At 66.9% G+C, this 57,671-nt stretch carries 44 protein-coding genes (1 of these 44 running past the window's edge); 20 read left to right on the top strand and 24 right to left on the bottom strand.

The window, feature by feature from the left end:
• Both C8J44_RS09315 and C8J44_RS09310 read right to left on the bottom strand, forming a co-directional pair.
• On the bottom strand, window positions 1–328 hold the 5' portion of the coding sequence (locus tag C8J44_RS09315; protein WP_121904268.1) for a CoA-binding protein. It extends 116 nt beyond the left edge of the window; 328 of the gene's 444 nt are visible here — the first part of the coding sequence; the start codon lies at window positions 326–328; the stop codon falls past the left edge of the window.
• Window positions 329–426: 98 nt separating this feature from the next.
• Window positions 427–1,377 (bottom strand): Mrp/NBP35 family ATP-binding protein, encoded by a 951-nt coding sequence (locus C8J44_RS09310; protein ID WP_121904679.1) that lies wholly within the window; start codon window positions 1,375–1,377, stop codon window positions 427–429.
• A 70-nt stretch (window positions 1,378–1,447) separates the two neighbouring features.
• Between C8J44_RS09310 and hflK the strand changes: the two genes are divergently transcribed.
• The 5 genes from hflK to C8J44_RS09285 all read left to right on the top strand — a co-directional run bounded on the left by hflK (window position 1,448) and on the right by C8J44_RS09285 (window position 8,279).
• Entirely contained in the window at window positions 1,448–2,581 is a 1,134-nt protein-coding gene (gene hflK, locus C8J44_RS09305) for a protease modulator HflK (RefSeq protein ID WP_121904267.1), read from the top strand.
• Complete coding sequence (hflC, locus tag C8J44_RS09300) at window positions 2,578–3,444, top strand: protease modulator HflC (RefSeq protein WP_183128747.1); 867 nt, start codon at window positions 2,578–2,580, stop codon at window positions 3,442–3,444. The genes hflK and hflC overlap by 4 nt, the downstream gene beginning before the upstream one ends.
• Before the next feature lie 102 nt (window positions 3,445–3,546).
• Window positions 3,547–5,103 carry a Do family serine endopeptidase gene (locus C8J44_RS09295; protein ID WP_121904266.1) on the top strand — a complete coding sequence of 519 codons (1,557 nt, stop codon included), beginning with the start codon at window positions 3,547–3,549 and terminating at the stop codon, window positions 5,101–5,103.
• A gap of 111 nt (window positions 5,104–5,214) precedes the next feature.
• Complete coding sequence (locus C8J44_RS09290) at window positions 5,215–6,858, top strand: helicase HerA-like domain-containing protein (RefSeq protein WP_121904265.1); 1,644 nt, start codon at window positions 5,215–5,217, stop codon at window positions 6,856–6,858.
• Between the two features lie 176 nt (window positions 6,859–7,034).
• Entirely contained in the window at window positions 7,035–8,279 is a 1,245-nt protein-coding gene (locus C8J44_RS09285; RefSeq protein ID WP_121904264.1) for a M20 family metallopeptidase, read from the top strand.
• Window positions 8,280–8,415: 136 nt separating this feature from the next.
• Here C8J44_RS09285 and C8J44_RS09280 read toward each other — a convergent pair whose 3' ends face one another.
• Both C8J44_RS09280 and nadB read right to left on the bottom strand, forming a co-directional pair.
• A complete protein-coding gene (locus C8J44_RS09280) occupies window positions 8,416–9,528 on the bottom strand; it encodes a serine hydrolase (protein ID WP_121904677.1) in 1,113 nt (370 codons plus the stop codon).
• A 118-nt stretch (window positions 9,529–9,646) separates the two neighbouring features.
• Window positions 9,647–11,224, bottom strand: coding sequence for an L-aspartate oxidase (nadB, locus tag C8J44_RS09275; protein WP_121904263.1), 1,578 nt, complete (start codon window positions 11,222–11,224; stop codon window positions 9,647–9,649).
• A 299-nt stretch (window positions 11,225–11,523) separates the two neighbouring features.
• Between nadB and C8J44_RS09270 the strand changes: the two genes are divergently transcribed.
• Complete coding sequence (locus tag C8J44_RS09270; protein WP_259466789.1) at window positions 11,524–12,792, top strand: ROK family transcriptional regulator; 1,269 nt, start codon at window positions 11,524–11,526, stop codon at window positions 12,790–12,792.
• Window positions 12,793–12,998: 206 nt separating this feature from the next.
• Window positions 12,999–13,895: an ROK family protein gene (locus tag C8J44_RS09265; RefSeq protein WP_121904262.1), complete on the top strand. Its 897-nt coding sequence runs from the start codon at window positions 12,999–13,001 to the stop codon at window positions 13,893–13,895.
• A gap of 12 nt (window positions 13,896–13,907) precedes the next feature.
• Here C8J44_RS09265 and C8J44_RS09260 read toward each other — a convergent pair whose 3' ends face one another.
• The 10 genes from C8J44_RS09260 to C8J44_RS09215 all read right to left on the bottom strand — a co-directional run bounded on the left by C8J44_RS09260 (window position 13,908) and on the right by C8J44_RS09215 (window position 28,163).
• Window positions 13,908–15,377, bottom strand: a complete 1,470-nt coding sequence (locus tag C8J44_RS09260; protein ID WP_121904261.1) for a carboxylesterase/lipase family protein — start codon at window positions 15,375–15,377, stop codon at window positions 13,908–13,910.
• Window positions 15,377–16,144 (bottom strand): GDSL-type esterase/lipase family protein, encoded by a 768-nt coding sequence (locus C8J44_RS09255; RefSeq protein WP_121904260.1) that lies wholly within the window; start codon window positions 16,142–16,144, stop codon window positions 15,377–15,379. The genes C8J44_RS09260 and C8J44_RS09255 overlap by 1 nt, the downstream gene beginning before the upstream one ends.
• Window positions 16,145–16,252: 108 nt before the next feature.
• Window positions 16,253–19,198 carry a glycosyl hydrolase 2 galactose-binding domain-containing protein gene (locus tag C8J44_RS09250; protein ID WP_121904259.1) on the bottom strand — a complete coding sequence of 982 codons (2,946 nt, stop codon included), beginning with the start codon at window positions 19,196–19,198 and terminating at the stop codon, window positions 16,253–16,255.
• Between the two features lie 149 nt (window positions 19,199–19,347).
• Window positions 19,348–21,876 (bottom strand): exo 1,3/1,4-beta-D-glucan glucohydrolase, encoded by a 2,529-nt coding sequence (locus C8J44_RS09245; protein WP_121904675.1) that lies wholly within the window; start codon window positions 21,874–21,876, stop codon window positions 19,348–19,350.
• A 130-nt stretch (window positions 21,877–22,006) separates the two neighbouring features.
• The gene (locus C8J44_RS09240; protein WP_121904258.1) at window positions 22,007–24,355 is read right to left on the bottom strand and encodes a TonB-dependent receptor; all 2,349 of its coding nucleotides are present in this window, start codon (window positions 24,353–24,355) and stop codon (window positions 22,007–22,009) included.
• Entirely contained in the window at window positions 24,255–25,241 is a 987-nt protein-coding gene (locus C8J44_RS09235; RefSeq protein ID WP_121904257.1) for a FecR domain-containing protein, read from the bottom strand. Before C8J44_RS09235 ends, C8J44_RS09240 begins: the two co-directional genes overlap by 101 nt.
• 84 nt (window positions 25,242–25,325) lie before the next feature.
• Window positions 25,326–25,826, bottom strand: a complete 501-nt coding sequence (locus C8J44_RS09230) for an RNA polymerase sigma factor (protein WP_056051506.1) — start codon at window positions 25,824–25,826, stop codon at window positions 25,326–25,328.
• Window positions 25,827–25,948: 122 nt separating this feature from the next.
• Window positions 25,949–26,182 (bottom strand): hypothetical protein, encoded by a 234-nt coding sequence (locus C8J44_RS09225; protein ID WP_147453164.1) that lies wholly within the window; start codon window positions 26,180–26,182, stop codon window positions 25,949–25,951.
• Entirely contained in the window at window positions 26,182–27,372 is a 1,191-nt protein-coding gene (locus C8J44_RS09220) for a glycosyltransferase (RefSeq protein WP_121904255.1), read from the bottom strand. The genes C8J44_RS09225 and C8J44_RS09220 overlap by 1 nt, the downstream gene beginning before the upstream one ends.
• Window positions 27,369–28,163: a DUF2334 domain-containing protein gene (locus C8J44_RS09215; protein WP_121904674.1), complete on the bottom strand. Its 795-nt coding sequence runs from the start codon at window positions 28,161–28,163 to the stop codon at window positions 27,369–27,371. The genes C8J44_RS09220 and C8J44_RS09215 overlap by 4 nt, the downstream gene beginning before the upstream one ends.
• Before the next feature lie 337 nt (window positions 28,164–28,500).
• On the opposite strand from C8J44_RS09215, the gene C8J44_RS09210 reads away from it, so the two are divergent.
• Both C8J44_RS09210 and C8J44_RS09205 read left to right on the top strand, forming a co-directional pair.
• Complete coding sequence (locus C8J44_RS09210) at window positions 28,501–29,424, top strand: hypothetical protein (RefSeq protein WP_147453163.1); 924 nt, start codon at window positions 28,501–28,503, stop codon at window positions 29,422–29,424.
• On the top strand, window positions 29,421–29,930 hold the full coding sequence (locus tag C8J44_RS09205; RefSeq protein ID WP_404969193.1) for a DUF2141 domain-containing protein: 510 nt from the start codon (window positions 29,421–29,423) through the stop codon (window positions 29,928–29,930). The genes C8J44_RS09210 and C8J44_RS09205 overlap by 4 nt, the downstream gene beginning before the upstream one ends.
• A 24-nt stretch (window positions 29,931–29,954) precedes the next feature.
• Here the strand turns inward: C8J44_RS09205 and C8J44_RS09200 are convergent, their stop codons facing one another.
• Window positions 29,955–30,416, bottom strand: a complete 462-nt coding sequence (locus tag C8J44_RS09200; protein WP_121904254.1) for an Lrp/AsnC family transcriptional regulator — start codon at window positions 30,414–30,416, stop codon at window positions 29,955–29,957.
• 107 nt (window positions 30,417–30,523) lie between these two features.
• On the opposite strand from C8J44_RS09200, the gene putA reads away from it, so the two are divergent.
• The gene (gene putA, locus C8J44_RS09195; RefSeq protein ID WP_121904672.1) at window positions 30,524–34,126 is read left to right on the top strand and encodes a trifunctional transcriptional regulator/proline dehydrogenase/L-glutamate gamma-semialdehyde dehydrogenase; all 3,603 of its coding nucleotides are present in this window, start codon (window positions 30,524–30,526) and stop codon (window positions 34,124–34,126) included.
• 417 nt (window positions 34,127–34,543) lie between these two features.
• Here the strand turns inward: putA and acnA are convergent, their stop codons facing one another.
• Entirely contained in the window at window positions 34,544–37,228 is a 2,685-nt protein-coding gene (acnA, locus tag C8J44_RS09190; protein WP_121904253.1) for an aconitate hydratase AcnA, read from the bottom strand.
• Window positions 37,229–37,655: 427 nt separating this feature from the next.
• Here acnA and C8J44_RS09185 point away from each other — a divergent pair, with 427 nt between their 5' ends.
• The 7 genes from C8J44_RS09185 (at window position 37,656) to C8J44_RS09160 (ending at window position 47,181) form a co-directional block, all read left to right on the top strand.
• Window positions 37,656–41,192, top strand: coding sequence for an autotransporter outer membrane beta-barrel domain-containing protein (locus C8J44_RS09185; protein ID WP_259466788.1), 3,537 nt, complete (start codon window positions 37,656–37,658; stop codon window positions 41,190–41,192).
• 512 nt (window positions 41,193–41,704) lie between these two features.
• Window positions 41,705–41,866 (top strand): hypothetical protein, encoded by a 162-nt coding sequence (locus tag C8J44_RS18465; RefSeq protein ID WP_156359358.1) that lies wholly within the window; start codon window positions 41,705–41,707, stop codon window positions 41,864–41,866.
• A gap of 83 nt (window positions 41,867–41,949) precedes the next feature.
• Window positions 41,950–42,423 carry a MarR family winged helix-turn-helix transcriptional regulator gene (locus tag C8J44_RS09180; RefSeq protein WP_121904251.1) on the top strand — a complete coding sequence of 158 codons (474 nt, stop codon included), beginning with the start codon at window positions 41,950–41,952 and terminating at the stop codon, window positions 42,421–42,423.
• Window positions 42,420–43,832 carry an efflux transporter outer membrane subunit gene (locus C8J44_RS09175; protein WP_121904250.1) on the top strand — a complete coding sequence of 471 codons (1,413 nt, stop codon included), beginning with the start codon at window positions 42,420–42,422 and terminating at the stop codon, window positions 43,830–43,832. The genes C8J44_RS09180 and C8J44_RS09175 overlap by 4 nt, the downstream gene beginning before the upstream one ends.
• A complete protein-coding gene (locus C8J44_RS09170) occupies window positions 43,829–44,992 on the top strand; it encodes an efflux RND transporter periplasmic adaptor subunit (protein ID WP_121904249.1) in 1,164 nt (387 codons plus the stop codon). The genes C8J44_RS09175 and C8J44_RS09170 overlap by 4 nt, the downstream gene beginning before the upstream one ends.
• Window positions 44,993–45,266: 274 nt before the next feature.
• Entirely contained in the window at window positions 45,267–46,811 is a 1,545-nt protein-coding gene (locus C8J44_RS09165) for a DHA2 family efflux MFS transporter permease subunit (protein WP_121904248.1), read from the top strand.
• 100 nt (window positions 46,812–46,911) lie between these two features.
• Window positions 46,912–47,181, top strand: a complete 270-nt coding sequence (locus C8J44_RS09160) for a hypothetical protein (protein ID WP_147453162.1) — start codon at window positions 46,912–46,914, stop codon at window positions 47,179–47,181.
• 8 nt (window positions 47,182–47,189) lie between these two features.
• Here C8J44_RS09160 and C8J44_RS09155 read toward each other — a convergent pair whose 3' ends face one another.
• Both C8J44_RS09155 and C8J44_RS18460 read right to left on the bottom strand, forming a co-directional pair.
• Window positions 47,190–48,263: a lactonase family protein gene (locus tag C8J44_RS09155; RefSeq protein ID WP_121904246.1), complete on the bottom strand. Its 1,074-nt coding sequence runs from the start codon at window positions 48,261–48,263 to the stop codon at window positions 47,190–47,192.
• Between the two features lie 62 nt (window positions 48,264–48,325).
• On the bottom strand, window positions 48,326–48,478 hold the full coding sequence (locus C8J44_RS18460) for a hypothetical protein (protein WP_168371620.1): 153 nt from the start codon (window positions 48,476–48,478) through the stop codon (window positions 48,326–48,328).
• A 124-nt stretch (window positions 48,479–48,602) separates the two neighbouring features.
• Here C8J44_RS18460 and C8J44_RS09150 point away from each other — a divergent pair, with 124 nt between their 5' ends.
• Window positions 48,603–48,878 (top strand): hypothetical protein, encoded by a 276-nt coding sequence (locus C8J44_RS09150; RefSeq protein WP_056052971.1) that lies wholly within the window; start codon window positions 48,603–48,605, stop codon window positions 48,876–48,878.
• Between the two features lie 43 nt (window positions 48,879–48,921).
• Here C8J44_RS09150 and C8J44_RS09145 read toward each other — a convergent pair whose 3' ends face one another.
• From C8J44_RS09145 to C8J44_RS09120, 6 genes are all read right to left on the bottom strand, one after another.
• Entirely contained in the window at window positions 48,922–49,191 is a 270-nt protein-coding gene (locus C8J44_RS09145) for a hypothetical protein (protein WP_056051483.1), read from the bottom strand.
• A gap of 87 nt (window positions 49,192–49,278) precedes the next feature.
• Window positions 49,279–50,691 (bottom strand): efflux transporter outer membrane subunit, encoded by a 1,413-nt coding sequence (locus tag C8J44_RS09140; protein WP_121904671.1) that lies wholly within the window; start codon window positions 50,689–50,691, stop codon window positions 49,279–49,281.
• 10 nt (window positions 50,692–50,701) lie between these two features.
• Window positions 50,702–53,878 (bottom strand): efflux RND transporter permease subunit, encoded by a 3,177-nt coding sequence (locus C8J44_RS09135; RefSeq protein ID WP_121904245.1) that lies wholly within the window; start codon window positions 53,876–53,878, stop codon window positions 50,702–50,704.
• 126 nt (window positions 53,879–54,004) lie between these two features.
• The gene (locus C8J44_RS09130; protein WP_404969192.1) at window positions 54,005–55,282 is read right to left on the bottom strand and encodes an efflux RND transporter periplasmic adaptor subunit; all 1,278 of its coding nucleotides are present in this window, start codon (window positions 55,280–55,282) and stop codon (window positions 54,005–54,007) included.
• On the bottom strand, window positions 55,279–55,677 hold the full coding sequence (locus C8J44_RS09125; protein WP_093400325.1) for a hypothetical protein: 399 nt from the start codon (window positions 55,675–55,677) through the stop codon (window positions 55,279–55,281). The genes C8J44_RS09130 and C8J44_RS09125 overlap by 4 nt, the downstream gene beginning before the upstream one ends.
• Window positions 55,678–55,987: 310 nt before the next feature.
• Window positions 55,988–56,602, bottom strand: coding sequence for a TetR/AcrR family transcriptional regulator (locus C8J44_RS09120; protein ID WP_121904244.1), 615 nt, complete (start codon window positions 56,600–56,602; stop codon window positions 55,988–55,990).
• Window positions 56,603–56,744: 142 nt separating this feature from the next.
• Between C8J44_RS09120 and C8J44_RS09115 the strand changes: the two genes are divergently transcribed.
• Entirely contained in the window at window positions 56,745–57,155 is a 411-nt protein-coding gene (locus C8J44_RS09115; RefSeq protein WP_121904669.1) for a phasin family protein, read from the top strand.
• A gap of 106 nt (window positions 57,156–57,261) precedes the next feature.
• On the top strand, window positions 57,262–57,618 hold the full coding sequence (locus tag C8J44_RS09110; protein WP_121904243.1) for a PilZ domain-containing protein: 357 nt from the start codon (window positions 57,262–57,264) through the stop codon (window positions 57,616–57,618).
• Window positions 57,619–57,671: the final 53 nt, after the last annotated feature.

Here is a 57,671-nt window from a genome sequence, read left to right as displayed (position 1 = left end):
CGTTAACGACGCCAAGCTGCATCCACACCGCTTTTGCCCCCGCCGCGATGGCCTGGTCGACGGCCTCACCGGCGGCGGTCGAGTTGCGGAAGATGTCGACGATGTCGATCGGATCGCCGAGTTGCGACAGGTCGCGAAAGACGAACTCGCCGTGGATGTGCTCGCCGGTGATCTGCGGATTGATCGGGATCACACGGTAGCCATGCGCCTGGAGCTCGGCCATTACGCCGTAGGAGGGGCGATCGGGGCGGTCGGAGGCGCCGATCAACGCGATCGTGCGCGCGCTCTCGAGCAGGGCCTTGATGTCGGCATCGGCGGTCAACGGCATCGATGCCTCCTGCAAGAAGAAATCTGGTCCGCTCGTACCGCAACTCAACACGTCGGGTACGACCGGTAATCAGACAACGTAGATCAGGCCCGTGGGTTTCACAGTTTCCCGAGCCATGCGACGACCTGAGCCGCAATCGGCATGAACACCGTATCGTCCGGGCTCGAGGCCGGCGGCGTGCCCGCGTCGGAGGCCGTGCGGATCGAGATCGTCAGCGGTACGCGGCCGAGGAACGGGATGCCGAGTTCACGCGCCGCCGCTTCCGCGCCGCCATTGCCGAACGGGTCCGATGCCTCGCCGCAATGCGGGCAGATATAGCCCGCCATGTTCTCGACCAGTCCGATGATCGGGATGCCGGCCTTCTCGAACAGATCGATCGCGCGGCGCGCATCGATCAGCGCGAGATCCTGCGGGGTCGAGACGATCACCGCGCCCGCGGGCCGGTATTTCTGGACCATCGTCAGCTGGACATCGCCGGTACCGGGTGGGAGATCGAGCACGAGCGTATCGGTCACGCCCCAGTCGGCCTCGACCAGCTGGCCGAGTGCCCCCGCCGCCATCGGTCCGCGCCACGCGATAGCCTTGCCCGGCTCGACGAGCTGGCCCATCGACAGCAGCGGTACGCCGTACGGGGTCGGGACCGGATCGAGGATCTTGTCCTTCGCGGTCGGCCGGGTGCCCTCGACGTTCATCAGTCGCGGCTGCGACGGTCCGTAGATATCGGCGTCGACCAGCCCGACGCGGCGGCCCGCACGCGACATCGCGATGGCCAAGTTGGCGGCGAGCGTCGATTTGCCGACGCCACCCTTGCCGCTGGCGACCGCGATCAGCCGGCGGGTCGAGCGTTCCGCAGTGACGGCGATCCGCACCTCGGTCACGCCGGGCTGCGTCGCCGCCATCCGCACGGTGGCCTCCAGTGCATCGCGCGCCTGCGGGTCGAGCCCAGTCGCATCGATGATGATGCCCGCTCGCGTTCCTTCGAGCCGGACGGTCGCCCGCTTGCCCGCTACTGCGGCAACCGCCGCCTTTACGCCTTCGATGTCGATCATCCGCGCCAGATAGGGCCGCCCGGGCCGCTTGGCACTGTTTTTCCGCCAGCGCACACCTATAAAGGTTGGTATGACGATCTTCTCGCGCTGGTTCCGGCGCCCCGATATCCTCGCCACCGAAACACCGAAAGGCCCTTGGGGCGGCTCGGGCGACGACGGTAACAGCGGCCCGCGCAATCCCTGGGCGCAACCTCCAGGTGGCCGCAAGCCTGCCGCCAAGCCGACCGCGCTCGACGAGTTCCTGCGTAAAGCGCGCGGCTCGGGTGGTGGTGGCGGCGGTAATGGTGGCTTTGGCGGCCTGCCGTCGGGGGCCAACGCTCGCGCGCTCTGGGCGATCGGCGTCGCGATCATCGCGGTCGTGTGGATCCTGTTCACCTCGGTCCACCAGATCGGTCCGCAGCAGCGCGGCGTCGTCACCTACTTCGGCAAATACGCCGGCACGCTCGATCCGGGCGTTCGCCTGACGATGCCCGCGCCGATTTCCGACGTGACGGTGGTCGACGTACAGAAGATCCGCACCGACAATTTCCCGACAGGGGACGGCGAGAACCTGACGCTGACCGGCGACCAGAACATCATCGACCTCGCATACTCGGTGCGATGGGATATTTCCGATCCACGCGATTACGTGTTCCAGCTTGCCGAGCCGAACGAGACCGTCCGCGCCGCCGCCGAGAGCGCGATGCGCGCGGTGGTCGCGACGACGACACTCGACCAGGCGATCGGCACCGGTCGTACCGTGATCGAGCAGCGTGTCGCCGACCTGACCCAGCAGATCCTCAACGACTATAAGTCGGGCGTCCGTATCCAGGGCGTTGCGATCAAGCAGGCCGCTGCGCCGGCGCGGATCGTCGAGGACTTCAATGCGGTCACTGCCGCGCAGCAGGAGGCGATCGCCAACCTCAACCAGTCGCGCTCCTATGCGCAACAGGTTGTCGCGCGCGCGCAGGGCGAGGCCGCGTCGTTCGACAAGGTCTACGAGCAGTATAAACTCGCGCCGGAAGTGACGCGCCGTCGTATGTATTATGAGACGATGGAGGCAGTGCTCGCCAAGAGCGATAAGACGATCGTCGAGACGCCGGGCGGGGTGGTGCCGTATCTGCCGTTGTCGAACGCCAAGCGCCTACCGAATCCCGAGGTAGTCACGCCAGCGCCCGCCGCTGCCGCCGCGGCACCTCAAGCTCAGCCTGGAGCTGCCCAGTGAACGCCGTGAGTTTCCGCAATCCGATCGTCGTCGGGATCATCGCGCTATTGCTGGTGATCCTCGCCGCATCGACTTTCGCGATCGTGCCCGAGACCAAGCAGGCGGTGATCCTGCGTTTTGGCCAGCCGATCCGCACGGTAAATGCGTGGCAGCCGAACACGCCGTTCGGCCAGACCGGCGCGGGGCTGATCGCGCGTATCCCGTTCGTCGACCGGATCGTCTGGATCGACAAGCGCGTCCAGGATCTCGAACTCGACAACACGCTGGTGCTGTCGACCGATCAGCTTCGGCTCGAGGTCGACGCCTATGCGCGCTACCGGATCGTCGACCCGCGCAAGATGCGCAACGCGGTCGGTAGCGAGGATCGGATTCCCGATCAGCTGCGTCCGATCTTGGGCTCTGCGCTGCGCAACGAACTCGGCAAGCGGCGCTTCGTCGAACTGCTCAGCCCCGAGCGGTCCGAACTGATGGACAACATCCAGAAGGGTCTCCAGCGCGTCGCCAGCCAATACGGCGTCGAGATCGTCGACGTCCGCATCAAGCAGGCGAATCTTCCCGTCGGCCTGCCGCTCGAAAGCGCACTCAAGCGCATGTCGAGTGCGCGCCAGCAGGAGGCGATCACGATCCGTGCCGAAGGGCAGAAGCAGGCGCAGATCGTCCGTGCGCAGGCCGACGCGGATTCGGCGAAGATTTACGCCGAGAGCTTCGGCAAGGACGCTGATTTCTACGACTTCTATCGCGCGATGCAGTCGTATCGCCACACGTTCGGCGCGGATGGCGGTCCGGCACCCGAAGGATCGACCTCGATCATTCTTTCGCCGAACAACAGCTATTTGCGGGAATTCGAGGGCCGCGGGCGTTGAGCCTGCGGAACCTTTGAACGCCCGTTCATATTCAAGCATCATTCAGGACGGTGTCCCTACAGGATACCTGTTTCGATTGATGAAACGAGAGGACAACATCTAGTGCGTTACGCCTACGCCATTACCAGTGCTCTTCTCCTCGGCGGCGCGACCGCGACGCTCGCGCTTCAGCCTAGCGGCGCGCAGGTCGCGCAGAACGAACCCGGTGCGATCCAGGCGGTCTCGCCGAAACCCGGCGCGCCGATGAGCTTCGCCGACATGGTTGCGCGGCTCCAGCCTGCGGTCGTCAACATCTCGACCAAGCAGACGATCGTCCAGAAGCAGCAGGCCAATCCGTTCGCGGGCACGCCGTTCGGTGACCTGTTCGGCGGCATGGGCGGCGGCGGCCAGGGCGGCGCGCCGGTGAAGCGCGAAGGCGCCTCGCTCGGCTCGGGGTTCCTGATCTCGCCCGATGGCTATGTCGTCACCAACAACCACGTGATCTCGCCGGGCGCGCAGGGTGCGACGGTCGATTCGATCACCGTGACGCTCAGCGACAAGAAGGAATATGTCGCCAAAGTCATCGGCAAGGATCAGGAGTCCGATCTCGCGCTGCTGAAGATCGACGCGAAAAATCTGCCGTTCGTGAAGTTCGGCGATTCGAACGGGGCGCGCGTCGGCGACTGGGTCGTCGCGATCGGCGAGCCGTTCGGTCTCGGCGGCACCGTTACCGCGGGCATCGTCTCGGCGATCAACCGCGTCACCGGGCAGGGCGGCGCGTATGATCGCTTCATTCAGACCGATGCGTCGATCAACCAGGGCAACTCGGGCGGCCCGATGTTCGATCTGAACGGCAACGTGATCGGCGTGAACTCGCAGATCTTCAGCCAGTCGGGCGGCAATATCGGCATCGGCTTCGCGATCCCCGCGGCCGTCGCCAAGCCGATCATCGCCACCTTCATGAAGGGCGGCACGATCGAGCGCGGCTATATCGGCGTCCAGCTTCAGCCGGGCGGTACGATCAACGAGGATACCGCCGCGGCGCTGGGCATTCCCAAGAACCAGGGCGAGCTGATCAACGACGTGACTGCAGGCGGCCCGGCGGCTAAGGCCGGTGTGCGCGCAGGTGACGTCGTGACCAAGGTCAACGGCCAGCCGGTGACGGTCGATCAGTCGCTGTCCTACCTGGTCTCGAACGTGAAGCCCGGTCAGACCGCGCGTCTCGACATCCTGCGCAACGGCAAGCCGACTTCGGCAAACGTGGTCGTGGTGCCGCGGCCGAGCCCTGACAAGCTGGCGGCTGTGGTCGGCGGCGATGCGCAGGGCTTCGGCTCCGACGACGGTGACGACGGGGATGACTCGGCAACGCCCGCCGCGCCGGTGGCCGGCGCAGCGCTTGGCATCGGCGTACAGCCGCTGACCCCGGCGATCGCACAGGCGGTTGGCGTTGAGGCGAACACGCAGGGTGTGGTCATCGCCGTGGTCGCGCAGACCAGCGATGCGTATGGCAAGCTCAAGCGCGGTGATGTGATCATCTCGGTCAACGGCACCCCCGTGCGCACTGCGGCCGATGTCCAAAACGCGGTCAATACGGCCAAGGCAGCGGGCCGCCCGCAGGTCCTGTTGCAGGTCAAGCGCGGTCGCAGCCCAGCGACGTTCCTGCCGGTCAAGATCAAGTAATCCACGACCGACATGACTGACTTTCAAGGACCGTCGCTCGGCTGAGCGGCGGTCCTTTTTCTTTACCGCGCGCGGGGTTAGGGTCGGCGCCGGATACAGAGGACGAGACCCATGACCGACGGCATCTTCATCGGCGCCAGCGTGGACGGCAAGCCGCAGACGCTGGAATTGAAGCGCGCCAATCGCCACGGCCTGATCGCGGGCGCGACCGGCACCGGCAAGACGGTGACGTTGCAGGGGATCATCGAGGGCTTCTCGGCGAACGGTGTGCCGTGCTTCGTCGCCGACGTGAAGGGTGATCTGTCCGGCCTCGCGATGGCCGGGTCGCCGACCGCGAAGACGCATGCGAGCTTCGCGGAGCGCGCGAAAGCAATCGGCGACGATAGCTGGGCCTATGCCGACAATCCGGTGCAGTTCTGGGACCTGTTCGGCGAGCAGGGCCATCCGATCCGCACCACGATCAGCGAGATGGGGCCGCTGTTGCTGGCGCGGCTGATGGACCTCAACGAGGTGCAGGAAGGCGTGCTGACGATCGCCTTCCACGTCGCCGACAAGGAGGGGCTGCTGCTGATCGACCTCGACGATCTCCAGGCGATGCTGACCGAATGCGCCGGCCGCGCCGACGAGCTGACGGTGACGTACGGCAACGTCTCGAAGCAGTCGATCGGTGCGATCCAGCGCTCGCTGCTCCAGCTGCGCACGCAGGGTGCGGAGAATTTCTTCGGCGAACCGGCGCTCGAGATGAACGACTTCATCGGCGTCGACGACAAGGGGCGGGGGATCGTCAATATCCTTGCTGCCGACAAGCTGATGGCCTCGCCGAAGCTGTACGCGACGTTCCTGCTGTGGCTGATGAGCGAGCTGTTCGAGCATCTCCCCGAGATCGGCGATCCCGACAAGCCGGTGCTGTGCTTCTTCTTCGACGAGGCGCATCTGCTGTTCGACGAGGCGCCAAAGGCGCTGCTGGAGAAGATCGAACAGGTCGTCCGCCTGATCCGCTCGAAGGGCGTCGGCGTGTATTTCATCACGCAGAACCCGATCGACGTTCCCGACACCGTCGCGGGGCAGCTCGGCAACCGCGTCCAGCATGCGTTGCGGGCGTTTACGCCGCGGGACCAAGCCGCGGTGCGCTCGGCAGCGGAGACGTTCCGCGCGAATCCCGGTGTCGACGTCGCGACGATCATCACCGAGCTGAAAGTCGGCGAGGCGCTGGTGTCGTTGCTCCAGGCGGATGGCGCACCGACCCCGGTCGAACGCACGCTGATCAAGCCGCCCGCCTCGCGGGTCGGTCCGATCACGGCGGCTGAGCGGAAGGTGATGATCGAGACCGACGCGGTCGGGGCGAAGTATGACACGCTGGTCGATCGCGAGTCTGCGGAGGAGCTGCTGGCGGCGAAAACGCAGGAGGCGAGCGCCGCGGCGGCCGAAGCCAAGGCGACGACCGAGGCGGAGAAGGCTGCGGCCGCGCAGGCGAAGGTCGATGCGAAGGCGGCGAAAGAGGCGGAGCGGGCTCGCATAGCTGAGCAACGCGAGGCGGACCGCCAGCAGCGCGAGGCTGACCGCGAGGCGGCAAATTCGCCCTGGACTAAGATGGCATCGTCGGCGACACGTGCGGCAAGTTCGTCGATTGGGCGGCAGGTAGCGAACGAGATCGGCAAGCAAGTCTTTGGCACCAAGTCCCGCCGCTCGTCGTCGAGCGGCGGCTTGGTCGGTACGGTACTGCGCGGGGTTTTAGGCGGGCTCTTCCGGGGGTAGACTGCCCTCATGATCAGGGGCCGAGCCGCCCCCCAAACAAACACACCACCCCGGCGGAGGCCGGGGCCCAATTGGGGAACGGAGGTAACGTCGAACGGCGCTCCGTTACATCGACCTTTCCAATTGGGCCCCGGCCTTCGCCGGGGTGGTGGTTAAGTCATTCAAGGAGTCAGACGATGTCCCTCGATTTCGAATCCACCACCGACTGGGCCCCGACCGACTGGACCGCCATCGGCGAGGACAGCCTCGACGATGCGATCACGCTGCGTCGCGCGATCCACGCCGATCCCGAGGTCGGTCTTCATTGCCCCCGCACCTCCGACAAGGTGAAGGCCGCGCTCGCCGGCCTCCCGCTCGAAATCCGCGAGGGGACCTCGACCACCGGCTTCGTCGCGATCCTCCGCGGCGGCCGCGCAGGCACTGCCGGCGGCAACGGCCGGACCGTCCTTCTCCGCGGCGACATGGACGCGTTGCCGATGCAGGAGGAGACTGGCCTGCCGTTCGCGTCGAAGATCGACGGCGCGATGCATGCCTGCGGGCATGACTCGCATACCGCGATGCTGGTCGGTGCGGCCAAGGCGTTGTGTGCGCGGCGTGACGAACTCCCCGGTACGGTGGTCTTCATGTTCCAGCCGGGAGAGGAGGGGCATCACGGCGCGCGCCACATGATTGCCGACGGCTTGCTCGACTCGCCGTTGCCCGAGGCGGGCTTCGCGCTGCACATCTCGCCGAACATGCCGATGGGGCATGTCGTCAGCCGCGCGGGCACGCTGATGGCGTCGACCGATACGTTGCGTGCGACGATCACCGGCCGCGGCGGGCACGCCGCGATGCCGCACGACTGCCTCGACCCGCTGCCAATCGCCTGCGAGATCGTCACCGCGCTCCAAACCTATGTCGCGCGTCAGGTGGCGGTCACCGATCCCGCGGTGCTGTCAATCACCAAGCTTAACGCCGGCTCCGCACACAACGTCATCCCGTCGACCGTCGAGATGCTCGGGACGATGCGTACGCTCTCCGAACGCACCCGCGAGCAGGTCCGCGCGGCGTTCATCCGCATGGTCGAGGGCATCGCCGCCGCGCATGGCGCCGTCGGTGCGCCGACGATCGAGGAAGGCTATCCGGTCACCGTCAACGACGAGCGGGCGACCGACCTGATGAAGGCGTGTGCGACCGCGATTGGCGGCGAGGGCGCGTATCAGGTGATGCCGCCGATGATGGGCGCGGAGGACTTCTCGTACGTGCTCCAGAAGCTGCCCGGGGCGATGGCGTTCATCGGCGCGGCGCCCGAGGGTAGCGATCCGCGTACCAACCCGCCGCTGCATAATACGAAGATGACGATCGACGAACGCGTGATGGCGCACGGGATCGCGATGCATTGCGCAGTGGCGGAGCGGTTCCTGGCGAACGGGTTCGATTGAGGGCTTGCCCGAAGAGGGAGGTCGCCCTTCATACGTCATCCTGACGAAAGTCAGGACCCAGAGCCAACTACGGTATCGCCCGTGATCCTGGGTCCTGACTTTCGTCAGGATGACGGGGGTTTGCGGGACGGAAGTTTCAGTGCAGCGGTCGGGTGGTTCCCGCGTAGTGGGCGACTGCCGCTGCGGCCTGTTGGATCAGCCGCTGGCGTTCGGGCATAGGCCGGATGGTATCCCCGATCATCACCGCGATCGCATAACGGCGCCCGTCCGGCGCGGTCAGCAGGCCGACGTCGTTGAAGCCGGCGTTGCGGCGGCCGAGATCCTGGCCGGTGCCGGTCTTGTGCGCGATCTCCCATCCGCCGGGGAGCGCCGCGCGTAGGCGAGCGCGGCCCGTCACCGAACGCCCCATCGTATCGAGCAGGATCTTGGTCGACGTCTCGGAAAGGATATCCCCCTTCGCCAGCCGCGCGATCGCATCGGCGATCGCGATCGGTGCAGCGCCGTCGGGTGGATTACGGACGTACGCGTTCAGCGCAGCCTCGCGCACCGCGGGCGACAGCCGGTTGCGCGCGGTCATGAAGCCACCATTGACCGCGTAGGATGGCTGCCAGATCAAGCCCGCCGTACCACTCTGCAACAGGCGCTCTCCCGGACCGAAGCGGATCGCACCAAGCTGTTTCCGCGCGATCATCGACCGCACGGCGGATGGCCCGCCGACGCGCGCAAGCAACCGGTCGTTCGCGGTATTGTCGCTGTGTGTCAGCGCGCGCGTCAGTAAGTCGCCAATCGTGGTGTGATAGCCGTCGCCCTTTACCAGCATCGCGATCGGCTGATGGAACAGGGTCAGGTCCTGGGGCCGCACGACGATCGGTTCGTCGAGGCGAATCTTGCCCTGATCGCGCAGGTCCATCACGGTCATCGCCACCCAGAGCTTGCTGACCGATTGCTGTGGCAGGAGCTGGCGCCCGCCCGCTTCGACCGTCCAGCCATCGTCGACCGCGCGGATCGCAATGCCCGCCTTGCCCTGGAAACCGCTGTGCAGTTCGGAGATCGCGTTGACGAGGCTGAGCGGGGCGGGGCGCAAGGCGCGTGGCAGCGGTGGTGGCACCGGGATCGAGACGAACCCCTCGGCCTGGTGCACCGGTCCGACCGCGGGAGGGCTTGGCCGCGAGGCCGATCCGCAACCGGCGAGCGCCGCGCCGAACAGCGAGGTTACCAGAAGACGGTTGAACGCACTCGCCGAAGTCATGATGAACTGAACGCCCTGCACTGAAGCATCGACCCTTATCCGTTGATCCTCCGCGTGAAACTGCCCTCACACCCGCGTGCGACGAAGCGCGCCGCACACGGGCTGAGTCGCTGTAACGTCAGGGAACGAGAACCGTATCGATCGCGTCCGGCAGAGTTTCCGGATAATCGAGGGTAAAATGCAGGCCGCGGCTCTCGTGCCGGTGCAACGCGGACCGGACGATGAGATCGGCAGTCTGGAGCAGGTTGCGCAGTTCGATCAGGTCGGGCGTGACCCGGAAATGCTGGTAATATTCGGCCACCTCGTCGTTGAGCAACTTGATCCGGTGCTGCGCGCGTTCAAGTCGTTTCGTGGTTCGAACGATTCCGACGTAATTCCACATGAACCGCCTGATCTCGGTCCAGGTCTGCTTGATCACCACCTCCTCGTCGGAATCGGTGACGCGGCTTTCGTCCCACGGGCGGATCGGGGGCGGCGGGGGAAGCGTGTCCCAGTTCGCGGCGATGGTGTCCGCTGCCGCCTCGCCGAACACGAAGCATTCGAGCAGCGAGTTGGACGCGAGCCGGTTGGCGCCGTGGAGGCCGGACTCGGTGCATTCACCCGCCGCATAGAGGCCGGGGAGGTCGGTCTTACCGTGTTCGTCGATGACGATGCCGCCGCAGGTATAATGCTGGGCGGGGACGACCGGAATCGGATCGGTCGTCATGTCGATGCCGAGGCTCAGCAGCTTCTCGTAAATGTTCGGGAAGTGATGGCGGATAAATTCGGGCGGCATATGACTGATGTCGAGATGGACGTAGTCGAGGCCATAGCGCTTGATCTCGGCGTCGATCGCGCGCGCGACGATATCGCGGGGGGCGAGCTCCATCCGCGCGGGGTCGTAATAGGTCATGAAACGCTTGCCGGTCGACGGGTTGATCAACCGCCCGCCTTCGCCGCGGACCGCTTCCGTGATCAGGAAATTCTTGACCTCCAGATTGTAGAGGCAGGTCGGGTGGAACTGCATCATCTCCATGTTCGAGACGCGAGCGCCGGCGCGCCACGCCATCGCGATGCCGTCGCCGGTCGCGCCGCGGGGGGCGGTCGAGAACAGGTAAGTGCGGCCTGCGCCACCGGTCGCGAGGATCGTCGCGCGCGCGGTGTAGAGGGCGACGCGTTCGGTCTTGCGATCGACCGCGTAAACGCCCCAGACGTTGCCCGAGCCAGAATAGCGTTCTTCGTGGCGGCCAGTGGCAAGGTCGATCGCGATCTGATCGGGCACTAGCGTGATGTTCGGATGCGCTTCGGCGGCTTTCTGCAACGCTTCCTGCACTGCCCAGCCGGTCGCGTCGGCGACGTGGACGATGCGCCGGTGCGAGTGGCCGCCCTCGCGCGTCAGGTGCAGCGCGTTGCCTTCGGTCTCGAACGGCACGCCGAGATGCGTCAGGCGCTCGATCGCGGCGGGGGCACCCTCGACAACCATTTCGACGATCGCGCGGTCGTTGAGCCCGGCGCCGGCGACCATCGTGTCCTCGACATGGTTCTCGAACGTGTCGCCGGGTTCGAGCACCGCGGCGATCCCCCCCTGCGCCCAGGCGGTCGAGCCCTCGTTGAGTGCGCCCTTGGCGAGCACCGTGACCGTGAAGCGCTCCGCCAGGTTGAGCGCCGCGGTGAGCCCGGCGGCGCCCGAGCCGACGATCAGGACGTCGCTATTCATGGTGGGAGAGCCTCGACGTTGGTGGTGATAGGCGCGCGCTGCGGCACGGCGCGGAAAAACGATCCTGCATTCGCCCGATGTGGCACAAAATACCGGGTGCGGGACAGCAGATAGGACGGGTCGTGCGAGAAAACTGTGACGCCTCAACCGATTGGGTCGACGGCAGTGAAACGCCCGTCCTGATCGGCGGCGAAACCGACGATCGTCGGCTTTGACCCGCTGCGATTTGGGCGTCAGGCTACGATCGGTGTGGTCCGGCGGGCGATTCTCCGCGCAACCGACCGGAACGGGCGAAGCATGTGACGAAGAACAAGGAACTGGGCTCGGGCGCGCCGGGAAAGTCGGTGGGGATCGATCGCAGCGCGCGGCTTGGCGATCGCGGTGCGCGGCTCGGCATCAGTCTTTCGGGGACCAACCTCGAACGCGCGGGCGACTACAACCAGCGGACCGTGCTGCAGGCGATCCGCGTGAGCGGCGAGGCGAGCCGGACCGATCTCGCCACGATCACCGGGCTGACCGCGCCGACGATCGCGAACATCACGCGGCGGCTCCTCGAGGCGGGGCTGATCAGCGACGCGGGGCGGCGGCAGGGCGCGCGCGGTCAGCCCGCGGCGCAGCTTGTGATCAATCCGGCGGGCGGCTTTTCGGTCGGGATCAATATCGACCGCGACCATATCACGATCGTGTCGCTCGACCTCGCGGGGACGGTTCTGACGCGCGCGACGCGTGAAATCGCGTTCGCGATGCCTGACGCGGTCTCGACCTGGCTGCGCGACGAGATCGCCGCGATCCGATCCTCTGACCTGATCGACGAGGCACGCCTGCTGGGAGTTGGCGTCGCGATGCCAGACGACCTTGGGCGGGTGCCGTTCCCGCATCGTCCTGCCGCGTATGAGGGGTGGGACGACGTCGACGTCGTCGCGCTCGTCGGGGCGATCGTGCCGTGGCCGGTCTATGTCGACAACGATGCCGCCGCGGCGGCGATCGGCGAAGCGCAGTTCGGATCGGGGATGGTGCTGCCGAGCTTCTTCTACGTCCTGGTCAGCGCAGGTCTCGGCGGCGGATTGGTGATCGACGGGAATTACTTCCGTGGCGCCGGCGCGCGCAGCGGCGAGATCGGTTTCATGCCCGACATGACCTCGCGCGCCCAAGGCCGAACGGTACAGGAAACGGTGTCGCTGTCCGCGCTCTACGACCGGCTGGAGGCGGGAGGCTGCGACGTTGCCGGGGTCGGCGCGCTGACCGGCGTTGATCCGGCGGTGTCGGCGATCGTCGCCGACTGGGTCGAGGATGCGGCGCAATCGCTGATCGCGCCGCTGATCGCGGTGAGCTGCCTGGTCGATCCCGGTGCGGTTTTGATCGGGGGACGGTTGCCCGGGCCTCTGGTCGACGCGCTTGTCGAGCGGCTCAATGCGATGCTGGCAGATTTGGCGCTACCGTCGGCCGCGCGGGTCATGCGCGCGGCGATGTCGGACGATGCGCCTGCGATCGGCGCGGCGATCCTGCCGTTCCTCCACCATATCCTTCCGTCGGACGCCATCTTGATGCAGGCCGGCCGCGCCGGCTGAAACGATTAACGCAATTTAACTTTTTAATTCGATGTCGCTTGGCTAGATTGGTTTCACACGTGCCGCTGCGACTGGGCGACGATGGGAGCGATTGGCGTCGGCGGTTTTGATCGCAGCGAAGCCCCTGTGCCTCTTTTACCAAGAGACGCTGCACTCTCCCCTCCGGTTTCGACGTCGCCGACGGCGTTCGATGGGAGAGGCGATCGATGGTTCAGATTGGTATTGATTTTGGCGGGACGAAGATCGAGGCTGCGGCGCTCGACGAGGGCGGCCAGTTCCTCAGCCGTCTTCGCGTGCCCAATCCGGGCGATTACGATCGCGCGGTACGCGATGTCCGCGACCTCGTTCTCGCGGTCGAGGCGGAAGCCGGCGCGCCGGGCACGATCGGGATCGGCACGCCCGGATCGATTTCGCCGCAGACCGGCCTGATGCGCAACGCCAATTCACTCTACCTCAACGGCCGCACGTTCCGCGAAGACCTGGAGACCGCGATGGAGCGGCCGGTGCGGATGGCGAACGACGCCAATTGCCTCGCGCTATCCGAGGCGGTCGACGGCGCTGCAGCGGGGGCGCGATCGGCGTTCGCGATCATCGTCGGGACCGGCTGCGGCGGCGGGCTGGTGATCGATGGGCGGATCGTCGAGGGCGCGAACGGGATCGCCGGCGAATGGGGCCATGTCCCGCTGCCGTGGCCGACGGGCATGGAGGTACCAGGGCCGGTGTGCTGGTGCGGCCTGCATGGCTGCCTGGAAAGCTGGGTGTCGGGGACGGGGTTCCGTCGCGATCACGAGAGCGTCACGGGGCAGGCGCTCGACGGCGCGGCGATCATGGCTGCGACGCGTGCCGGCGACGCGGGCGCGACCGCGACGCTCGATCGCTACATCGACCGCCTGGGTCGCGCGCTCGCGCTGATCGCGAACCTGGTCGATCCGGATTGCTTCGTGCTCGGCGGCGGCATGTCGAACGTCGTGGAGATCTACGATCGGCTTCCTGCAGTGGTGCGCAGCCACACGTTCTCGGATGGCTGGGACGCGAAGATCGTCCAGGCGGTGTGGGGCGACAGCAGCGGAGTCCGCGGCGCCGCGCGGCTCTGGCCAGCCTGACGCCGTTCGACGTCAGGGCGCGGCGCGCAGTCCGCAGACAGCGCCGCGCAGATCGGTGCCGGGCTGCGGGCCGCCGTTGACGAAGCCGAGATACGTCTTGCTCGCGAGATCGTAGCGTTTCCAAGTCGGTAGGCCCGGTGCGTTCGGGGTACCGGTGCGCGCGAAGGCGAGCCAATAGGCCTGCATCGGCGGCGCGCCCGGTTCGACTTCGTCGCTGCCCGCCATCACGTAGCGGATCTCGCTGCCGTGCGTGACCGGCTTGGCGTCGGGGGCGGTATAGTCGAACTGGTACTGCCAGACGGGCTGGCCTGCGCGGGTTCGCGCGGCTGCGACGGTCGTCACCGGGCAGCGGAAGGTGATGTCGTTCGACAGGATCAGGTCGAGATCGCCCATCCGCGGGTCGGCGACCGGGATCGCGTCGAGGCCATATGCTTTCCGCGCGAGGGCGGCGTTGCTGCCGAACGCGTCCGCGATCGCCTCGCTGGCTCGCGAAACGCCGCCGTCGAGAGTCAGTTCGCGCGCGTTGCTGCCGACGATCAGCGGGGCGGGGTTGCCGCCTTTCGCCAAGGTCTGGGCAGGCGTTTCCTTGAGGACACGGCCGTCGACGATCGCCTGGAGCCAGATGAAGCTCTTGTCGGCGAGACCCGGCACATCGACAGCCTCGGTCGCGGCGATCAGCTTGGCGACGGGGAGCGCGCGCAGCGCAGCGGCGGTCTGTGCGATGCCGGCCTTTTCCGCGATCATGGTGCCGAGGCGCTCGTTCTCGGCGAGGCTGCGCGGGGGCGTGCCGAAGCCGGGCGTGCCGCTTTCCTCGATCGCCTTGGCGAACAGTCCGCGCGAGCCTGGGCTGAGCAGATGCAGGCCGACGTCCATCGCGCCGGCGCTTTCGCCGAACAGCGTGACGTTGGCGGGATCGCCGCCGAATGCCGCGATGTTGGCGCGGACCCAGCGGAGTGCTGCCTGCTGGTCCATCAGCCCGTAATTGCCCGAGGCGCCGCCGCCTTCGCGGGTGAGCGCAGGGTGCGACATAAAGCCGAGCGCGCCGAGCCGGTACTGGATGCTGACGAGCACGACGCCCTTGCGGACCATGCCCGACTGGATCGTGCCCGCGCCGCCGCCCGCATAGTTCGAGCCGCCGTGGATCCAGACCATCACCGGCAGCGGCCTGGCGGGTTTGGGGTTGGGCGTCGCGACTTCGAGATAGAGGCAGTCTTCGCTAGCGAAACTGGCCGCCTTTGTGTTCCAGCCGCGATCGACCTGCGGGCAGGAAGGCGCGGACGCGGTGGCGTCGCGGGTGGTCTGCCACGTGCGGACCGGCTGCGCTGGCTTCCAGCGGAGCGGGCCCGTCGGTGGCGCCGCGTAGGGGATGCCGCGGAAGAGCCGGCGACCGTCCGCGGTGACTTCGCCGCGCACCGGACCGTGATCGGTGGAGACGATGGCGGTCGACAGGGCGGTCGACAGGGCTAGCGCGGCGAGCAGCATCAGCGGGCGATCACCGCGCGGGTCGGGGCACGGCGCGCCAAGGCCGCCTTGAACGCGCTCTCGGCGACCGGCGCCATCACCGCATACCCGGCCACTGTCGGGTGGACGTGATCCGACGAGAGCCCCTCGCGCATCCCCAGCGTGCCGGGCGCGACCAGCGCGGACCAGTAATCGGCATAGGTCGAGTCGGTCGCCGCCGCATAGGATTTGAGCCACGCGTTCATCGCGACGATCTTGCTGCCGGTATCGAGACCTGGGCGCCACGGATACTGGTCGGCGGGCGGGATCGAGGCGAGAATCACGCGGATCCCGTTGGCCTGCGCCAGTTCGGTCATCGCGCGGATATTGGCCTTGCTCTCGTCGGGAGTCATCGGCCCGGTGTTGAAGGCGATATCGTTGGTGCCGGCCATGATCTGCACGACGGCGGGCTTGAGCGCGATCACGTCGGCGGGAAAGCGCACCAGCATCTGCGGCGTGGTCTGGCCGCCGATCCCGCGACCGATCCGGCCGGCGGTAAAGAACGCCGGCACCTTGTCGTACCAGCCCTGCGTGATCGAATCGCCGATCAGGACGATCCGCGGCTGGCCGGCGACGGGGGCCGGGAGCGCGGCGTTCGCCTCGCGGTAACGGCCGAGATACGCCCAGTCGGTGTGCAGCCGGTCCTCGGCTTCCTTCGCTGATTTCTGCTCGGGCGTGGGGTCGGCGGCGAAGACGGGGAACGCCACGGCGACGGCGAGCGCGGCGAGCAACAGGTGGGTCGGCTTCATCGGGTCATCCTATCGGGTCGGCGGTTACCGGAGCGGCATCGGGCGGTCCTGCGCCGCCGCCGCTGCCGGGGCTACAAGCATGGCGAGGGCGGCGAGGATCTTCATCGCTCAGCGAACCTTGACGGCGGTCGGCGTCACGTTCCAGCCGCGTAGCGCGACCGTCGTCCTGCCCTTGGTCGCGGAGGCGGGGTAGCGGATCTCGATCCGACGCTTGGCACCGGGCAGCAGCGAGACGTAGTTGTCGGTGAAATAGGCGGGCAGGACCTGCGTCCCGTCGCCTTTCATCACCGTCAGCTTGGTCGCCAGCGCGGCGACGCTGCCGGGATTGGACAGGTCGAGCGTGGTCGCGATCTCGTCGCCGTCGCGGCGGCTGGTTGCGGTCGAGGTCAGCCGAACCTTCGCCATCTGGGTCATGCCGCGATAGGCGGCGTCATCGGCACCCTGCCAATAGACATTCTCCGAGACAATCTTGCCCGCCGCGTCGGTGACGTCGAGCGACACCAGCACCATGCCCTGCGCCAGCAACGGCGCGAGATCGAGCGGGAAGGCGTCGGCGACCAGCCCGGCGCCTGCGCTGACCGTCGCGCGCTGTTCAGCGAGCACGCGGTTGTCTAGCGACGTCACCTTGGCATGAACCACCGCACCCGCCAGCGCCGGGCCGTTGTTGACCAGCACGATCTTGTGATCGGGCAGGTTCATCTGGACGTGGACCGGTTCCGACGCTTTCTTGGTGCCGTAGAACGCGGCGTGCGTGTCATAGTCGGACGAGAAGATCTGCCACGCCGAGGACGGCCAGGCGGGCTGCGTCATCCACAGCATCCTCGCGGAGTTGGTGGTCCAGAGCCCTGCGTTGAACCCTTCGAAGATCGCGCGATAGGAGTCGTACTCCATCATCTGCGCCTTGCGTTCGAAGTCGGGGAGGCTGGTCCCGGCGCCATAGCGTGTCGCGAGCGCATCCATGTACGTCTTGACCGCGCCGTTCCCGGTCTGGTGCCAGTCGTGATACGCCCAGGCATCGCCGATCGGCCAGAGATCGGCCTTGGGCAGCGCGCGCGTCCACGCCTCCAGCGTCGGGAAGCTGGGCGTGCCGAGCTCGACCGAGAAGCCCTTGGCATGTTCGGTGAAATAGGTCGATTCCGGGCGCCAGTTGTACGGCCCGCTGTTCTGCAGGTTCACGCGGTTCGACGAGCCCATGTAGAGGCGCGTGCCGTCGTCGCGGTTGATGATCCGCTGCAGCGCCTCGTTGAGGATCGGCTGCGGCACGCCTTCGTTGCGGCCGAACCAGACGACAATCGAGGGATGGTTGCGGAACCGCTTCACCACGTCCTCGGCGTTGGCGGCGGACAGCGGCACGTCCTGCGCCTCGATGTTGTAGTCCTGCGTCGATTCCCAGAAATCGTTGAGGATCATCAGCCCGTGTTCGTCGGCGAGATCGTAGAAATTCTCCTCGGTATTCTGGCCGACCCAGTTGCGGATGATGTTGAGGTTGGCATCCTGATGCAGCCGGAAGAACGGGAGCAGGCGCTCGCGTTCGGTCCGCTTCATGAAATCGTCCATGCCGATATTGCCGCCGCGCGCGGCGATCCGCACGCCGTTGACCTTGATCAGCAGATACGGCGAGAGGCTGGCATCGCCCGCGATCGGCGTCACCGCCGGTGAGGTCTCGGCGCCGGGGACCAGCGAGGCGGCCCAGCCATTCGCGGTCTGGCGGATACCCTGGTGCGTGCCGTCGACGATCTGCGTGTGGAGCGCGCGCGCTTTGGACAGGTCGATGCCGACGCGGCGCAGCGTATCGGTCTTGTCCATCAGCGAAATCTCGTACGTCACCTGCCGCATGCCGAAGCGCAGCGTCTTGGTGTCGGAGACGGCGTTGTTCACCGCGGTCGTTAGTGTCAGGTCGTGCAGAGCGGGCGCGCCGTAGCCGTTCGGCCACCAGAGCTTCGGATTGCGGACCGCGAGCGCGGGAAACTCGGCGGGCGCCATCGTCACGTCGGCGCTGGCGTGGGGCGCGAGCGGCACCGACTTGCTGACCGTGACGGCGTCGAACTTCGCGGTGACCGTGGCGGTGGTCGGCTGGTCGGTCAGGTTACGGACCGGGACGGTGATCTCGACGTTCGCGACGCTGTTGTCGGCGTTCGGCAAGGTCGTGACCACGTGTGCATCGCCCAGCGCGGTATCGCCGGTCGCGATCAGGTCGACGCCCTGCCAGAGCCCGGTGTTGCGGTCGCGGATCGACGGGATCCAGTCCCAGCCCTCGCTCGCGACGAAGGTCGGGCCGTCGAGCATCTGCATGCCGCCATTCTCGCCGACGCCCGCGGTCATCGACTCCTCGTGTGCGACGCCGGGATGGGGAGGCGGCGACACCTTGACCGCGATGACGTTGCGGCCCGCGGCGAGCTTGCCGGTGACGTCGAACCGGCCGCGGATGAACGCGCCCTTCATCGTGCCGAGACGCGCGCCGTTCAGCCAGATCTCGGCAGCGTAGTTCACACCCTTGAAGTTCAGTTCGAGATGCTTGCCGGTCGTTTCGGCGGGAACATCGATCTCGGTGCGATACCAGTAGTCCTGTCGCGCCAAGCTCTCGGGGATCGTCAGGTTGTTCAGCCCGGACGCGGGATCGGCATAGACGCCGCGATCGACCAGCGTCGTCAGGACGGTGCCGGGGACGGTGGCGACGTACCAGGATTTGGCGTCATAGCCCACGCGCGATAGGGCGGCGCCATCGGCCTGCACCTTGGGCGCTTCGGCGAGCCGCCAGCCGGCGACGGTCCACAGACCAGGCGTGCGCCTGGCGAGTGCGGGACCGCGTGGGATGGGCTTGGCGACCGGCTTGGGCAACGGTGCGCGCGTGCGCGGGATGGTTGCGGGATCCTGGGGGGTGACCTGTCCGGCCATCTGGCGCACCTGGACCGGCCATTCGGACTTCAACGTGCCGCGATCGGCATAGCCCGGGGGCAGCGCTGTGGGTCTTGCAGGTGTCTGCGCCGACGCGGTCGATGCGAGCATCAGCGCGAACAGGGAAACGCCAAGCACGGTGGCAGAACGGTCGATCATCAGTCATCCCCCATATCGGCAGCCGGATCTGTGGCCGGGCTGCGCTATCGATCCGTCAGAGCATGACCGACCGGGAAAGCCAATTGATTTGGCAAATCAGACCTTTGACAGGAATCGAGCGGACGGTGCGAAGTTCCGTTGGGATTCCATCAATCGCCGCACTTCGTCATCGGCACGGGCGCGGAGTCGATCTTGACGTCGGAGATCGCGAGGCCAAGCTTGCCGTCGGTGGCGATCACGAATGGTGCGGTGACGTGCGTCATATCGATGCCGCGCCTGGCAAAGCATTGCACTGGAACGATCACCTGCTGCCAGTCGCCCGGCTTGCCGGCCGCGAGCGTCTTGGTGATCGGGACGGTGACCGACTTGCCGTCGTTGCTGACCATGCCGAGACCGATCGGTGCGCTGCCTGCGCGATCGACGCGGACGTCGACGACCAGGCTGAGTTCACCGTTGCTCTCGCGCGTGAGATCGAGCGGGCCGGACGCCTCAACCCGCGTTTCGGCGGGGCCGCCGGTCCAGACGAACGCGCGCGCGTCTTCCTGGCGGCGGCGGTCGACTGCGGAGGCGGTGAGGCGCTTGGTCGCGGTCGTCGCGTTGACGCCGAGCAGGCGGACCTTCGACTGGCCCTGCTCGACCAGCGCGAGCGACCAGCCTTCGGGGACGCGGCCCTTGCCGAAGATCGTGCCGTTCGACGATGCGGCCATGCCGGCAGGGCGGGTTTCGTCGAGCTTCGGCACGCTGCCCGGCTTGGCGTAACTGAGCCCGTAGCCGAACGCGAACAGCGGGTCGTAGCCGGGGTCGGAGCGATTGAGAACATACTGGTCGGGGCGCTTGGGCCAGGAAAAACTCAATTTGCCGCGGAAGTCGTTGGCGACGCTGCCGTCCTTCTTGCGGAACAGCACGTCGGCGACGCCGCCGCCTTCGCTACCAGGCAGGAACGCCGCGATGAACGCATCGGAGGCGTTGAGTTCGGCATTCACCCAGAGCGGGCGACCTGACAGGAACACCGCGACGACCGGCACGCCCGCAGCCTTCAGCTTGCGCAACAGTTCGAGGTCGGACTTGTCCTCGGGGCTGTATTCGAGGTTCGGGCGGTCGCCCTTGAACTCGGCATAGGGCTGTTCGCCGAACACGACGATCGCCGCGTCGGGCTTCTTGGCGAAGCTCCCGTCCGCCGACAGCGTCGCGGTGCCGCCGGCGTCCTTGACCGCGGTGCTGATCCCCGACCAGATCGTCTCGGCGTTGGGGAAGTTCGCGTTGGTGGTGCCGCCGCCCTGCCAGGTGAGCGACCAGCCGCCGGCCTGTTGCGGGATGTTGTCCGCGCCGTCGCCTGCGACGAGGATGTTGGCCGAGGGCTTCAGCGGAAGCAGGCCGCCTTCGTTCTTGAGCAGCACCATCGATTCGCGCACGGCACGGCGGGCGATCGCACGGTGGTCGGCGGCACCGATGAGGTTCATCTTGCCGGCGAGCGCGCGCGACGACGGGCGACCGCGATCGAACGTGCCTGCGCGGATCTTGACGCGGAGAATGCGGCGGACCGCGTCGTCGAGGCGCGCGGCGGGGATCTCTCCGGATTGCGCCTGCTTCAGCGTGTTGGCGTAGAGCGTCTTCCACCCGCTGCCCGAATACATGAACATGTCGAGGCCGGCGTTGATTGCTGCGGCGCAACTCTCGTTCGAGCAGCCGTCGACCTGGCCGTGGCCGTTCCAGTCGCCGACCACGAAGCCGTCGAAGTGGAGCCGGTCCTTGAGCACGCCGGTAAGCAGGCTCTTGTTGCCGTGCATCTTGGCGCCGTTCCAGCTCGAGAAGCTGGCCATCACCGACTGCGTGCCGGCCTCGATCGCGGCGGGGTAGCCGCCAAGGTGGATGTCGCGCAGCGTCGTTTCGGGGATCAGCGCATCGCCCTGGTCGCGCCCGCCCGTGCCGCCGTCGCCGAGGAAGTGCTTGGTGGTCGCGATGACGTGGTCGGGGGCGAGGAACTCCTTGGTGCCGACCTTGCCCTGGACGCCTTCGATCACCGCCCCGGCGTAATCGGCCTGGACCTGCGGTTCCTCGGAATAGCTCTCGTACGTGCGGCCCCAGCGATCGTCGCGGACGACGGCGAGCGTCGGTGCGAAGGTCCAGTCGATGCCGGCGGCGGCGGTCTCTATCGCGGTGACGTGGCCGATCTCGCGCATCAGGTCGCGGTCGCGTGCTGCGCCGAGCCCGATGTTGTGTGGGAAGAGCGTGGCGCCGGGAATGTTGTTGTTGCCGTGGACCGCGTCGGTGCCCCAGATCACGGGAATCGCGGGGCGGCCGTCGCTGCGCGCCATCGACGCGTCGTAGAAGTCGTCGGCGAGCTTGAGCCATTCGACCGGTGGCGCGAGATCGTTGCCGTGCGGCCCGGCGTTGCCGCCGTTGAGGATCGAGCCGAGCTTATAGGTGCGCAGGTCCGACGGCTCGATGCTGGCGATGTCGACCTGGATCAGCTGGCCGATCTTGTCCTCCACGGACATGCGTTTCAGGATCGCGTCGATCCGTGCCTCGACCTTCGGATCGCGCGAGGGACGCGCGTTCGCGGTCGGCCAGATTTCCGGATGCGCGACCGCGGAAAACGCGGGTGCCGGAGCCGGCACGGGCGTCGCCGCGGATTGCAGCAGAAGCGCGATCGTGACCGTGGAAAAGCCTGCCGACATCATAGTCCCCCCGAGATGGCACGCGATTTGGTATCGGTACCTTATGGCCTCCTCGTACCGGTGCGGCGCGGTAGCATGCAAACGAATTGGTCGTGCGGTGGCGGGCGTTGCCGCACGGGAGTCGCGTTGCTCAGAAGCCTATCGACAGGCTCAGCGTGATCGCGCGCGGTCGGACCGGGACGGTCTGCTTGATCGACGCGAGCGTGAACGGGTTGCCGAAGCCGAAACTGTTGCCGCGTCCGTTCAGGAGATTGTCGACCGCAAGCGACCAGTGGCGCGGACCGTCGTCGACGGTCGCGCCGGCGGCGACCGTCGCATAATTGCCCGCCCGGCGATCGAGCGTCGGGTCGAAGCTCAACCGGGTCTGGCCGATATAGCGCGCGGTCAGATAGGCGCTGGCGGGCAGCGCGATCAGCGAGAATGTCCGCGTCAGGCCGAACCGTGCGGAAAAGTCGGGGACCACCGGCAGGCGGCGGTCGTCGTCGTTGCCACGCTGGTATTCGCTGGGGGAGGTCAGTCGTGCACGCTGGATGGTGGTACCGACATCGATCGTCAGCGGTCGCGCGTCCATCCGCGCGCCGAACTCGATGCCGTAATTGGTGGCGTTGCCGACGTCGATCGTTCCGAACAGCCCATCCGAGTCGACCACATCGCTGCGCAGATGCTTCCAGACCGACCCGAAGACTGCGCCGGTCAGGCTGACCCGGTCGTCGAACGCGCGGACCCGCCAGCCAAGTTCGAGGCTTTGCAGTTCATCGCCTGGAATCTTCTGGTCTTTACCGGGCAGATCGCGCGACACCGCAGCGGGCCGGATCGCGCTGGCATAGCGCAGCCAGACCAGACCGGTCTCGTCGCGGTGCCAACTGAGCGTCGCGCTGGGGGTGACGCCGAGCTTGGTCGCGCTCTGCTCCTGCGGGCCCTGCTGTTCGATGTCGTTGGTCGTAACGAAGCCGCGCAGGCCGAGCTTGAAGTCGAGCGCGGAGGACAGCCGCTCGGTGCCTTCGGCGAACAGCGCCGCCTCGAAGACCGCCTCCTTGTCGTCGCGGGCTTCGATCGCGTCGCCGGCCGCGACGAAGCTGCCCTTCAGCCGGGTGGTGCCCTTCAGCAGCGACGCACCGATGATCCAGGGATGGCGCGCGGACGGATCGCTGACGCGAAACTCCTGCGTCAGCAGGCGGATCTCGCGACTCTCGTCATAGGCGAGCGGCGTGGCGGTATCGAGCAGGCTCGCCCTGCTGCTCGCGTCGTAGGTGCTGGTGAAATCGTGCGATACGACCGAACTGGTCGACTGTACGTCGAGCCGGCCGATCGATCCGCGGATGTCGAGCGATCCCGTCACGAAATCATTGTCCTGCGGCTCGGCGATCGAGGTCGCGCGCGTCAGCCCTCGCGTGGCGTATTGGCTGTCGCGGGTGTCGATCCACTGGCCGACGCCGCTCGCGGTCGCGGTCCAGCCGTTGCCGATCGCCCAGCGCAGTGCCGCGCGGGCGCCGGTTCGTGCGGTGCGGTTGACGTTGCGTTTGCCGCGTCCGCTGTCGTCGATCCAGCCGGGCATCGTCTCCGCCCAGGCGGACGCGCGCAAGGCCACGCTGCCCGTGACGATCGGCAGGTTGACGGTCGCATCGAGCGCGCCGCCCAGCGCGCCGTCCTTGATTCCGGTGACCTCGGTCGAGAGCGTTTGGGACACGGTGTTCAGATCGGGCCGGGTGGTCACGATCCTGACCACACCGCCGAGCGCGCCGGTGCCGTACAGCGTTCCCTGTGGCCCGCGGAGAATCTCGATGTGGTCGATATCGACCATCCTGAGGTCGGGATCGGGCGAGGAATAGCCGATCCGCGCGTCGTCGAGATACAGGCTGACGAGCGACTGGCTGGTGCCGTTGAAGGCGCTGTCGGCGACGCCGCGCAGGAACACCCGGTCGCGGCCCGGCCCGAGATTGGTCGAGAACGCGCCGTCGGTGGCGGCGAGGAGATCGACCAGCCCGCGCTTGCCGCTCAGACGATCGAGCGCGGGCGCACCGAAGATACCGATCGAGGCGGGAAGGTCGGACAGGCGTTCGTCGCGTTTGCTGGCGGTGACGATGATATCGCCACCGGCGTCGGCCGGCGGTGCGATCTCGCGGTTTCGCTCGACCGGGTCGTGGTGCGGTGCAGGTTCGATCCGCCAGGTCGTCGCATCGACGCGGACCGCGCGCAGATGCGTCCCGGCGAGCAGCTTGCGCAGCGCCTTGGCGATATCCGAAACATGATCGATGCGTTTGACCTGCAAGGCGGGCAGCGACCCCGCCATGCCGATCGAAATGCCCGTCTGCCGTGCGAGCGAATCGAGTGCGGTGCGCAGCGAGCCCTGGGCGATGCTGATCCCGCCCTGAGCCGGTTTATCCGCGTAGGCCGGCGCGCTCGATATGGACGACGCCGTCAGCGCGACGCAACCGTACAGGCAGAACCGCGCGAAGCTGATCGAGGAGCCGCGATCCATCGCCAATCGTCAAAACCCCGGAAAAGCGCAGTCCAGCGGCGGACGGATCGACCACCAACGGGGCGGTCGCATACCGCGATATGTCCGCGACAACCAGCGGTAACGGCGCACCGTCGTAGTTGAGCCGGCCATCGGTCCAGTCGGCGACCGAGGCGGGCGCGATGGGGCGCCGCGCGGCGATCCCGGTGGTGGTGTCAATGTCGAGCCGCTGCCCCGCGGTCACGGTAGCGGGAGGCGACCCGTCGGCGGTGTGGGGCGCCACGCTGACTTCGCCTTCGGCGACGGCGACCGACAGCGTTCGACCGGCGTTGACGACCGAAAAGCGCGTGCCTACGTCGCGGATATCGTAGTCGCCGGCGCGGACGATCAGCGTTCGCGACGGATCGTGACGGACGGTAAAGCTCGCCGCGCCGTTCGCCAGCGTGATCAGCGGGGTGGTGCCGCCGGCGACCGAAACGCGCGATCCGCGATCGATCCGCATCGCACTGCCATCCGCCAGCGTCAGCGCGCGCGTATCGCCGGCGTTCGTCGCATAGACCTGAGCACCGTCGCCGCCGAGCTGCGGCGCGACGAACAGCAGCGCCAGCCCGGCCGCGAGCGCGCCGCCGGTGCCGGTCGCCGCCCAGCGCCAGCGCGACGTCCGAGGGGGCAGGGCGAACGGTTGCGCTTCGACCACGGCGTCGTCGTTTGCCGGCAGCAGCGCGGCGATCGACGGGGCGGCCTCGCCGATCTCGGCATCGAGCAGCGCGATCGAATCATAGGCGGCGCGGTGCGTGGCATCGCGTGCCAGCCAGTCGCCGAACCCCTCCCAATCCATGTCGGGCGCATCGATCCGGGCGTGCCAGGCTGCCGCTGCGTCGATCGGGTCTTGGGTCGTCGCAGCCATCAAGGTGCCCTCGTTCCAAGCGGATGCCCCCCGCTCGTGCCATAGACGCCACCGTTCATCCCGCACCGCAGTCGGGCATGACGATCAATCGTCGATTCGATCATCGAGCGCCTTTCTGAGGTGCCTAAGCGCGACGGCGATATGCTTTTCGACCGCGCTGCGGGTGATGCCGAATTCCGCGGCGACCTCGGCATGCGACAGGCCATCGATCTTGTGGCGCCGGAATACCCGCATTGCCCCCTCGGGGGGGCCGGCGAGCGCGGTCGCCAGCTGTGCGATCCGCTGCCGCCCGGCGACCGCATCGAAGGCGGAGGGCGTATCGTCGACCGCTTCGTCGCCCATGATCGTCGTCATGCTCTCCGCGTAGCCGGTATCGCGGCGCGCGCGCCGTCCGGTCGCGCGCACCCGGTCGAGCACGATGTTCAGGCCGATCCGGTGGAGATAGGCGAGCGGGTTGGCGATCGGCCCGGCGGCGGGTTCGGCGGTGCGCAACCAGATCTCCTGCACCACGTCTTCGGCTTCCGCAGCACTCCCCGTCCGCCCGGTGAAGAACCGGACGAGCTGCGGGCGATGCGCCGCAAGCACTGCCGAAAGCCCGGCAGGCTGAAAACTTTCCGCGTCGGCTACGGCATTGCTCCGAACTTCAGGAACCGCGACGGATACCGCGTATCGCGGCGTCTGTCGCTACCGAAGGACGGTGGGGCGTCTCACAGGCTGCGGGACCGCGTGACGACCCGCCACAGCAGCACGATTGCGACCGCGATCAGCAGGAAGATCGCAGCGATCGGGGCGAGGTAGAAGAGCGGTGCCCGCCAGGGTGTCGCGGCGACGGGTGGCGATCGAGTCAGGTCGTCGCGGATCGATGGTCGCGCCACGGTGGTCGCGCTCGCCAGATCGTCTTCGCTGGTGTCCGGCATCGAGATCAGAGCCATGGCGGTCATCATGCCACGTCCAGCCGGCGTTCGGGCTGTGCAACCATATTGTCCTCGTACAAGGCCAGAAGCGCGTCGAAATGATCGTCCATCGTGCGCACCGGGCGATCGAGAGGACCCGCCGCCGAGGCCAACCGCGTTCCGGCAAACGCCAGGATCGCATCGGCGACCGCCTGCGTGTCGCCGGATCGATAGAGCACGCCGTCATTGGCCTGCGCGAGATCGGCGGCGCCGCCGCGGTCGGGGGCGATCAGGGTCAGCCCCGACGCGATCGCCTCGGCCGCGACGAAGCAGAAGGTCTCCGCCTCGCAGCCGTGGACCAGCGCATCGGCACTCGCCATCAGCCGGGCGATCGCGGTCCGGTCGCGGATCGGCTCGAGCAGGCGGACATGCGGGTTGTCGCCGATCGCATCGATCACGCGCCGTTGCCGCGAACCGCCGCCGATGATCAACAGCCCGACCGGGGTGTGCGTACCCGCGACCGTCGCGGCCTGCGCGACCATGTCCCAGCGCTTCTCCGGCGCATGGCGACCCACCCCGATTAGCAGCAGCGCATCCTCGCCAAGCCCGCATAGCGCGAGCATCTCGCGGCGCAGGTCGGCGTCGCGCAAGCGCGGCGAGAACTGGCCCGGGTCGACGCCCATCGGATCTGTCGTCACCTTGTTGAGACCGCCTTCGCGCAACCGTTGGGTCAGGCTGTCGCTGGCGCTGACGATATGGTCGAACTGCGCGTCGAGCCGGCGCAGATGCCGCCAATACCAGTCGAACGCACGATCGATCGCCTGGGTCGAGGCGACGTTGCCGAACCAGCGATAGGCATAGGCGGACAGCGGATCGGCATGTGCGATCAGCGACAGCCGCGCGCGCGACCCCGACCGCGTCCGCCAGTCCGCGACCATCGATGCGCTGCGCCACGGCGACGAGACCTCGACCACGTCGGCGTCCTCTTCGTCGAGCATCGCGTGCAGGGCCGCGCGGTCGGCGAAGTAGCGATAGGAGCGGTCGAGCGGGAAGCGTGGCGATTTCAGCCAGCGCACGCGGGCGTTAGGGCCGCGCTGTTCTTCGCGGTTCTCCTCGCCGGGGGCGATGACGACGACCTCGTGCCCGCGTGCGGCGAGCGCGACGAGCTTGCGGTCGATATAGGTGCGCACGCCGCCGCCGGTCGGCGTATAGAATGCGCAGACGTCGACGATCTTCATGCCGCGATCCTCTCGATCGGTGCAGCGGACATCTGGTCGGCGACCAGGTCGGCGTAGCGCGAAACCGTGCGGCGCTCGGCGAGCGTACGCAGCGTGCGGTCGATGCTGGTGAGCAGCGACTCCTTGGTCACGTCGCCGGGATGGACCGCGACGCGCATCGTCGGCATCCAGTCGGGCATGACGCGCGCCGCGGCGGCGACCGCGAGCGAACTGGCGGTCCGTGCGCGCGTCCGGCTGGCCCAGGTCACGACCGGACCGCGCGAGACGATCGCGCCGGTGGCGGGTTGCCAGACGCGAAAATGATCCTCGGCCAGCGCGAAGTCGCACGCCTTCAGCGCGGCGTGCGCGCCCGGTCCGTAGAGCCAGGCCGGCGCGATGAAGCCGGCGACGGAGCGGCCGATCGCCTGCTCGACCATGTCGCGACCGGCGCGCATCCGGTGTTCGGCTTCGGCTGCGTCGAGCCCGAGGAACTCACCTTCGCCGGCGGTCATGTAGCGCGCCTTGAGCGCGGTCGCCGCATTGCGGTGATCGCTCGCGTCGCGGTGGAACCAGCCGTGCAAGAACATCTCGACGCCGGCATCGGACCATGCGCGCAGGCGCCGCTCGAACGCCGGGGCACGATCGAGCCGCGCGGCGCCCCAGTGATCGGGGACCACCAGCATCGCGAACTTCGGTCCGCCGAGGATCGCGTCGATCCGCTCGGCGAGCAGGTCGATCGGCGCCACGAACGCGGGCGAGACGTCGTGGATCGACACGACCAGGCGTCGCTGCGCCGCCGATTTGCGTGCCATCGGCTGGGCGTCGGACGCTGGAGGACGCTGCCCCCCGCTCTGGTCGCCCCCGCTCTCGCTCTGGTCGCCCCCGCTCTGGTCGAATGTCGCCATGGTCTCGCCTTCATACGTCGCGCACTGATGACGGGACGGCGCCGCCTCGATGCTTCCGCAGTCCGCGCCGATCCCTACCGGCAAATTATTTCACTGATGGGACGGGCATCGCTGCGGCTCGGCGTTGCTGGCGGCGTCCTGTGGGCATGACCCGATCCGGATCACTCGCTTCGGCGTCGCTTGGCACCACCCGCCTCTGCCGCCCGCCGCTGGCGCGATCCTGTTTCTACCGGAGCAATGTCGCATGACAGAGATGCCGCTGACGCTGACGCGCGCGCAGGTTTTCCCCGCCCTAACCCCGACCGTCGTCCGCAAGGGTTTCGTCGGCCGCTGGCTCGCGCCGCTGTTGTCCGCCGCGATCCTGATCGGCGCGCTGTGGCAGCTGCGCAGCCTCGACGTGCCGGGCATCCTGCACATGGTGCCGATGTCGCCGCTGTTCTGGGCGATCTTCGCGCTGGGCTATCTGGTCACGCCGTTCAGCGAATGGGTGATCTACCGGCGGCTCTGGCGATTGCCGCCGAGCGGCATTCTCGCGCTGCTACGCAAGCGGATCAGCAACGAGATCATCCTCGGTTATTCGGGTGAACTGTATTTCTACGGCTGGGCGCGCAAGCACGCGACGATGGTCGGCACGCCGTTCGGCGCGATCAAGGACGTCGCGATCCTGTCCGCGGTGGTCGCCAACGTCTGCACGCTCGCGCTGGCGGCGGCGAGCTGGCATGCGCTCGCCGCGCTGCACCTTGGCACCAGCGCGAAGGTCATGATCGTGTCGGCGGCGAGCATGGCGATCCCGTCGCTCGTCACGCTGGTACTGCGCAAGCGGCTGCTGACGCTGCCGCGCCCGGAACTGACCCGGATCGCGGTCATCCATTTCCTGCGGATCGTCGCCACCACCGTGTTGGCCGCGTTGCTGTGGGCAGCGGTGATGCCCGCCGCGCCGCTTGCCTGGTGGCTCGCGCTGGCGACGTTGCGGATGCTCGTCTCGCGCCTGCCGCTGTTGCCGAACAAGGACATCGTGTTCGCCGGGCTGGTCGCGTTCACCGTCGGGCGGACCTCCGAAGTGACCGCAGTGCTGACGATGATCGCCGGGCTGTGGCTGGTCACGCATCTTCTGCTCGGCGCGGCGCTGACCGCGGTCGAACTCGCCACCATGGAGCGTAACAAGTGATCCTGTTTTCGATATTGGCGCTCGCCGCGACCCCTATCCCCTCGACCCCGAGGCTCGGCACCGTCGAGGCGCGCTGCCGACCCAACGAACCGGGGCCTGCGCTGATCGTCGACGTCGATGGGTTGAAGGACCGCGTCGGCGTACTCCGCGCCGAACTCTACCCCGCGCGCGACGGCGACTTCCTCGCCGACGACAACGTCCTGATCGGCGCGGGCAAGACCTTCCGGCGGTCGGTGATCACAGTGCCCGCGAGCGGCGTGGTGTCGCTCTGCCTGCGCGTGCCCGCACCTGGCACCTATGCGCTCAGCGTCGTCCATGCGCGCGACGGCGGTCACGGGTTCAGCCTGCTCCACGACGGTATCGGCTTTGCCAGCAACCCCAAGCTCGGCCATTCCAAGCCGCATGCCGATCAGGCCAAGGTCGTCGTCCATGACGGCATCACCACCACACACGTCGTCATGAACTATCGCAGCGGCCTGTTCTCGTTCGCGCCGATCAAGCAATAGCCGAGGAGGACCTGGGCCCGCGGATCAGCGGGTCCGGTCCTTGACGGTTTCCATCGCCACGAAGGTCGACGTGCTCGCGACGTGCGGCAGGCTCGAGATCTTCTCGCCGAGCACCGCGCGGTAGCGGCGGATGTCGGCGGTGCGGACCTTCAGCAGATAATCGAAGCTGCTCGCGATCATGTGGCATTCCTCGACTTCGGGGATGCGACGCACCCCGGCGTTGAACGCCTTGAGAGCCTGCTCGCGCGTGTCGTCGAGCTTCACCTCGGCGAATGCGACGTGATCGAGACCCATCTTCTCGGCATCGACGATCGCGCAGAAGCCGCGGATCACGCCGCTTGCGATCAGTTTGCGCAGCCGAACCTGGCACGGCGTCTTCGACAGCCCGACAGCGGCCGCGAGGTCGGTGACCGACATGCGGCCGTCCTCCAGCAGCGCAGCGACGATCTTGTGGTCGAAGCCATCCATTTCGACTGTTGCGGGCATCAAATCACTCCGATTGGTCTGCGGATGGCGCGTACAAAAGCGATATAGCCCGCCCGATCCCGATACATAAGTCGGATCGACTTTTGGAAGCGATCTATGGCGGTGGCATGACCAGCCAGCCCTTCGCCGCCTTCGCCCCCGCTATTCGCGAGGCTTCCCCGTTGCGATCGGCGATCACAGCGGCCTACCGGCTGGACGAGGCCAAGGCGCTCGCACCGTTGATCAAGTCCGCGACACTCGACCCCGAGACGCACGCCGCGGTGCGCGAGACGGCGCGCGATCTGGTGACGCGGATGCGCGCGGAACATCGCGGTACCGGCGTCGAAGGACTGGTGCAGGAATATTCGTTGTCGAGCCAGGAGGGCGTCGCGCTGATGTGTCTCGCCGAGGCGCTGTTGCGGATCCCCGACGATGCGACGCGCGATGCGCTGATCCGCGACAAGATCGCCGGCGGCGACTGGACCGCGCATCTCGGCGGCGGCAAGTCGCTGTTCGTCAACGCCGCGACCTGGGGGCTGGTGGTCACCGGCAAGCTGGTCGGGAGCGTCGACGATCGCGGGCTCGGCGCGGCGTTGTCGCGGCTGGTCGCGCGGGTCGGCGAGCCGGTCATCCGGCGCGGCGTCGATCTGGCGATGCGGATGATGGGCGAACAGTTCGTCACCGGCGAGACGATCAAGCAGGCGTTGAAGCGCGCACGCGAGCTGGAGGCCAAGGGCTTCGGCTACAGTTACGACATGCTCGGCGAAGCGGCGACGACCGCCGCCGATGCCGCACGCTATTACGCCGATTACGAGACCGCGATCCACGCGATCGGCAAGGCGTCGGCGGGGCGCGGGGTGTATGCGGGGCCGGGCATCTCGATCAAGCTGTCCGCCCTTCACCCGCGCTACGTCCGCGGGCAGGCGGCGCGCGTGATGGACGAATTGCTGCCGATGGTGGCGCGTCTCGCCGCGCTGGCGAAGCGCTACGACATCGGCTTCAACATCGATGCGGAGGAGGCAGATCGGCTCGAACTGTCGCTCGACCTGCTCGAAAGCCTGGCGCTCGATCCCGATCTGGCGGGCTGGAACGGGTTAGGCTTCGTCGTTCAGGGCTATGGCAAGCGGTGCCCGTTCGTGATCGACTGGATCGTCGATCTCGCACGGCGATCGGAGCGGCGGATCATGGTCCGGCTGGTCAAGGGCGCGTATTGGGATGCCGAGATCAAGCGCGCGCAGGTCGATGGGCTGGCGGACTTTCCGGTCTACACGCGGAAGCTCCATACCGACATCGCGTACATCGCGTGCGCGCGGAAACTGCTGGCCGCGCCCGACGCGGTGTTCCCGCAGTTCGCGACGCACAATGCGCAGACGCTGGCGACGATCTATCAGCTTGCCGGACCCGATTTCGCGATCGGCCAATACGAGTTCCAGTGCCTGCACGGGATGGGCGAGCCGCTGTATCAGCAGGTCGTCGGCAAGGATAAGCTCGACCGGCCGTGCCGGATCTACGCGCCGGTCGGCACGCACGAGACGCTGCTCGCGTATCTGGTTCGTCGGCTGCTCGAGAATGGCGCGAACTCGTCGTTCGTCAACCGGATCGCCGATCCCGCGATCTCGATCGACGCGATGATCGCGGACCCCGTCGATATCGTGTCGGCGATGCCCAATCCCGGCGCGCGCCATGACGAGATCGCGCTGCCGGGCGGGTTGTTTCCCGACCGGAGCAACTCGGACGGCATCGATCTCAGCGACGAGACTGCGCTGGCTGCGCTGGGCGACGCTCTGCGGGAAAGCGCGGCGATCACATGGCATGCCGGTTCCGAGGACGTCGGCGAGACGCGTCCGGTACGCAACCCGGCCGACCACCGTGACGTCGTCGGTCACGTTGCCGAAGTCTCGGTCGAGGACGCGCGCGCCGCATCGGCGCTGGCGGCCGCGAGCACGTGGTCCGCAACGCCTGTGGCGGAGCGTGCTGCGGCGCTCGATCGTGCAGCTGACGCGATGCAGGCACGGATGCCGATCCTGATCGGTCTCGTGATCCGCGAGGCGGGCAAGTCGGCGGCCAACGCGATCGGCGAGGTTCGCGAGGCGATCGATTTCCTGCGCTATTATGCGCAGCAGGCGCGGACGACGATGGGGCCAGCGCAGATCTCGCTCGGGCCGGTTGTCTGCATCAGCCCGTGGAATTTCCCGCTCGCGATCTTTGCGGGGCAGGTGGCCGCGGCGCTGGTCGCGGGCAATCCGGTGCTCGCCAAGCCCGCCGAGGAAACCCCGCTGATCGCGGCCGAAGCGGTGCGCTTGCTGCACGACGCGGGGATCCCGGCGGATGCGTTGCATCTCGTTCCCGGCGACGGTGCGATTGGCGCGGCGCTGGTCGGCGCACCCGAGACGGCCGCGGTGATGTTTACGGGGTCGACCGACGTCGCGCGGCTGATCCAGCGCCAGTTGGCGACGCGGCTGTCCGCCAATGGCGCGCCGATCCCGCTGATCGCCGAGACCGGGGGGCAGAACGCGATGATCGTCGATTCCTCGGCGCTGGCGGAACAGGTCGTCGCGGACGTGCTGGCATCTGCTTTCGACAGTGCGGGACAGCGGTGCTCTGCGCTGCGGATCCTGTGCCTGCAGGACGAGGTTGCCGACCGGACGCTGGCGATGCTGAAGGGCGCGCTGCAGGAGTTGCGAATCGGCCGTACCGACCGGCTCGCGGTCGATATCGGTCCGGTCATCACCGCCGAGGCGAAGGCGGGAATCGAGTCGCATATCGCGCGGATGCGCGCGGCGAGGCACCGGGTCGATCAGCAGGACCTGCCGGCCGAGTGCGCACACGGCACGTTCGTCGCGCCGACGATCATCGAGATCGGTCATATCGGCGACGTCGAACGCGAGGTGTTCGGGCCCGTGCTCCACGTCATCCGGTTCAAGCGCGACACGCTCGACGCGCTGATCGATGCGATCAATGCGACCGGGTATGGGCTGACCTTCGGGCTGCACACACGGCTCGACGGGACCGTCGCGGATATCACCGCGCGGGTGAAGGCGGGCAATATCTACGTCAATCGCAACGTGATCGGCGCGATCGTCGGCGTGCAGCCGTTCGGCGGGCGCGGGCTGTCGGGCACCGGTCCGAAGGCAGGCGGTCCGCTGTATCTCGGGCGGCTCGTGACCGAGGCCGCGACCGCGCAGATCGGGGCCGGTACCGCGATGCCGCTGCTCGACTTGTTCATCGCGTGGCTGGGGCAACGTGGCCATCGCGCAACCGCCACCGCCGCGCGTCTCTATCGCGACGGGTCGGCGCTGGGTGTCGAGACGCTGCTGCCGGGCCCGGTCGGCGAGCGCAACGACTATGCATTGCATCCGCGCGGGCGTGTGTTGTTGAAGCCCGCCACGCCAGCGGGGTTGCTGGAGCAGATGGCGGTCGTGCTGGCGACGGGCAATCGCGCGCAGGTCGAGGGCATGGCGTTGCCCGAGGGGATTCCTGCGGCGGTCGCGGCGGTGTTCGCAGAGGACGGCGATGCGCCGTTCGCCGCGGTGCTGGTAGAGGGCGATGCGGCGGTGGTGGCGCAGATGGTCGAACGGGTGGCGGCGATGCCGGGGCCGATCGTTCTTGTCCATGCGGCCAAGCTTGGCGCGCCGCTCGCCTACACGCCTGACTGGCTGCTGGAGGAGGTGTCGACCTCGATCAACACCACCGCTGCGGGCGGCAATGCCAGCCTGATGATGATCGGATAACGGGAACAGGACGATGCGGCGTCACCATAATGATGCCTAACCGCTCTTTAATTGTAAAAATGTAGCTCGAACACGCGACCGACATATCCCTGCAACATATCGGCGCGAAAGGGAGAGCGTCGCCGCTCCCTCTCCCCCTGTGGACGGCGACTTTGACCGGGTCCCCCCTGTCCCGGTCTTCTCCCTGAACTACGGGGCGACCTTCACGGTCGCCCCGCCTTTTTCGGCAGCGCGCTTGGTGCTGGGCCGTTTGCACTCCGATTATACCAGACACACGTCATCCCAGCGAACGCTGGGATATCCCTCGTGGTGGGCGACGCGGGCCTCACGGGATATCCCAGCATTCGCTGGGATGACGGTAGTTGTCTGCGCTGAAGCGTAGGGCGTCGTCCCGGATCGCTCCGGGACGACGTGGTCTTATGCGGCCAGCTTGCGCAGGACGTAGTGGAGGATGCCGCCGTTGAGGAAGTATTCCAGCTCGTTGACGGTATCGATCCGGCACTTGGTCTGGAACGTCTCGCTGGTGCCGTCGGCGCGGGTCATCTTCACGGTGACGTCCTGGCGCGGGCGGATGCTCGCGACGTCGAGGATCGTGAAGGTCTCCGAACCGTCGAGGTCGAGCGTCTTGCGGTCCACACCGTCAGCGAACTGCAACGGCAGCACGCCCATGCCGACCAGGTTCGAGCGGTGGATGCGCTCGAAGCTCTCGGTGATGACCGCACGGACGCCGAGCAGGTTGGTGCCCTTCGCCGCCCAGTCGCGCGACGAGCCGGTGCCGTATTCCTTGCCGGCGACGATCACGAGCGGGGTGCCGTCCTGCTTGAAGCGCATCGCGGCGTCGTAGATCGCCATGACTTCGCCGTCGTACTTCGACATGCCGCCCTCGACGCCGGGGACCATCTCGTTCTTGATGCGGATGTTGGCGAAGGTGCCGCGCATCATCACGTCATGGTTGCCGCGACGTGCGCCATAGCTGTTGAAGTCCGCCTTGCTGACCTGATGCTCCTGCAGGAAACGGCCAGCGGGGCTGTCGGCCTTGATCGAACCGGCCGGCGAGATGTGATCGGTAGTGATCGAATCGCCGAGGATTGCGAGCGGCTTGGCGTCGATGATGTCCTGTACCGGCGACGGCGTCATGCTGAGGCCCTCGAAGTACGGTGGGTTGGCGACGTAGGTCGACCCTGCGCGCCATGCGTAGGTGTCCGAACCGGTGACGTCGATCTCGCGCCACTTGGCGTCGCCCGCATAGACGTCGCCGTAGCGCGCGCCGAACATGCCGGCGTCGATGTTGGCGTCCATCGTCGTGCGGACTTCCTCGTTGGTCGGCCAGATGTCGCGTAGATACACGTCCTGGCCGTCCGAACCCTGGCCCAGCGGCGTCTCGATCATGTCGGTCGTGACGGTGCCCTTGATCGCATAGGCGACGACGAGCGGCGGCGAGGCGAGGAAGTTGGCGCGGACGTCGGGCGACACGCGGCCTTCGAAGTTGCGGTTGCCCGACAGCACCGACGCGGCGACGAGGTCGTTCTCGTTGATCGCAGCCGAAATCGCCGGCGCGAGCGGGCCCGAGTTGCCAATGCAGGTGGTGCAGCCGTAGCCGACGAGGTTGAAGCCGAGCGCGTTCAGGTCCGCGGTGAGGCCGGCCTTGTCGAGATAGTCGGTGACGACCTGCGAACCGGGCGCGAGCGAGGTCTTCACCCACGGCTTCGACTTGAGGCCGAGTGCGTTCGCCTTGCGTGCGACGAGCCCTGCGGCGACCAGCACCGAAGGGTTCGACGTGTTGGTGCAGCTGGTGATCGCGGCGATGACGACGTCGCCGTCGCCGATGTCATGCTCGCGACCTTCGACGGCGACGCGGGCGGGCTGCTCCTTGTGGTACAGCTTGTGGAGGTCGCTGTTGAACACCTCGTCGACCTTGTTGAGGCTGACGCGGTCCTGCGGGCGCTTCGGACCGGCGAGGCTGGCGACGACGGTGCCCATGTCGAGTTCGAGCGTGTCGGTGAACACCGGATCCTCGGCGTTCTCGTCGCGCCAGAAGCCGTTGGCCTTGGCATAGGCCTCGACCAACTCGACGTTCTCATCGGACCGTGCGGTAAGGCGCATGTAATCGAGCGTCTTGTCGTCGATCGGGAAGAAGCCGCAGGTCGCGCCGTATTCGGGCGCCATGTTGGCGATCGTCGCGCGGTCGGCGAGCGTCATCGACGACAGGCCGGGGCCGAAGAACTCGACGAAGCGGCCGACCACGCCCTTGGCGCGCAGCATCTGCGTGACAGTGAGCACGAGATCGGTGGCGGTGATGCCCTCGTTGAGCTTGCCGAGCAGCTTGAAGCCGACGACTTCGGGAATCAGCATCGACACGGGCTGGCCGAGCATCGCGGCCTCGGCCTCGATCCCGCCGACGCCCCAGCCGAGCACGCCGAGGCCGTTGATCATCGTGGTGTGGCTGTCGGTGCCGACCAGCGTATCCGGATACGCGATCATCGTGCCGTCGCCGTGGTCACCCGAGCTAGCCGACGACCAGACGGCCTGGCCGATATATTCGAGGTTCACCTGGTGGCAGATGCCGGTGCCGGGGGGGACGACCTGGAAATTGTCGAGCGCCTTGCTGCCCCACTTGAGGAACTCGTAGCGCTCGATGTTGCGCTCATATTCGAGGTCGACGTTGTCGTGGAATGCCTGGGGCGTGCCGAACTCGTCGACCATCACCGAGTGATCGATGACGAGGTGGACGGGGACCTGCGGGTTGATCTTCTCGGGGTTGCCGCCGAGCTTGGTCATCGCGTCGCGCATTGCGGCGAGATCGACCACGCAGGGAACACCGGTGAAATCCTGCATAAGTACGCGCGCCGGGCGATACTGGATCTCGCGGTCGCTGCGGCGCTCCTTCTGCCAGTCGACGATCGCCTGGATATCTTCGCGCGTGACGGTCACGCCGTCCTCGAAGCGGAGCAGGTTCTCGAGCAGCACCTTCATCGAGAAGGGCAGGCGGCTGATGTCGCCGAGCTGTTCCGACGCCTTGGCGAGGCTGTAATAGTCGTACGACTTGCCGCCGGTGGAGAGGCTGGTGCGGGTCTTGAGGGTGTCCTGGCCGATGGCAGTCATAGGGGTCCTTCCCGTGGGCGTCGGGCCGCCGGGCGCCGAGGGGAAAGCAGCCGTATAGGCCACGCGGGCGCGTCGGGGACCGAGCGAAAAATGCTGTTACCGCTGGGGCCTTAGCAAGGGGGAGCGCATCGGGGAAGGGTGGGGTTGCCGCGCTGCAAGGTATTCAGTCATCGCGGTATGCGCGGTAGCGCTACCGGTCGTTTGCGGTCGCGCGTGGGAATTTTGGTGCGCGCGTTCTGGCGGACCGGCGCGAGACGACGACGATGACGGTCGATCGGCCTGTGGCATATTTAACGCGTTTGTTACGAATAGTTACAAAGGTGTGAAAGTCGACGGATCATCGATTGCGTTCGCAAAATGGTCTGCATAGCTTCCCTTCATGGTGCACGTTTCCGAAAATGGACGGCACGAACAGGGGGTTATACAGATGACGATCGTTTCTGCGGGCGCAACGAACTGTCTCATGCGTCGGTCACGGCTGAACCTGCTCGCGTCCACCGCGATCCTGATCGCGGCCGTCGTTCCGACGCTGGCGTCGGCTCAGGAGCGCCCGACGAGCGTCGACGTGATGGCGTATGGCAGCACGCTCAACCCCGCCGATCTGGTGACCCAGCCGAGCATCGTCATCAGCGCACCGGGTACGCCGACCACCTCACAGGACGTCGCGGGTGGCGTGAACGGTGTCGGCCAGATGACGATCGATGCGGGCGGTGGCGGCCTCGGGATCTGCACCGGGTCGCTGATCAACCCGCGCACGGTCATTTTCGCCGCGCACTGCGTCAACGAGAACGGCGCCGGCACCGGTGCGCAGGACCCGTGGCAATATGGATCGAAGGGCGGCGGCATCCCGATCGCGTTCGGGTTCGCACAGAACAACCGCCCCGCGGTGATCGACTGGTTCCTGCCGACTACCGCGACCGGTGCGGTCAATGCTCAGCAGTACAAGACCAACACCGCCAACTTCCTGTATAATGTCAACCAGGTCGTCTATAATGCCGACTCGCTGAAGCTCGGCATCGGTCAGAACTTCATCCAGGGCGACGTCGCGATCGCGACGCTCGATACGCCCGCCGCCAACGTGCCGACCTGGGCGCTGCTGCTGTCCGCGCTGCCGGCCCCGGCGACGATCGGCGCGACCACCGGCACCGGCTATCACGTGACGATCACCGGCTATGGTCGCAGCGGGCAGGGTGGCACGCTGGTCGGCGATACCAACGGCATCGACTATCGCCGTCGCATCGCCGAGAACACGATCGGTATCCTCGGCTCGTTCGACGATCGCGACGCGTTCCTGTTCGGATCGACCAGCGGCCTGCCACAGAACCTGTACCAGCTCGATTTCGACGATCCCCGCCGTGGCACCGCCGCAGCCAGCCCCTATGATTTCAACCTGTTCAAGGACGACGCGCTGCCCAACGAGGGCACGACCGCGGGCGGCGATTCGGGTGGTCCGCTGATCCTCGATCGAACCTTCGCCAAGCAGGTGGTGATCGGCGTCCTGTCGGGTGGTAACCGGTTCTTCGGCGCGCAGCCGTTCGGTGCCTATGGTACGGCCAGCTTCTACCAGCCGCTCTATCTGTTCTCGGATTATATCACCGCGAACAATCCGTATCGCTATGCGCAGACCAAGGCGGGCGACGGCCAGTGGACCGACGCGTCGCACTGGGTGACCGCACTCGATCCGAACTACCAGATCATCGTCGACGGCAAGCTGGTCAACGGCGTGCCGACCACCACCGGCGCGGGTATCGCCGGCGACGGCAACAAGTTCGGCCAAGTATGTTTCCAGACCGATTGCGTCGACGTGAAGACGGGCGTCCAGACGGTCGATGGCGTTCCGGTGACGACGACCGCCGCCTCGCCGGCAGTCGTGACCAAGGTCGCGACGGGCGGTGTCGCCGCGGCCGGCATGATGCTGGAAACCGTGGCGCAGGGCGGCAAGGCCGACGCGTCGCTGCTGGCCAGCGCGGAGAACGTCGCGCAGGCCGGTAAGGACGTGACGGCGCTGGCGGTGCTGTCGCCGACGCTCGCCAACGGCTTGCCGGGCGCGACCGATTTCGTCCCCAACAACATCGATCCCGATCGCGCCACGCAGCGTAGCGCACGCTATTACGATGTCACGCTGGCGGCGGCGGGCACGACGACGCTTGGATCGTCGGTGACGGTCGACAAGTTTACCGTCGCGGGCAGCACGGCCAAGCTGGCGGTGACGTCGGCGGGATCGCTGACCAGCCTGATGACGATCAACCAGGTGACCGGCACGGTGCAGAACGACGGCGTGATCTCTACGCCGGGCGACTATTTCATGCTCGCCGGACTGCTGACCGGATCGGGGCGGATCAACACGCCGTTCTTCACCAGCGTCTCGGGCATGATCGCGCCCGGCACGATGGGGACGACCGGGACGCTGACCGTCGCTGGCAACGGCATCCTCGCCTCGGGTACCAACCTGCTCGTCGATCTCGGCGCCAACGGCACGTCGGACAAGCTCGCTTTCGTGGCAACGACGTTCAACGCCAGCGGCGCAGCGACCAACGGGATCGTCAATCTCGGCGGCAGCGTCGGGTTCGCGCCCGTCGCAGGGCAGACCATCCGATCGAACGATATCTACACGATCGTGACCGCGCAGGGCGGGGTCAGCGGAGCCTTCAATGCAGCGACGCCGCTCAGCGCGATCCTGACGCCTACCTATGTTTACAGCGCCAATGCGGTGCAGGTGCGGATTGCTGCGGGGCAATACAGCAATGTCGTCGCCGCGACGCCGATCCAGACAGCGTATGCCGGGCTGCTCGATCGCAACCGGTCAAACTATTCGGCGCTGAGCGGGCTGTACGGCACGCTCGATCTGCAGACCGCTGCGACGATCCGCTCGACGCTGGAGGGGCTCGCGCCGCGCGCGGAAACGCTGAAGTCGAGCCTGGGTGTGGCGTCGGTCGACACGATGTCGCGGTTCTACCGCGATCGTATCGCGCAGATCGATACGCGTCACGGGCTCGGCGGCACGCTCGCGCTGATCGGCAAGCCGTTCCAGGTCGCGTCGTTGATGGCGAGCGATCTGCCGGGCGGGCAGGACATGATGAGCGACACCGGCGGCACGGTCGTCCAGTCGGGCAAACTTCCCGACGACATGGGTGGCTTCATCGCCGGCGGCTATATCGACGGTCGCAGCCGCTCGATGCCGACTACGGTCCCGTTTGGCGGGCATGACAAGTTCGACGGCTATTTCATCGCCGGCGGTCTGGAGAAGCAGGCCGGCGAGGGCGCGGTGATCGGCCTGTCGGTCTCGTACACCGACACCGACGGCACCACCGGCGGGATCGCGCAGCGAGCGAAGGGCGCGCTGTACCAGGGGACGGTCTACGGCAAGCTGGAGACGGCGTCGGGGATCATCCTCGACACGCAACTCAGCGCGGGTGCGTTCGTCGCCAAGACCGATCGCAGCGTCGGCTTCGTCGGCACCAGCTACCGGTTGCGCAGCACCGACAACGCGCTGACGCTGGTTGGCGAGGTCGGCCTCGGCAAGGCGTTCGACCTGTCGATGCTGAAGGTCGGTCCGCGCGTGTCGATCCGCGCCAGCCATATCGGCTTCGGCAAGTCGATCGAGGACGGCGGCCAGAACGGGAGCGGCCCGGCGTTGTTCGTCGACCGCGACAGCTTCGACAGCGTGCAGGGGCGTGCCGGACTGTTCCTGAGCGGTGGCGCGTCGCTCAAGCCCTATGTCGCGGCGAACTATGTCCACGACTTCAACTCGACGCCGGGTGTGTTCGGCGCGAACTTTGTCGGTGGGATCGGTCCGAACGCACTGTTCGCACTTGCCGGCCAGGACAAGAACTGGGGCGAAGTCAGCGGCGGCCTGACGCTGGTCGGCGACCGAGTCGACGTCTCGATTGGCGCCGATACCACGATCGAGCGCAGCGACGTGTCGAACCAGACCTACAAGGGATCGATCAGCATCCGCTTCTGACAGGGTATCTCGATTTGGCGATAGCGCCGATCCGGCAAGGGCCGTCCGCTGTAGCGGATGGCCCTTTTCGTTATGCGTTCCGATCCCGAATTGGCATTCCGACTCGGGCGCGACGTTCGGCATCTTTCGTCCGACCATCAATGCGGGCGCGTATTGTTGCCTGATGAAAAGATGATATTGATATTGGATAGTTCTTTCAGAACTAACAAATATTATGGTTTATGCGCGGGATAGCCGTTGAGGTCTCGCCTGAAATCCCAACTATGCTTGATCGATGTCTTGGAATTATCAGGCTTGTTTTGAAATCTTGATCAATTACTATGACAAAGATAAGGTTTGGCATGTCCGCTTCATTAACTCGCGTCCTATAATGTCGTGATCGACCGTCCTCGGCATTGCCGATCGGCACGTGGCGATGCTGAGCAAGTCCTGCGAGGGGAAGTGGCGGCTAAACGAGCGAAGGGTGCCGGTCCGGCACTCCTGACATAGGCAAGCGAATAGGGGGAAGTCCGATGCGAAGCGCAGATCAAGCTATCGAACGCCTGACGGCTATCAGCCGCCTTATCAACGAGTCGCGCGACATCGCCGACTCGGAGCAGGAATTCATGCTCGGCGCGAAGCTGGACGATTGCCTGCTGTGCGCAGAGGAACGGATCGCCACGCTCGCGGCGTAAGTCTGCGGTCGTCGGCGGCGGCCCGACGTCCTCAAGCGCAGTTCGCAATTGACTGCCGAGGCAATGGTTGTCATGGCAACCATATGGACTTTTTCACGCCCGCGGAATTCGGCCCGGAATGCTCGCTCGGCTATCTGTCGCGGCGCGTCCACCAGATCGGACAGAGTTTGATCGAACCGATCTTCGTCGACGAAGGCGTGTCCGGAACGCAGTGGTCTGCGCTCATGTCGCTTCTCGCCGGACGGTCGTCGACCTGCGCCGATCTCGCGCGCGACCTGTCCTACGACAAGGGCGCCAGCACCCGGCTCGTCGATACGATGGAGCAGCGCGGATGGGTGACGCGGTCGCGCGCGAACGACGACCGCCGCGTACTCAATCTCGAACTGACTCCCGACGGCGAAGCGATCGCGATCCGGTGTCGCGACCGGATCGTCGCCTATTGGAACGTCCTGCTCGCCCAGGGCTGGGCATCGGACGAGATCGATACCTTGATTGGCCTCCTGCAGAAACTCCGCACGACGCTGGACGATGCTCTTACGGAAGGTCGTCGACCATGACTGCTCGAAACCGGATTTTTGCGACCTCGCTGCTGACGGGGATGCTCGCGGGATGCGCGGTGCCTGCATCCGAGACCGTCGTGGCGCCGATCGCACCCTCGACGCTCGGTCTGTCCGCCGAGCCGGCGCCGGTCGTCGCGGCGGACTGGTGGCGCGGATTCGGCGATCCGCAACTCGATCGCCTGGTGCACGATGCGGTGGCGGGCAATCCCACGCTCGATGCCGCGTTGGCGCGGGTCACGCAGGCGCAGGCGGTGCTGTCGACCAACCGCGCGGACAACGGCCCCGAGGTGACGTTCGACGCGCAGGAGCAATATGCGCGGCTGAGCGGCCGCTACACCATTCCGCCGCCGTACGCAGGAACGACCCAGTTCGTCGGGACGGTCGCCGCCAACCTCAGCTGGAACCTCGATCTGTTCGGGCGTCAGAAGGCGGCGATCGCGGGTGCGCGTGCGTCGGTACGCGCCGCTACGCTCGACGTCGCGGCGGCGCGGTTGGCGCTGTCGGGGGCGGTGGTGCAGACCTATATCGATCTCGAGCGCGCCGAAGCGCAGGCGGCGATCGCGCAGCGGACGATCGCGACGCGGCAGAATACGCTGCGGCTGGTCAATGTGCGGATCCGCAACAAGCTCGGCAGCAAGCTCGATGCGCAGGCGGCGACGACGTTGCTGGCGCAGGCGCAGCAGGCGTTGCTGCGTGCGCAGGCGGCTCAGGTGTTAGCTAAGAACGCGCTGGCGGCGCTCGCCGGGCGCGGTGTCGACTACCCCGCGACGATCGGGGCGACGGCGTTGAAGCTCGATGCGGTCCTGCCGTTGCCGAAGACGGTGCCGGCGGATTTGCTCGCACGGCGCGCCGACATCGCTGCCGCTCAGGCGCGGATCGACGCGGCGGCGGCGGGGCGTCAGGTCGCGCGGCGGGCCTTTTATCCCAACGTGAACTTGGCTGCGATGGCGGGGTTCCAGGCGGTCGGGCTCGGCAATCTGGTATCGTTCGGTGCCGGGACGGTGGGCGCCGGTCCGGCGATCCATCTGCCGATCTTCGACAATGGTCGACTGAAGGCGGGGCTGGCGGGGGCGACCGCGGCGCTCGATCTGGCGACCGCGGATTACAACGATCGCGTGATCGGGGCGGTGCGCGAAGCCGCCGATGCGGTCGCGCGGATCGGTGCGCTGGAGGCCGACCGTGCGCGCCAACGCGAGGTGGTACGCGGCTATGCTGAGACCGGGCGGCTGAACGCGATCCGCGTCTCCAGCGGTCTCGATAACCGGCTCGACCTCGTCGACAACGATGTACGCTTGCTCGCCGCGGAACAGGCCGATGCCGACCTCGCCGCGAATTCGGCGCAACAGCGGGTGCAACTCGTGCTGGCCTTGGGCGGCGGTTTCGATTTTCAGGAAGTGACACGATGACCGATACCGAAACGCACGCGGCTGCTGCTGCGCCTGCCGGCAATCCGCGGGGGCGCAAGCTGGGGCTGACGATCCTCGGTATCATCGTGCTGGTCGGCGTGATCGTGTGGGCGGTGTTCCACTTCCTCCTCGCGGCGCCCGAGCAGGAAACCGACGATGCGTATGTCGCGGGCGACGTCGTCTCAATCACCGCGCGCGATCCTGGGCAGGTGACCGCGATCCACGCCGACAACACGCAGATGGTGAAGGCGGGGCAGCCGCTGATCGACCTCGACGCGGCGACCGCCGATGTCGGGCTGGCATCCGCCGAAGCGGAGCTCGCGCGAGCAGTGCGTGCGACCCGGTCGGATTTCTCCAAGGTCAACGAAACCGGCGCGGCGGTGGTCCAGGCCGAGGCCGAACTGGCGCGCGCGCGGAACGACTTGGTGCGGCGTCGGGGTGCCGCTGCGGAAGGCGCGATCTCAGGCGAGGAATTGAGCCATGCCGCCGATCAGGTGAAGGTGGCGGCGGCGACGCTGCAACTTGCGCGCAGCCAGCAGGTGCAATCGCGCAGCGGCGTCGCGGGTACCACCGTGTCGACCAACCCCGCGGTGATGGCGTCGATCGCGGCGTATCGACGCGCGGCGATCACGCGCAGCCACATGCATGTCGTCGCGCCGATCGACGGCGTCGTCGCGCAGCGCACGGTGCAACTCGGGCAGCAGGTGTCGGCGGGAATGCCGCTGATGGCGGTGGTGCCGCTCGACCGGGTGTGGGTCGACGCGAACTTCCGCGAGACGCAGTTGCGCGATCTGCGGATCGGCCAGCCGGCGACGGTGACCGCGGATATGTACGGCGACGATCTGGTCTATCACGGGCATGTCGTGGGTCTGGGCGCGGGTAGCGGCAACGCGTTCGCGCTGCTGCCGCCGCAGAACGCCAGCGGCAACTGGATCAAGATTACCCAGCGCGTGCCAGTCCGGATCGCGCTCGACAAGGGCGAGTTGCGGCGCAATCCGCTGCGGGTGGGGCTGTCGGTCAACGCGACCGTATCTACCGCGGACAAGTCGGGGACGATGGTTGGGCGGCCGGCGGCGGCTGCCTACAAGGGGCTGGCGACAGGCGGGGGCGACCCCGCGGTCGAGGCGAAGATCCGCCAGATCATCGCGGCTAACCGGTGATGTTGGGGCGGCGATCATTAGGCAGGACGGGTTCCCGCTTCCTTGTTCTCCCGCGAAGGCGGGAGTCCAGTCTGGGTCCCCGCCTTCGCGGGGAAACAAGTGGGCGTCGTGCCTGCCTGCTATCTGCTCCACCCCGGCGGAGGCCGGGGCCCAATTGGAAAGGTGGCTGTAACCGAACACCGTCCCCTTTCATGAGCGTTCCCCAATTGGGCCCCGGCCTTCGCCGGGGTGGTGGCCTAGTTGGGATGTATTCTGCTCACCGGAGCGCCACCTGATGGCCGCCCCCTCGGGCCCCGGTCCCGCACCGTTAGTAGGTGGCTCGCTCGCCCTCACCGCGTTCGCGCTCGCGCTGGGCACGTTCATGCAGGTACTCGATACGACGATCGCCAACGTGTCGCTGCCGACGATCGCCGGCAACCTCGGCGTCTCGAGCGACAATTCCACCTGGATCGTCACCGCGTTTGCGGTCGCCAATGGCGTCGCGGTGCCGCTGACCGGGTGGCTGATGGGCCGGTTCGGCGTGGTGCGGACGTTCTGCGTCTCGGTGTTCCTGTTCACGATCGCGTCGTTCCTGTGCGGGATCGCGTGGGACCTGCCGTCGCTGATCGGCTTCCGCATCCTCCAGGGCGCGGTGTCCGGACCGATGATCCCCGGTAGCCAGGCGCTGCTGATCGCGATCTTCCCGGCGCACAAGCGATCCACCGCGCTCGGCATCTGGTCGATGACGACGCTGGTCGCGCCGATCATGGGGCCGATCCTGGGCGGCTATATCTCCGACAATTATCACTGGAGCTGGATTTTCCTGATCAACGTGCCGTTCGGGATGTTCTGCGCGTTCGTCTGCTGGAACAAGCTTGGCAAACGCGACACGCCGACGCGCAAACTGCCGATCGACCAGGTCGGGCTGATCATGCTGGTGGTGTGGGTCGGCGCGTTGCAGATCGTGCTCGATCTCGGCAAGAACGACGACTGGTTCGCCTCGGAGCGCATCGTGATCGCCGCGCTCGTCGCCGCGGTTGGGTTCGTCTTCTGGCTGATCTGGGAACTGACCGACGCCAATCCGGCGGTGAACCTGACGCTGTTCAAGAGCCGCAATTTCGCGATCGGCACGATCGCGTTCTGCCTCGGTTATGCGGTGTTCTTCGCCAATACGCTGCTGCTGCCGCTCTGGTTGCAGACGCAGCTCGGTTATACCGCGACCTGGGCGGGGCTGGTCGCGGCACCGTCGGGGGCGGTGGCGGTGATCCTGACGCCGTTCGTCGCGCGGCTCAGCGGCAAGATCGACGCGCGCATCCTGGCGACGGTCGCGTTCGCATCGTTCGGCTACTCCTATTATCTGCGCTCGGGCTACACGACCTATGCGAGCTTCTACGATCTGATGCTGCCGATGCTGGTGCAGGGGATCGCGATGAGCACGTTCTTCCTCGCGATGCTGACGATCTCGTTCGACCGGATTCCGGCCGAGCGGCTGCCGTCGGCGACCGGCATCTCGAACTTCGCGCGGATTACCGCGGGCAGCTTCGCGGCGTCGCTGATCACGACGGCATGGGACCGCCGCGAGACGCTGCACCAGTCGCATTTGTCCGAAGCGGTCGGGTCGGGATCGCCCTATCAGCTGGCGCGGGGTGCACTCACGCGGATGGGGCTGACCGATGTCCAGGCGGCAGGAGCGATCACCCGGCAGATGGTCGGGCAGGCGTATCTGCTGGCGTCGACCGACATCTTCCGCGTGTCGGCATGGCTGTGCGTGGCGCTGATCGCGATCGTCTGGTTCACGCGCCGTCCGACCCCGCAGGAAGGGCCGATCGCGGCGGACTGACGAACGATATTAAGCATGATCGAAACACAATCGAAACGAGTGTGTCCTATAAGGCAGTCACGACTTCTGAAACGCCTGTGGGGGGCCAGACCAAATGACGATGAAAACAACCGCTTCGCGGCTCGCTGTTGCGTGCCTGCTGTTCGCTGGCGCACCGGCCCTGGCCGGTGAGCGCGTGTGCCTGACGGCCGTGAGCAAGCCACGACTGGTCTGCGACGAGGGCGCCTGCGTCCGCGTCTCGGTCCGCGACCTGTGCGACGCGGTGCAGGCATCCTATCCCGGCAAGCGCCGGATCGCGAAGCCCACGCCAGCGGTCGGGATCGATCCGGTTCGCAACGAACTGACGATGCTGATCGCCAGCGTCAGCTAACAAAGGCGTCAGCGGACGAAGGCGAACGTCGCGCCGGGAACGGTGACGGCAAGGTCGGTCGGGACGAGCGTCCCGTCCGGCCGCACGTCAAGGATCGTGACGCGGTGATCGCGTTCGTGCGCGACGACCATCCGCCGGCCGTCATCGATCATCGTGAAAAACCGCGGCGACGCGCCGCCGCTCGCGACATGCTGGACGAGCGTGGCGTCGCCGTTCGGATCGAGCGCGAAGACCGCTATGCTGTCATGGCCGCGGTTGGACACGTAGAGGCGATCGCCTGCGGCATTCGCGTCGATATGCGCGACGATGGTCGCGCCCCGCCAGCCCGCGGGTAGCGTCGACAGTGTCGCCCGCGTGCGCAGATCTGCTCCGTCGACATCGAGGATCATCAGCGTGCTCGACAGCTCGCAGATCAGATACGCGGTTCCCGGATGCGCAGCGGTGAACAGCATGTGCCGCGGCCCCGATCCGGGCGGTGCGATTAAGGCGATGCGCGGTGTTCCAAGCGTGCCCAACTTTACGTCGACGGCGAACGCGCGCACGACGTCCGCGCCGAGATCGGCGACATACAGAAACCGGTTATCGAGACCGAAGCCGACCCAATGCGCGTGCGGCGATGTCTGCCGTTCGCGATCCGGGCCGTGGCCGACAGCTTTATGGGTATCGGCCGTGAGGATCGGGAGCCCTGCTGCGTCCAGGCGGTACAGCGCGGTGGTGCCGCTGCCGTAATTGGCGATGGCGATACAGGATTGCGTCCGGTCGAGCGCGACATGGCACGGTGCTGCGCCGCCGCTGCTCGACGAGGCCAGCATGCGCCATCCGTCGGATGCCTGGCGATAGACCCCGAGCGCGCCGTCGTCCTGCTCGTCGGCGAGATACTGCGCATCGAACCGCGACGAATAGACGCCGAACGATGCGTTGCGCGCTACGGCATCCGCGGCACCGATTACCAAACGATCGGCTTCGATCGAAAGCGGGTATAGGCCCGCGCCGCCGCCGCCCGCATAGGTTCCGATCCATAGCTGCCCCGACAGGGAGGCGGGGGTGGAAGAGGGTTCGGGCCGGGCTTCAGCGAAGGTCATGGCGAGCGTCTATCGCGGTTTTGCCGCGCGGTCGCTTCGGATCATCGCGCGGTCCGCCCGGTTCAGATCGTCAGCAGAGCAACCAGCTGCTCGCGGTACAGCCTGGCGAGATCGCGGTGCATCTCTGCGATCAGCGTGTTCGGCGCGCGGCGGGCGAGGACGGACTGGTCGTCCATGCGGCGTTCGATGATTGAGGGATGCGGGAGAAGATCCATTGCCGCCCTGCTGGACCCGCGATGTTTCCGGCCAATGTCCCAAGACGGTTAACGCCCCGAAATCCGCGATATTCCGTGCCGTGGCAGGCTGGTATTGCTGATAGCGTTGTCCTACCGCGAGCCGATGGGCGATCTGGACAGACTGGTTCCTTCGGGGATCATCGAGCAATGGGTGTATCACCTGCGACGGCAGCGATCGCGTGCGTCGGATGCGATCTGGCTGATCGATCAGGGGTTCACGCTGCACGACGGGATGGACGGCGTGCCGCAGAACGATGCGACCGCACGCTGGCGCGCCGAACAGGAAACCGTCGTCGAGGAAGTCACCGCGCTGCTCGCGCTGTACGACGGCATCAACCTCGGCAAGATCGACATCGACGCTATCGACGACATCGCTTGAGGGCGACCACCACCACTATCGCCGCCGCCATCGTCCGAGGCGCTTATCCCGCCTCGCTGTAACTCTCGCGGATAAGCCTGCCGGTATCGTGCAGCGACGTGCTGCGCGGCATTTCGGGGTCGGGCATATCAGTTACCAGCTCGGCGGACGCCGCTAGTTGCAGATGACGCTCGCTGAGCGCCTGATGCGCCGCACGTCCGGCATCCGTACGCGACCGGCTGGCTAGCCGCTGTTCCTGCTCGGCACGGCTGCGATGATAGGCCACCTGCGCCTGCCATGCCTGCGTGCGCGTCGCCGCGTGATCGTCGGTCATAATGTCTCCGCTTCGACCGCGGGTTTGCTGTCGGTTGCTTTATAGAGTGTTAACGCGCCGGTTTATTGCGGCACGGTGCGACGCGCATCAGACGGGGCGCGGGGTCGGTGCCTGCCAGCCACCGCCCAGCGCACGGAACAGGTCGACTTGCGCGCCGGCGATCCGCGCGTCGGCTGCGGCCAGGTCCGTATCCGTATCCGCCAACGTACGCTCGGCGTCGAGGACGTCGAGGAAGTCGATCTGGCCTTCGCGCTGGCGGGCGCGGGTGATGCGGGCGGCGGTGGCGGCGTTGTCGTGTGCGGACTGTAGCTGCGTGCGGCGATCGAGTTCGCGGGCGTAGTTCGACAGCGCGGTCTCGGTTTCCTCGAGCGCGGTGAGGACACTGCCGTCGAAATTAGCGAGCGCGCCACGCGAGTCCGCCTCGGCGCCGGCGATGCGCGCGCGCGCGGCGGACTGGTTGAGCGACCAGTTCAGCAGCGGGCCGAGCAGCCAGCGGATCGGGCCGCCGGTGAAGATGTCGCCAACGCTGAGTGCGGTCGAGCCGATCGAACCGCCGAGCGAGATCTGCGGATAGAGTTGCGAGGTCTGCACGCCGATCCTCGCGGTGGCGGCGGCCAGCCGGCGTTCGGCGGCGTGGACGTCGGGGCGGCGTGCTAGCAGCGCCGCACCGTCGCCGATCGGGATCGGCTGGTCGAGGCGCGGCGTGGTGGTGCGCGCGCCGGCGGTTGCGGGCAGGTCCTGCGGGGTGCGGCCGGTGAGCGTGGCGAGGCGGAAGAGCGCGGCTTGGCGCTCGGCCTCGATCTGCGGGATGTTGGCGGCCCGCTGGTCGCGCAAGGCTGCGATCCGGACCTGGTCGAGGCGGGCTGCACGACCGGCGTCGACGCGCTTGCCGGTCAGCGTGTTCGACTTGTCGAGCAGGTCGACGATCCGCCGCGCGACCGCGAGGCGTTCGGCGGACGAGGCTGCATCGACATAGGCGCGGGTGGTGGCGGCGACGATCGAGACGCGGACGGCATCCGCATCGGCCTGCGCGGCGCCGACGTCACCGCGGGCTGCTTCGACATTGCGGCGGACTCGGCCGGCGAGATCGACCTCGTAGCTGACGTCCAGGCCTACGTCGTAGGTGGCACGCTCGCGGTCGAGACCGGGCAGGTTCTGGAGCTGCGAGGTGCGGGCGTAGTTGCCGCTCGCGCCCGCGTTCACTTGGGGTTCGCGGTCGGTCTTGGCGCCGCGCAACGACGCGCGGGCGCTGTCGAGCCGCGCGACCGCGACGCGGAGGTCGGTGTTCGCCGCTAGCGCGTCCGCGACGAGGCCGTCGAGGACCGGGTCGCGGTACATCCTCCACCAGTCGTTATCCGGCGCGGTCGTTACGGTTGCGGCATTCGCGGTGACGAACGATGCGGCCGCCTTGGGGGGAGTGATCGGTGCGACATAGTCGGGGCCGGCGGCGCACGCGGCGAGCGTCAGCGCCGAAAGGCTCGCGAGGAGGGCGGACTTCATGATGCTGGTCCTATTCGGCTGGCTGAAGGGTCGCGGCGGGGGCGGGACGGCGGCGTTCGAACCGCAGCGCCAGCGCTCGTGCGACGACATAGAAGGTGGGGGTGAAGAGCAGGCCGAACCCGGTCACGCCGATCATCCCGAAGAACACCGCGGTCCCGAGCGCCTGGCGGAGTTCCGCACCGGCACCGGTCGCGATCACCAGCGGCACAGCGCCGAGGATGAACGCGAAGCTCGTCATCAGGATCGGCCGCAACCGGTCCTTCGCTGCGCGGACTGCGGCCTCGACCGGGGTGAGGCCGTCCTGTTCCTCGGCCTGCTTGGCGAACTCGACCACGAGGATCGCGTTCTTCGCGGCGAGCGCAATCAGCACGACCAGGCCGATCTGCGTCAGGACGTTGTTGTCCATGCCCCGCAGGTTCACGCCGGTCATCGCCGCGAGCAGGCACATCGGCACGATCAGGATGATCGCGAGCGGCAACGTCAGGCTCTCATATTGTGCGGCGAGCACGAGGAAGACGAACACCACCGCCATGCCGAAGACGAGCGCGGCGGTGCTGCCGGCGGCCTTTTGCTGATAGGCGATGCCGGTCCATTCATGCGCGTAGCCCGCGGGGAGCGTCGCATCGGCGAGCTTCTCCATCGCGACGAGCGACTGGCCCGAGGAATAGCCCTTGGCGGTGTCGCCATCGACCTCGACCGCGGGGAAGAGGTTGTAGCGGACGACGCGGTACGGGCCGGTCTTGTCCTTGAACGTCGAGACCGAGCCGACCGGGACCATCTGGCCCGAGTTGGAGCGCGTCTTGAGGTTGGCGATGTCCGCGGTGGTGTTGCGGAACGGTGCGTCGGCTTGGGCTGTGACTCGGTAGGTGCGACCCAGCAGGTTGAAGTCGTTGACGAACGCCGAGCCGAGATAGACCTGCAACGCCTCGAACACGCGCTCCGGGGGAACGCCCAAGAGGTTGGCCTTGGCGCGGTCGACGTCCGCGAAGATGCGCGGGGTGGCGGTGTCGAAGAAGGTGTAGATCTGGGCGAGACCCTTGGTCTGGTTCGCCTGGCCGATCAGCGCGTAGCTCGTCTTGCCGAGGTCGGCGTAACCGTGGCCGCCCTGGTCCTGCACCATCAGGCGGTAGCCGCCGGCCGAGCCGATGCCCTGGATCAAGGGTGGCGGGACGATCAGCAGGCGTGCCTCGGTGATGTCGCCGGTCGCCTTCTGCGATTCCGCCATGATGCTCGCGAGGGTGACGCCGAGCTTCTTGCGTTCCTCGAAGCTCTTCAGCGGGATGTACGCGGCCGCCGAGTTGGGCGCGAGCGTCTGCGAGGGGCCATCGAAGCCCGCGAGCATGACCGCGCCCTTGACGCCGGCGAGCGGCAGGATGCGCTTGGCGACCTTCTGCATGACCGCGTCGGTGCGTGCGACCGACGAGCCCGGCGGAAGCTGGATGACGGTCAGGAAATAGCCCTGGTCCTGAGCGGGGACGAAGCCCGACGGCGTGATCGTGAACACGCCGACCGTGACCGCGATCAGTGCGGCATAGGCGATCATCATCCGGCGCGGCGCGGTGACCAAGCGCGCGGTGAGGCGGGCATAGCTGTCGCTCATCCGCTCGAACCCGCGGTTGAAGGCGTCGCCAGCGCGGCGCACGGTGCGGGTCAGGCGGTTGCCGGAGTCGGCGGGGGCGGTTGGCTTGAGCAGCATCGCGGCGAGTGCCGGCGACAGTGTCAGCGAGATCAGCAGCGAGATGATCGTCGCGGTCGAGATCGTCACCGCGAACTGACGGTAGAACGCGCCCGATAGGCCGGTGAGGAACACGGTCGGGATGAACACCGCGCACAGCACGAGCACGATCGCGACGAGCGCGCCCGACACTTCGTCCATCGACGTACGCGCCGCCTCCAAGGGGGAGAGCCCGTGTTCGAGGTTGCGCTCGACATTCTCGACCACGACGATCGCATCATCGACGACGATGCCAATCGCGAGGACGAGGCCGAACAGCGAGAGGTTGTTGAGGCTGTACCCGGCGGCGGCGAGCACCGCGAAGGTGCCGATCAGCGAGACCGGGATCGCCACGATCGGGATGATCGCCGCGCGCCACTTCTGCAGGAAGACGAGGATGACGAGCACGACGAGGACCATCGCCTCGAACAGCGTGTGCTTCACCGCGTCGATCGATTGCGCGATGAACTCGGTCGGGTTGTAGATGACCTTGTATTCGAGGCCCTTGGGGAAGCGCTTCGACATGCTCTCCATCTCGGCGGTGACGGCCTGTGCCGCGCCGAGTGCGTTCGAGCCGGGACGCTGGAAGACCGCGGCGATGACCGTGGGCTTGCCGCTGAGATAGGTATTCGCGCCGTAATCCTGCGCGCCGAGTTCGACGCGCGCGACGTCCGAAACGCGGACCTGGCGGCCTTGCGCATCGGTGCGGATGACGACGTCGGCGAACTGTTTGGGATCGGTCAGGCGGCCCTGCGTCTCGACGTTGAGCTGGAACGCGCTGTTGCCCTTGTCATAGGGCGGCTGGCCGAGCGTGCCCGCGGCGACCTGGACGTTCTGCGCGCGCAACGCCGCGACGATCTCGCCGGCGGTGAGGTCGAGCGCGGCGGCGCGGCCGGGATCGATCCAGACGCGCATCGAGTAATCGCGCGCGCCGAACAGCTGCACGTCGCCGACGCCGTCGATGCGGCTGAGGCGATCGCGGACCTGCGTCAGCGCGTAGTTGGAGATGTAGCCGCGATCGAGCGAGTTGTCGGGCGAGACGAGGTTCACCACCATCAGGAAGTCGGGCGACGTCTTGCGCGTCACCACGCCGAGACGCTGGACGTCTTCGGGCAGGCGCGGGACGGCGACCGCGACGCGGTTCTGGACGAGCACTTGGGCAGCGTCGAGGTTGGTGCCGATCTTGAAGGTGACGGTGATCGTGACCTTGCCGTCACCGGTCGATTGCGACGACTGGTACAGCATGTTGTCGACGCCGTTGATCTCCTGCTCGATCGGCGCGGCGACGGTTTCGGCAACCGTCTCGGCCGAGGCGCCGGGATAGGTCGCGCTGACGGTGACGGTGGGGGGGACGATGTCGGGATATTGCGACACCGGCAGCGTCATGTAGGCGATCGCACCGACGATCGTGATGATCACCGCGATCACGCCCGCGAAGATCGGCCGGGTGATGAAGAAGCGCGAGAAGCGCATGGGAATTTCCTCGGTAGAGGGGCGATCCGTCCGCGCACGCCCCGTCATCCTGACGAAAGTCAGGATCCAGAGCCAACAGCGTGACGTTTCGAACTCTGGATCCTGACTTTCGTCAGGATGACGATGTTATCTGGCGAGCGTGGCCTCACCGGAGATGGGCTGGACCGAGGCTGGCGCCGTCGTTCCCGAGGCGATCACGATCCGGCCGACCTTCGGCGCAACCGTGGCACCCGGCATCGCCATCTGCGTACCCTGGATGATAATCCGGTCGTTCGGCCCGATCCCCGAGCGCACGATCCGCAGGCCATCGACCACCGGCCCAAGCTCGACCGGCTTCTGGCTCACGACGTTCTTCGCATCGATCGTCAGCAAGACCTTCCGCGCCTGATCGGTCTGCACCGCATCGTCGGGCACCAGCAGAGCCTGCCGCGTCCCCGCACTCGCGAGGCGCATGTTGCCGAACATCCCCGGCGTCAGGAAATACCCCGGGTTAGCGAGCACCGCGCGACCACGGATCGTACCCGAGCGCTGGTCGAGTCCGTTGTCGGTGAAGTCGAGCTTGCCCTTCCAGCGATGCTCGGTCTCGTCCTGCAACTGGATCTCGACCGCGGCCGGCGTCGCACCCGGCTGACGTGCGCGCTGCGTCTTGAGGTACAGCGCCTCGGAGCCGTCGAACGTGAAGTAGATCGGGTCGAGCGCGTTGATCGTCGTCAGCACGGTGCCGCCGGTGCCTTCGCCGCCCGCGACCTGGTTGCCCGCATCGACGCGGCGATCGGAAATACGACCGCCGATCGGTGCGCGAACCTGGGTGAAGCCGACGTCGAGCGCGCGAGCGCGTTCGCGAGCCTGCGCTGCGGCGAGCGCGGCTTGGGCTGCTTCGAGCCGGCCGCGAAGGGCGTCAACTTCGCCGGCCGAGACCGCTTCGTCGGCGACCAGTCGCTGGGCGCGACCCAGATCGGTACGGGCGAGCGACAGAGCGCTGCCGGCGCTCGCGACGTTGGCGTGTGCCTCAGCCAAAGCTGCGGCGAACGGGCGGGAGTCGATCGTAAAGAGCAATTGCCCCTTGCTGACGATTTCGCCGTCGCGGAAATGAATGCCGGTGACTTCGCCTGCCACGCGCGGACGGATCTCGACCGTCCGGCTCGGTGCGAAGCGGCCGACATAATCGTCCCACTCGCTGACCTGCCGGACGAGCGGCGACGCGACCGTGACGGAGGCGGGCGGGGGTGCCGCCATCGCCGCGTCGGGATGATCGAACAGCTTCACGCCGACCGCACCGAGCAGCGCGATCGGCACGAGCACCATCGCGCCGCGCTGCCAGGTCGGCCGTCGGTGACGGTCCGCGGGCGGCGACGCGACGACGTCGGCGTCGTTCGCGGCCGTGATCGTGGTAAGTTGGTTCACGCTGCGATGCTCCGCTTCTGCTGGATGCCGACGCGCATGCCGGTCACGCTCTCGACGAGCGTTTCGATCTGTGCCTCGGCAAATCCGGCGGCGAGGAAACCCTGGATCTCGGCCATCGGCAGCGCAAAGCCGCGGCGCCAGGCGTACACGGCCATCCGCCGCAGCGCCTCGAGCCGGGGATCGGCGAGCCGCGACGCCGTGCTCAGCCCGAACAGGCTGCCCATTGCGCGCGACATGCGGCTCGGGCCGGACAGGCTACGCAACGTGTCGCGCTTGGCGAGCGCGATGACGCTCCATTCCAGCGCGGAGAAGCCAGTCGGGGCAGGGGCTGCCACGGCCTGCGTGCGGCTGGTGACGGGCGAAGCGAACATGTTGTCGAGGTCGAGATAGGCCATGGGATTGTCCCCCTTTTGATCTTGGGCAAGCGCTGGCCTTCGTCGGTGGACGGTCCACCGACGTCAGCTGGTCGCGAGGCGCGCGCGGTCGTTGCCGGCACATCACCGTGCCGCGCTTGCCCGCTTGGAATTGTCGAAAGTTCGGCCGAAGCCTAAGTTTTAACCGTGGTCATGGGTTGGTGTCCCCGGCTGCCCCATCCGAAGTAGGAGAGAGCTTCGATACCAGTCGGTATATAAACCTGACGTTCATCTAGTCAACAGACTTTTGTACCGGCCGGTATTTTTTCCCGCGGCGCGGTAGAAACCGTGTCTATTTGGTTGGCCACATGAGCATGCTGGTCTCGACGAGCTGCTGGAGTTCGGTGCAGCTAGCGCCCGAGCCGGCCTGAATCGACAGTCCCTGCATGATCGCGAACAGGTAGCGCATCAGTGCATGCGACTCGAGCCCATCGGGGAACTCGCCCGCGGCCTTGGCTTCGTCGAACCGCTTCATCAGCGCGGCTTCGGACGACGCGCGGCGCTTGGCGACTTCGGCCTTGATCGGCTCGGCTTCCGCACTGCACGCGACGCTGCTGATGACGCTCAGGCAACCCTTGGGATCGCAGGTGCTCATCTGCATCTGCAACGCACCGCGGAGCAGGTTTTCCGCTACGGCCCGCGCGGTCGGCGCGTCGAGCGCGGACGTCATATAGGCCAACTTCTCGCGCTCGTAGAGGTCGAGCGCCTTGTGGAACAGCGCCTCCTTGTTGCCGAACGCGGCATAGAGGCTGGGCTTGGTGATCCCCATCTCGGCGGTCAGTTCCGCCATCGACGCGCCTTCGTAGCCGTTGCGCCAGAATACGCGCAGCGCACCCGCCAACGCCTGGTCGAGATCGAACTCGCGGGGGCGGCCCTTGGGGGCGGTGAGCGTGCAAAGCCTATTCATACCGGTCGGTATATAGGGCGGACGCGTCAAAAGGTCCAGTTACCGCAAGATCATACTGGCGATCGGTGTTTCGTTTGTGCAACCATTGCGGCACGTGCCGGTTGAAAGAGCCGTGACCGGTGGAATCGAAAGGAACGAGATCATGGCCGACGAAGTCAAAAGCGCGATCGATCAGGGTGCGGACTATGCGAAAGCGACCGCCGACCGGATTCGCGAAGGCGCCGACACCGCGCGGGCCAGCTTTTCCGAGAAGGTCGCCGAGCCCGCCAAGCGTGCCGGCGAGGCGATGAAGCAATCGGGCGAGAAGATCGCCGAGGGCAGCGCGACGATCGGCAAGACGATGATCGATCAGGCCGAGCAGAACGCGCGCGAAGCGTTCACCGCGATGCGCGAGGCGGCGAGCGCCAAGGACCTTCAGCAGGTCCTGAAGATCCAGGGCGACTATCTGCGCGAGCAGAGCCAGCGCAGCATGAGCCAGGCCCGCGAGATCGGCGAACTGATCATGCGCTTCGGCAAGGATGCGGTCGCGCCGCTGCGGAACGGCGACACGTAACAGTCGCCGTATGTCGGTCCGGGACGTCTTGTTGGGCAGGGTGTCCTGGTTCGGTCTGGAGCTGAAAGGCTTCCGATCATCTCCCGCACTCCTGCAGACGTGAGCGATGCAACCTTCGACATTCCTTGGACGGGCGACGCGGACCAGCGTCATGTTGAGTGCGGATGTTTTTCAGGCCGGCCGAGCGGGTAGTACCGCTCACCGGGTGACCAACATCTCCGAGATGGGGATGTGCATCGTGCAACCCGTCAAAATGGCCGTAGGCGACGTGGTCGTGCTGGTGATCGGCAGGGTCGAGCATATGGCCGCCGATGTGATGTGGGTGAGGGCGGGCCTTGCCGGATTACGGTTCCACGAACCGATCGATCTCGCGCTTGCCAGGGCGCGACGGGTGGCAGGGCATGTCATTGCCCCACCCTCCGCCGGCTGGCTGGCGGCGTTGAACGACCCTTACGCCAAATGACTCGAGCGGAATAAGGCCTCTCACCGCACATGCCGTGTCGTCCGTGGCCGACG

Origin of the sequence: Sphingomonas sp. PP-CE-3A-406 (genome assembly GCF_003688625.1) — a bacterium.
Taxonomy (GTDB): domain Bacteria; phylum Pseudomonadota; class Alphaproteobacteria; order Sphingomonadales; family Sphingomonadaceae; genus Sphingomonas.
Note: the sequence above shows the minus strand (reverse complement) of the source record. Positions and strands in the feature narration are given on the sequence as shown.

Excerpts from the sequence above, each read along its gene's own strand:
- C8J44_RS09145 (WP_056051483.1), bottom strand. The coding sequence starts at position 49,191 with ATGACCGACGATCACGCGGCGACGCGCACGCAGGCATGGCAGGCGCAG.
- C8J44_RS09290 (WP_121904265.1), top strand. The coding sequence starts at position 5,215 with ATGACCGACGGCATCTTCATCGGCGCCAGCGTGGACGGCAAGCCGCAG.
- C8J44_RS09160 (WP_147453162.1), top strand. The coding sequence starts at position 46,912 with ATGAAAACAACCGCTTCGCGGCTCGCTGTTGCGTGCCTGCTGTTCGCT.
- C8J44_RS09250 (WP_121904259.1), bottom strand. The coding sequence starts at position 19,198 with ATGATCGACCGTTCTGCCACCGTGCTTGGCGTTTCCCTGTTCGCGCTG.
- C8J44_RS09240 (WP_121904258.1), bottom strand. The coding sequence starts at position 24,355 with ATGGATCGCGGCTCCTCGATCAGCTTCGCGCGGTTCTGCCTGTACGGT.
- C8J44_RS18460 (WP_168371620.1), bottom strand. The coding sequence starts at position 48,478 with ATGGATCTTCTCCCGCATCCCTCAATCATCGAACGCCGCATGGACGAC.
- acnA (WP_121904253.1), bottom strand. The coding sequence starts at position 37,228 with ATGACTGCCATCGGCCAGGACACCCTCAAGACCCGCACCAGCCTCTCC.
- C8J44_RS09285 (WP_121904264.1), top strand. The coding sequence starts at position 7,035 with ATGTCCCTCGATTTCGAATCCACCACCGACTGGGCCCCGACCGACTGG.
- C8J44_RS09245 (WP_121904675.1), bottom strand. The coding sequence starts at position 21,876 with ATGTCGGCAGGCTTTTCCACGGTCACGATCGCGCTTCTGCTGCAATCC.
- C8J44_RS09215 (WP_121904674.1), bottom strand. The coding sequence starts at position 28,163 with ATGGCACGCAAATCGGCGGCGCAGCGACGCCTGGTCGTGTCGATCCAC.
- C8J44_RS09255 (WP_121904260.1), bottom strand. The coding sequence starts at position 16,144 with ATGAAGCCGACCCACCTGTTGCTCGCCGCGCTCGCCGTCGCCGTGGCG.
- C8J44_RS09150 (WP_056052971.1), top strand. The coding sequence starts at position 48,603 with ATGGGCGATCTGGACAGACTGGTTCCTTCGGGGATCATCGAGCAATGG.
- C8J44_RS09155 (WP_121904246.1), bottom strand. The coding sequence starts at position 48,263 with ATGACCTTCGCTGAAGCCCGGCCCGAACCCTCTTCCACCCCCGCCTCC.
- C8J44_RS09165 (WP_121904248.1), top strand. The coding sequence starts at position 45,267 with ATGGCCGCCCCCTCGGGCCCCGGTCCCGCACCGTTAGTAGGTGGCTCG.
- C8J44_RS09265 (WP_121904262.1), top strand. The coding sequence starts at position 12,999 with ATGGTTCAGATTGGTATTGATTTTGGCGGGACGAAGATCGAGGCTGCG.
- C8J44_RS09280 (WP_121904677.1), bottom strand. The coding sequence starts at position 9,528 with ATGACTTCGGCGAGTGCGTTCAACCGTCTTCTGGTAACCTCGCTGTTC.
- C8J44_RS09310 (WP_121904679.1), bottom strand. The coding sequence starts at position 1,377 with ATGATCGACATCGAAGGCGTAAAGGCGGCGGTTGCCGCAGTAGCGGGC.
- C8J44_RS09115 (WP_121904669.1), top strand. The coding sequence starts at position 56,745 with ATGGCCGACGAAGTCAAAAGCGCGATCGATCAGGGTGCGGACTATGCG.
- C8J44_RS09170 (WP_121904249.1), top strand. The coding sequence starts at position 43,829 with ATGACCGATACCGAAACGCACGCGGCTGCTGCTGCGCCTGCCGGCAAT.
- nadB (WP_121904263.1), bottom strand. The coding sequence starts at position 11,224 with ATGAATAGCGACGTCCTGATCGTCGGCTCGGGCGCCGCCGGGCTCACC.
- C8J44_RS09140 (WP_121904671.1), bottom strand. The coding sequence starts at position 50,691 with ATGAAGTCCGCCCTCCTCGCGAGCCTTTCGGCGCTGACGCTCGCCGCG.
- C8J44_RS09120 (WP_121904244.1), bottom strand. The coding sequence starts at position 56,602 with ATGAATAGGCTTTGCACGCTCACCGCCCCCAAGGGCCGCCCCCGCGAG.
- C8J44_RS09225 (WP_147453164.1), bottom strand. The coding sequence starts at position 26,182 with ATGACCGCCATGGCTCTGATCTCGATGCCGGACACCAGCGAAGACGAT.
- C8J44_RS09180 (WP_121904251.1), top strand. The coding sequence starts at position 41,950 with ATGGACTTTTTCACGCCCGCGGAATTCGGCCCGGAATGCTCGCTCGGC.
- C8J44_RS09220 (WP_121904255.1), bottom strand. The coding sequence starts at position 27,372 with ATGAAGATCGTCGACGTCTGCGCATTCTATACGCCGACCGGCGGCGGC.
- hflK (WP_121904267.1), top strand. The coding sequence starts at position 1,448 with ATGACGATCTTCTCGCGCTGGTTCCGGCGCCCCGATATCCTCGCCACC.
- C8J44_RS09125 (WP_093400325.1), bottom strand. The coding sequence starts at position 55,677 with ATGGCCTATCTCGACCTCGACAACATGTTCGCTTCGCCCGTCACCAGC.
- C8J44_RS09185 (WP_259466788.1), top strand. The coding sequence starts at position 37,656 with ATGACGATCGTTTCTGCGGGCGCAACGAACTGTCTCATGCGTCGGTCA.
- C8J44_RS09175 (WP_121904250.1), top strand. The coding sequence starts at position 42,420 with ATGACTGCTCGAAACCGGATTTTTGCGACCTCGCTGCTGACGGGGATG.
- C8J44_RS09235 (WP_121904257.1), bottom strand. The coding sequence starts at position 25,241 with ATGGCTGCGACGACCCAAGACCCGATCGACGCAGCGGCAGCCTGGCAC.
- C8J44_RS09210 (WP_147453163.1), top strand. The coding sequence starts at position 28,501 with ATGACAGAGATGCCGCTGACGCTGACGCGCGCGCAGGTTTTCCCCGCC.
- C8J44_RS09135 (WP_121904245.1), bottom strand. The coding sequence starts at position 53,878 with ATGCGCTTCTCGCGCTTCTTCATCACCCGGCCGATCTTCGCGGGCGTG.
- C8J44_RS09260 (WP_121904261.1), bottom strand. The coding sequence starts at position 15,377 with ATGCTGCTCGCCGCGCTAGCCCTGTCGACCGCCCTGTCGACCGCCATC.
- C8J44_RS18465 (WP_156359358.1), top strand. The coding sequence starts at position 41,705 with ATGCGAAGCGCAGATCAAGCTATCGAACGCCTGACGGCTATCAGCCGC.
- C8J44_RS09200 (WP_121904254.1), bottom strand. The coding sequence starts at position 30,416 with ATGCCCGCAACAGTCGAAATGGATGGCTTCGACCACAAGATCGTCGCT.
- putA (WP_121904672.1), top strand. The coding sequence starts at position 30,524 with ATGACCAGCCAGCCCTTCGCCGCCTTCGCCCCCGCTATTCGCGAGGCT.
- C8J44_RS09110 (WP_121904243.1), top strand. The coding sequence starts at position 57,262 with ATGCAACCTTCGACATTCCTTGGACGGGCGACGCGGACCAGCGTCATG.